Consider the following 57,671-nt stretch of genomic DNA (forward strand, 5'->3'; position numbering starts at 1 on the left):
TTTCTTCCAGCTTCCAGCGGCGTTAGCCGCGCTCTTCCAGCTTATAGCTCCCGGCGAAGCCGAGACCGGGCGAAGCCTGGGTGGTTTTTCTTCCAGCTTCCAGCGGCGTTAGCCGCGCTCTTCCAGCTTATAGCTCCCGGCGAAGCCGAGACCGGGCGAAGCCCGGGTGGTTTTTCTTCCAGCTTCCAGCGGCGTTAGCCGCGCTCTTCCAGCTTCAAGCTCCAGGCGCGCAGCGCCTGGTCAGTGCTCCCTCGTATGATGGAACTGCACGTCCGGCCAGCGTTCCTGGGTCATCTGCAGGTTGACCCGGGTCGGGGCGATGTAGGTGAGGTGGCCGCCGCCGTCGATGGCCAGGTTGGCGCTGACCTTGCGCTTGAAGTCTTCCAGCATCTTGGGATCGTCGCACTGGATCCAGCGCGCGGTCTGCACGTTGACGCCCTCGTAGATGCAGTCGACCTTGTATTCCTGCTTGAGCCGGTGGGCGACCACGTCGAACTGCAGCGTACCCACTGCCCCGAGGATCAGGTCGTTATTGTCCAGCGGCATGAACACCTGGGTCGCACCTTCCTCGGAGAGCTGCTGAAGCCCCTTCTGCAGGGCCTTCATGCGTAGCGGGTCCGTCAGGCGTACGCGTTTGAACAGCTCCGGGGCGAAGTGAGGAATGCCGGTGAAGCGCATGTTCTCGCCCTGAGTGAAGGTATCGCCAATCTGGATGGTGCCGTGGTTGTGCAGGCCGATGATGTCGCCCGGCCAGGCCTCTTCCACATGGGCGCGATCCGAGGCCATGAAGGTCAGGGCGTCGGCGATCTTCACGTCCTTGCCGATGCGCACGTGCCGCATCCTCATGTTCCTGTCGTACTTCCCGGAACAGACCCGCAGGAAGGCCACACGGTCACGATGGTTGGGATCCATGTTGGCCTGGATCTTGAAGACGAAGCCGCTGAAACTGCCGTCCTCGGCCTCGACGGTCCGCAGGTCAGTCTCGCGGGGCTGCGGGGACGGCGCATACTCGACGAAGCCATCCATCATCTCGCGCACGCCGAAGTTGCCCATGGCGGTACCGAAATACACCGGCGTCAGCTCGCCGCGCAGGTAGGCATCGTGGTCGAAGGTATGGGAGGCACCGCGCACCAGCTCGACTTCCATGCGCAGTTCCTCGGCGGCATCCTCGCCGAGCACCTCGTCGACCTCGGGATTGTCGAGCCCCTCGATCCGCTTGTCCTCGGGAATGCGGTTGCCCTGTCCCTGGGTATAGAGGTGGATCACGTCATTGTAGAGGTGATAGACGCCCTTGAAGTGGCGCCCCATGCCGATCGGCCAGGTCATGGGCGCGCACTGGATCTTCAGCACCTCCTCGACCTCGTCCATCACCTCGATGGGATCGCGGATATCGCGGTCCATCTTGTTGATGAAGGTCAGGATCGGCGTGGTGCGCAGCCGACACACTTCCATCAGCTTGATGGTGCGGTCCTCGACGCCCTTGGCACCGTCGATCACCATCAGCGCCGAGTCCACTGCCGTCAGGGTACGATAGGTATCCTCGGAGAAATCCTCGTGCCCCGGCGTGTCGAGCAGGTTGACGATGCGCCCGCCATAGGGGAACTGCATCACCGAGGTGGTCACGGAAATACCGCGCTCCTGCTCCATCTTCATCCAGTCGGAGGTGGCGTGGCGATCATCCCGCTTGCTCTTCACCGAGCCCGCCATCTGGATGGCGTTGCCGAACAGCAGCATCTTCTCGGTGATGGTGGTCTTGCCCGCGTCGGGGTGCGAGATGATCGCAAAAGTGCGTCGAAGCCCGGTTTCATGGGCTTGCTTGGCGTCTGTCATTACAACGTGGCTCTACTTTGTACTAGCCCCTGTACTCCAATCCGAAAGCAGCCAGGCGAGTATGGATGAGGAATGCGCCAATTGTACCGGCAAGCCCGAAGCGGTGCTACGCTACGCCAGTGGAAATGGAATTCAGGTGGCGACACGCGGAGGTGTCCCATCCATTGAACGGAGACAAGACGATGGACCGACCAACCCGGAAGGGAATGATGCTCGCCGGCCTCCTGGCCCTGCTGTCAGGCTCGCTGGTCGCCTGCGCCCCCGGACCGACGACGGAAGAGCGACAAGCAAACGCCATCGGCGACAAGGCCGATGAAACGGCAAGTGACCCCGTGGCGATCAGCGAGCGTTACTTCCAGAACCTCGAGACGGGAGCGTTCGACCGGGCCTATGCCATGTGGGCATCGGACACCTCGACCCACGAAGGCGGAAGCGAACGCTTCGGGACGTCCATGCTCGTCTATCAGTCCTTCGACGGCGAGGCGACGGGAGCCGCCCGAATGGAAGGCGCGGCGGGCACCCGGTATGCCGAGGTGCCGATCCGGGTATCGGGCACCCGGCGCGGCGAGCCCTTCTCGCATGAAGGGACGATGACATTGAAGCGCTGCAATGATGTACCGGGCTGCAGCGCACAAGCCCTGCAGTGGCAAATAGAGTCGATCATTCTCGAACAACGGTGAGGACCCGTCGGCCTCGTCCGATGCGGGATCGAGGCCGGCAGTATCGAACCGCCAGCGAAGCGGCGACTCAACGTTTCTCTGTGGCCTTGACCGTTGCGTCGCCGTCCCGGTGCAGCACTCCGACGGCCTTCTGCTCTCGTGTCCACTTGCCCTCGGGCTTGTCGACGTACTGGAAGCGCTCGTTGGTGAAGCTGCCCTGCAGGCAGAGGAAACGATAGGACTCGCTCTCCACCATGGCGGCGTCAATCACTCGATTGAAGACTCCCGGCCCGGTCAGGTCGAAGACACCGCTCCCGCGGTTCTCGGCGATGTGGTCACCGATCGCCTCGGACACCGCCTGCAGCTCGGCCGTTCCCGGTCGACTGGCAATGAAGTAATTGCTCAACCCGCCCTTCCGGGAGCGCACGAACAACACCTCTCGCTCGGCCCCCAGAATGCGATGCAGCGGCCAGACCAGGTGCGCATCGATGTCCATGTAGACGCCCCCGCAAGCCTGCAGCACCAGCACCCGCCAGAAATCCGCCTGGGCGGCACCGATACGCAGTCGCGAATAGCGCCGATGGACCTCGGCCGGATAGTTCGCCGCGATGAAGTCGGAACGACCTCGGGTCGAGACGAAACGATATTCGAAGGTCGGCGCCATCAGGCGGTTGCAGAGGTAGTTCAGGTAGACGGGCAGCGTCACCCGGTCGGTAAAGTTGGTCTGCCACAGAGTTCTCGGTACGGCGCAGGGCCGGCGTGGCCGGATCAGCGGCGCGGCATGCGCCGGTAGCGTGAAACGCTTGTCGGGCAACAGCCAGTGGAAGGGATAGCTCATCAGCTTGAAGACATTGCCCATCAGCTTGAGCAGGCGGCCGACGATGAATCTCGAGAATGATGAGAGGGTCAAGGGTGAAGACGTCACATGCCTTGTCATGTCGTCGACTCCGTGGTGGTAACCGTCATCTCCGTTCTACCGGTATTTCGCGTCACTCGCATGACAGCGTGTTCCGGCGCTCACCCTCACAGCCCCGGAATGCCGATCGGCCCCGGCATATCCGGAATGGGCGAGCAGCCGCTCAACGCCTGGGCCATCATGATAAAGGCCAACAGATACCACCAGGTGCGCGGTCCGGACATGACGATGACCTCCCTTGAATGATCATGCGTGAAGATGTCGGCTCGTCGCCACGAGCCCGCCGATGGCCAGGCAGTATGCCAGTTTCAGCAAGCCGGCAACATGACCGCCCCGGCATGCGCGCTTCGAGCGCCGGCATGGGTGGGCGCGACGACGCTCATCGGCCCGATACCTGGACGACGCCTGCTCAGGGTTTCAGGGCCAGCCAGGGAGCCGCTCCGTCACGTTCTAGCGCCTGCAGCTCGGCACGGTAGGTCAACGCCAGACGTTCGGTCTCGAGCACCTGGCCCGGCGTGCCATGCGCCACCCGCTTGCCGGCTGCCATCAACCAGACCCGATCGGCATAGGTCGCCGCCAGGTTGAGGTCATGCAGCACGCCGACCACCGCCATGTGACGCTCCACAGCCAGCCGCCGCAACAGGCGCATCATGCGCTGCTGCTGGCCGATGTCCAGGGCACTGGTCGGTTCATCCAGCAACAGCAGGCCGCCATCTCGAGCCTTGTCGTCTCGAGGCGCCGCCGCCAGCTGGCACAGGGCCCGAGCCACCATGACCCGCTGGCGTTCGCCACCGGACAGGCTCAGGACACTCCGCTCGGCGAGATGGGTCAGCTCCAGTTGCCCCATGATATCGGCGACCGCCGGGTCGCCCGGGTCACCTCCCAGTACCACCAGGTCGCGTACTCGCCAATCGAACCCCGTCGGCTCGAACTGGGCGACCAGCGCTCGACGTCCCGCCAGCCCCGCCGGTGTCCAGGTATCCAGGGACCAGCCATCCAGGGTGACCGGTCCCAGTTGCGAGTGGCGAAAGCCCGACAGCATCGTCAGCAGCGTCGTCTTGCCGGCCCCATTGGGACCGACGATGGCCAGCACCTCGCCTGGCCTCACCTCATCGTGCAGCGGCGACAGGCTGGGCGTGTCGATCAGGCCGGCGTGATGCAGGCTCAGCATCCATGCCTCCCGCGCAGCAGCAGATAAAGGAAATAGGGACCGCCCAGCAGGCTCGTCAGCAGCCCCACCGGCATTTCCGCGGGCATCGCCAACACCCGGGCCAGGCCATCGGCCACCACCAGCAGCAAGGCACCGCCCAGCATGGAGGCCGGCAGCAGCAGGCGATGCCCCGGCCCCAGCCACAATCGCAGGCAGTGCGGCACCAGCAGGCCGAGAAACCCGATGATCCCGCTCACCGCCACGCAGACCCCGACGCCCAGGGAGGTGGCCGCCACCACGCGACGCGTCAGGCGCCGCCCATCCAGGCCCGCGGCATGGGCCGTCACCTCGCCGAGCTGCAACAGGTCGAGGTCGCGCGCCCGACGCAGCAGCACGACCAGCGCCGGCGGTACCAGCACCAGCGTCACCAGGGTCGCGCCCCATAGCGAATGGGCCAGGCTGCCCATGCCCCACAGGCTGAGCTGCCGAAGCTGTTCATCGCTGGCCAGGAAGGCCAGCAGGCCGCCCCCGGCACCGGCCAGGGTATTGATGGCCAGCCCCGCCAGCAGCAGGGTGAGCACGGCACCGCCACCCGCTCGCCGACGTGCCAGCCCGAAGACCAGCAGACACACCCCTAGCGCCCCCAGGAAACCGGCCACGAACTGACCATAGAGGCCGAAGGCGTCACTGCCGGGGAACAGCACCACCCAGACCGCCACGCACAGCCCGGCGCCACTGGCCAGGCCCAGCAGGGTCGGATCGGCCAGCGGGTTGCGGAACAGCCCCTGCATGGCCGCCCCACTGCCCGCCAGCATTGCTCCGACCAATACCCCCAGCAACAAGCGCGGCAGGCGGAGCTGCCACCAGACCCGGCCATCCATCGCCGTTACCTCGCCCGCCACGAGTTCGACCGGCGAGATCCCGAGGGAACCGGAAGACGCCGCCCAGCCAAGGGCCAGCAGCAAGGCCAGCGACAGGCCACCCAGTACACCGAGGCGCCGCGAGAGGCGCCGGCGCGGCAACTCACCTCGCCCGGCGTGCGACAGCGTCATGTCCATGGCGGCGTCTCCCGCTCGACCAGGGCGGTATCATCCCCCGCCAGCAAGGCGTCTAGGCGTTCGCGCAGTGCCAGCAACAGGGAGGGTGTGCGCGGCCCGAACCCGAGCAGCCCCTGGTCGTCGACCACCAGCAATCGCTTGTCGCGACCGGCCGGCGTCATGTCGAGCCCCGGCATCGCCCAGAGCGCCGCCTCACCGCCCAGGGCCGCCAACCCGCGACGCGATATCAGCACCAGCTCGGGGGACTGGCGCGCCAGCGCCTCGGCGCCCACCGGCTTGTAGCCCTCCATATCGGCGAAGGCGTTGTCGAGCCCCACCGTCTCCAGCATTTCCTGCGCCGCCGTGTCTCGGCCGGCCACCATGGGCGTCATGCCGCCATGACTGAGGATGAACATGGCCCGGGTCGTCGGCAGTTCGGGCAGCGCCGCCAGGGCCTCGAGCTCGTCGCGCAGTTCGTCGACCCGCTCGCGACCCCGCGCCTCGAGGCCCAGCGCCCCGGCAACGGCTTGGACCTTGTCGGGAATCGACGCCAGCCGGTCGGGGCTTATGATCACCTCGACCGCCACCCCGGCGGCCTCGAGCTGTTCGAGGGTCTCCGCCGGCCCGGCATCATCGCTGGCCAGGATTCGATCCGGATGCAGCGACAGCACGCTCTCCGCCGAGAGACGCCGTAGATAGCCCACCGAGGGCAAGGTCGCCACCGCATCGGGATAAAGGCTGGTGTCGTCCCGCCCGACCAGTCGATCGGCCGCCCCGAGCGCCGCCACGGTCTCGGCAATATCACCGCCCAGCACCACCCAGCGATCATCGTCGGCCAACACCGGCATCGCCGTGCACAGCAAGGTGCCGAACAGGCCGACGAGGCCGGCTCGCCATCCCTTCGCCATCATGCTACCGCCTCCCAGCGTGGAAAGGCCTCCAGCAGTTGTCGCCAGTCGGTGCGTTCCGCCTGCCCCTCGCGACGTTCGGCATACAGCTGCAGGATCAGCCGGCCCTGCTCGTCGAAGGCCTCGAGGCTGGTCACGCCTCCGTCGGCATTGGGCTTGTGCACCCGCCACACGCGCGAGATGGCCGCCTCGTCCAGGTGCAGCGCAAAGCCCGGGTCGGACAGCGTCAGTTGCCCATCACCCCCTTCGGGCCACGGCAGGGTACCGGTACGAATCTGCACGCAGCCCGGGCTCGAGACGAAGCACATCAGCGGCATATGCTGTTCGCTGGCCCGCTGCAACACGCTCTCCACCGCCCTCGGCGCCAGCGCCTCGGTGAAGCGCCCCTCCATCAGGGCATTGGCCTCGTGCCGCTCCAGGCCATGGCGGCGCAACAAGGCGAAGAACTGATGCACGTCGCGCATGGCTCGCCATTCCTCGGCCACCCCCTCGACATCGGACAGCCCCCTGGCCGGTCGCGGCATCTCCTGGGTGAAGGCCGGCTCATCCTCGGTGGCAACCTCGAACAGGCTCGTCCAGCCATCGCCCAGCGCCGTGTCCAGGGCTCGGCAACTGTGCAGCGCACGACCATGCTGGTCGAAGACCTGCACTCGCCAGTCGATCGAGCCGCAACGCGGGCGCTCCCGCACCAGGCAGGCCCAGTGCCAGTGGGAAAACAGCAGCCGTAGATCCAGCCCGCCCGGGGCCAGCAGCAAGCCGGCGGCATCGCCCCCGGCCAGGCGGGGATAACGCCCCCGCTGGAGCAGCGTCGCCGCCGACGACTGCGTCCTCGCCTCGACCTGGCCCAGCGCCTCGAAACGCCTCGCCAACTCGCGGGGCGCCAGTGACAGCGTCCAGGTATCACGACCGATGCGGGCCGCCTGCAATTCACCCTCACTGATATCGAGGCGCTGGGCGATGTGCTCGGCAGACTGGCTCGGCGACGTCTCGCGCATCGCATCGAAAGCATCGAGGATCGCGCGGCGGCGCGCCGTGCTGGAGATTCGAGAAATACTCATGATCGTCAATATCCCTTTCACCATTGCAGATTGAAGGACGCAAACAGACTACGTCCGTCACCGAGTGCGCCATTGGGCCGGTACCACACCTTGTCACCGAGGTTGCTCAGGCGCAGCGACGTGCTGAAGGCCGGGGTGACCCGCCAGGCCAGTTGCAGGTCGTGCAGGCCGTAACCGGGCAGGCTGCCCTCGCCATCCGGCTGGTCATAGGCCTTGGCGAAACGCCCCCGCCAGCCCAGCGTGAGGGCCCGGTCGAGCAGATCCAGGTCGGCCCCGAGCGTGGCTTCCAGGGGCGTTTCGCTGCCCAGCGCCTCGCCGCTGTCGCGATCCTTGCCCGAGACCTCCGACAGGCCGGCGAAGGCGCGAAATTCGGGCCAATCCTCGGGCTCCCAGGCCAGTCGTGCATCGAAGCCCCAGAGCCGGGCACGATTGACATTGACGGCCCGGGTCGTGCCGGCCGCGATATCCACTTCGCTGTCGATGAAGTCATCGGCACGGGTATCGAAATAGCTGGCACGCAGGGCCCAGTCCCCCCGTTCCCAGGCAACGCCGCTCTCCCAGGTACGGCTGGTTTCCGGCTGCAGATCGGGGTTGGGCACCCAGTAGTTGTCGGGGAAGCAGAAGCCCGGCGAGGGGCAGAAACCGGCGAAATGCCGCTGGTCGGCATAGAGTTCGGACAGGCTCGGGGCGCGGAAGGCCTCGGCATAGCCGCTGTAGACCATCAGCCCCCGTGTCGGGCGCCAGGACAGCCGTAGCCTCGGCGACAGCTGGGTCTCTTCGGTCTCGCGACCGGCGGCATCCTCGGCGTCATAACGGTCGTAACGCGCGCCCAGCCCCAGGTCGAAGACCCCGACGCCGCCCTCGGAGAGATGACGCCCCGCCGTCAGGGTGTCCTCGAGATACAGGGCCTGGGTATCGATATCGGCATGGGGAAAGCCCGAGGCTCCGCCACCCGGCCGCTGGCTGGCACGATCCGCTTCGGCGCCGAACACCAGGGTCTGGGTCAACCAGCCATGCTCGAGGCGATGGTAGCCATCGCTCTGCACTCCCCAGCGCTCCAGGGTGCGGTTGGCATCGTCCTCGTCGATCTCCTGGCGACTGAGGCTCAGGCGCGACGTCACTTCACTGGCACCACCGGGACGCCAGCGATGCCCCAGCTGCACATTGTCGCTGGTCACCTGGCGCCGGCGATAATCGTCCTCGGTCGTCAGCTGCTGCGGATTGGCGGGCTGGGTGGCCGTCTCGTCATAACGCTGCCACTGGGCGAAGAGACGGTTCTCGTCATCGGGCTGCCAGCCGCCCTTGAGCAGCAGGCTATCGAGCTCGGCATCCTCGGGGGCCTCCTGCCCGCCGGCACGTCGAATGTCGCCGGACTCGCGACGCCCCACGGAGACCAGGCCATCCACCGGCCCATTGGCCGTCTCCCGCTCGCCGAAGGCGGTGAAGGCACCACCCAGCTCGTCGCGCACCGTGGCGCCACCCAGCGACAATCGCATGCCGCCCCGCTCGCCCGACCGCAACAGATCCGACGCCTCCACCGTCTCGAAGCTCACCACCCCGCCCATGGCATTGCTGCCATAGAGGCTGGACAAGGCACCGCGAGCGATCTGGACCTCGCGTATCAGCCAGGGATCGATATAGAAGGCACCCAGATGGCCGGTGTTGATGTCCTGGCGGACCCCGTCGAGACGTACCTGTACCCCGTTGGAATCGAACCCGCGCAGGCTCAGGGTCTGGCCATTGCGGCGACCGCTCCCCGCCACATGCAGCCCTGGCTGTCGGGACAGCACGTCCTCGACGCTCGACGCCGTGGACAGTGCCGGATCGTCCCGGTCGATGACATCCAGGATCAAGGGCGCGCGGGACGGATCACCGGGCAGACGCGTGCCGGTGACGGTCATTTCGTCCAGCGTGGTCGCCGACGCGGCGCTATCGGACGAGGCATCTGCCACCGCCTGTGAGACGACGATGGGCAGGGTCCACGCCATGGCAGCGGCGATGGAGTGACAGGGTTTCATAAGCCAGGGCTCCCGGGCAGTTTCCTTGGTGATTCGGATGGCTGGCTGGGAACGGCGTCACCGCACCTGGCTGGCATTTTTGAGTCACGAGTTTTGAGTCACGAGCCGCGAGTCACGAGCTGCGAGCAACCCCAAAAACCTGAAATCTCGAGTCACGAGCTGCGAGTCACGAGTCACGAGCTTCGAGCAACCCCAAGAACCGGGAAGCTGGGTTTCGCATCTCGCATCTCGCATCTCGCATCTCGCAGCTCGTAGCTCGTAGCTCGTAGCTCGTAGCTCGTAGCTCGTAGCTCGTAGCTCATGCCGTCAGGATCAACTTCCCCAATCGCGTCCGCCGCAACACATAGCGCCGCCCCTCGTGATGGATGATCAGGCGCCCCTCGCGACCCAGCAGGGAATCGCTGTCGATGCTCCTGACTGCCTCCCGGCGCGTGTTCCGTTCCGTTGGCTCGTCCGGCGATGACGGTGGTCCTGAAACCGGCATGAGAGTCAATCCTTTTCGCTAATGATAACGATTATCATAATCAATTTATACCACTGCCCTCTTCCGGCTTCAAGTACCGGCAAAGGTCAGTGTTGTTCATCGGTGACACCGAGCCGAATCGCTATCACCCTGATACAATGGCCGTTTTGATCCGGCTCACGGCATGAGCCGACGCCTGCCGCGCGGCCATGGAGCGAGCGCGGCCCCTTTCCGACTGGCTTGAAGACTCGAAGGACTGCCTCTTGGCCACACCACGCCGAGCCCCCCATGAGGGCACCCTCGCCGTCGCGACCCGACGCATGCTGGCCCTGCCGATACTGAGCGCCTGCCTGCCCGAGTTCGATCGGTTCTGCCCTCTCGGTTCGCCGGACGGGCGTCGAGCAGCCAGCGTGGCCGGCTGGGGCCTCAAGCCCAGTTCCCGCAAGGCTCGCGCGCATGCCGACCGCCACCGGCTTCCCTACCTGGCCATCGAGGATGGTTTCCTGCGTTCGTGGGGGCTCGGCGTGGAGGGGCATCCTCCTCATAGTCTCATCGTCGACCCCCTGGGCATCTATTACGACGCCAGCCGGCCCTCGACGCTGGAAAACCTGATCCTCGACGCCGATGACGCCCCCGAGACGGAGCTCGTGCGGGCCAGGGACGGCATGGAGCGACTGCGCGAGCTGCGGCTCTCCAAGTACAACCAGGCGCCGGATCGCCGCCTGTTCGACGACGACCGACCGCGCGTGCTGGTCGTCGACCAGACCGCCGGCGACGCCTCGATCGCGGGCGGCCTGGCCGAGGCCGACGACTTCCGGCGAATGCTGGACGCCGCCCGAGCCGAGCACCCCGAGTCGGAAATCCTGGTCAAGGTCCACCCCGACGTCATCGCCGGCAAGAAGGCAGGGCACCTCCTCGAGGCTGGGCAACTGCCTGGCTGCCGGCTCATCGGCGAGAACCTGAACCCCTGGTCGCTGCTCGATGCGGTGCACAGCGTGCATGTGGTCAGCAGCCAGTTGGGCTTCGAAGCCCTGCTGGCCGGCAAGCGCGTCGTCTGCCACGGCGTGCCCTTCTATGCCGGCTGGGGCCTCACCGACGATCGCCGCCCCTGCCCGCGCCGTGGCGTCCAGCGCTCGCTCGCCCAGGTCTTCTCGGCGGCCTATCTGCGCTATGCCCGCTATGCCAACCCTTATACCGGCCAGGCCACCGACTTCGAGGAAGCCCTCGAGCTGATCGGCGATCAGACCCGCCAGCAGCGCCGCCTGGCGGGTCGCTGGGTGACCTGGGGGCTGTCGTCATGGAAACGCGGCTTCGTCGGCGACTTCCTCGGGCATGATGCCGAGGTCCGTCACCTGCGCCACGACCATCCCCCGAAAGGGGCCGAGCGCGACGAACGCCTGCTGTGCTGGGCCTCACGACTGGATGCCGAGGCCGAGGAGCGCTGTCGCGCCCGGGGACACGCTCTCTGGCGCATGGAAGATGGCTTCCTGCGCTCCATCGGCCTGGGCGTCGACCTGGCCCGCCCGCTTTCCCTGGTGGTGGATGCCCTCGGTATCCATTACGACGCCAGCCGCGAAAGCGAACTGGAACGCACCCTGAACGAGGCTCCCTTTTCTCCCGCCCTGCTGCGTCGGGCGGCCCGACTTCGAGAACGACTGGTCGCCCTGCGACTCTCCAAGTACAACGTCCCCGGCGCGCGGCGCCTCCAGCGCCCCGAGGGCGGCCGCCTGCTGCTGGTGCCCGGCCAGGTGGAGAGCGACGCCTCCATCGCCTACGGCACGCTCGACATCCGCACCAACGGTGCCCTGCTTGCTGCCGTGCGACAGGCCAATCCCGATGCCCGCATCCTCTACAAGCCACACCCCGACGTGGTGACCGGCGCGCGAGTCGGCGCCCTGAGCCAGGCCGACGAGCGCCTCTACGATCTCGAGGTCGGCGACGTCGATATCGTCGATTTGCTGGACATGGTCGATGAGGTCCATACCATGTGCTCCCTGGCGGGGTTCGAGGCGCTGCTTCGAGGGCGTCGCGTCGTCACCTACGGGATGCCATTCTATGCGGGCTGGGGACTGACCGAGGATCGTCATGCCTGCCCCAGGCGTCGCCGGTCTCTCGACCTGGACGCGCTGGTCGCGGCCACCCTGATCCTCTACCCGCTGTATGTCGATCCGGGCAGCCGCCGGCTGTGCAACGCCGAGACCGTCGTGGCCCTGCTGGAACAGCGCCGAGCCGAACACCCTCGCCCGGCGTGGCGAACGCATCTGTATCGCTGGTACCGCAATATCTTTATCGGAAAGCATTAACGTGAATTCGCCGAAACGCTCTTTCTTGTTCCTCCAGGGTGTCTGTTCGCCATTCTTCCCCCGCCTGGCGCAACGGCTGAGGGCCGATGGCCATCATGTCGCCAAGGTCCAGTTCGCCGGTGGCGACCTGGCGTACTGGTGCAAGGATGCCGGGCCCAGTCATGCCTTTCGCGGCAAGCTGGACGATCTGCCGGACTTCCTGGCCGATCTCTGGGAGCGCCACGGCACCACCGACCAGTTGCTGTTCGGCGACCAGCGCCCCATCCACCTGACGGCGATCGAGGCCGCCAGGCAGGTCGGCATTCGCAACCAGGTGCTCGAGGAGGGCTACTTCCGCCCCCACTGGATCACCCTGGAACGCGAAGGCGTCAACGGCTATTCGCTACTGCCCCAGGAGGCGGACTGGTATCGGGAAGTCGGCCGTCGCCTGCCCAAACCGCTGCCGGCCAAGCGCTTCCGCACATCGTTCAAGCGCCGTGCCACCCATGACGTGCTCTACCATCTGGCCGGTCTCGCCAACCCGTTGCTCTTCCCCCGCTATCGCAACCACGCGCCGGTCACCGCCCCGGTCGAATACGCCGGTTATCTCAAGCGCTTCACCCAACTGCGCTGGTGGAAGCCGCGCGATGCCGAGCGCATCCGCGACCTGGCCGGCGGCAAACGCCCCTATTACGTGCTGCCCCTGCAGCTCAATGGCGATGCCCAGATTCGCAACCACTCCGATTTCGCCGACATGGTCGAGGTGATCGAGCACACGATGGCGTCCTTCGCCCGCCATGCGCCATCGGACAGCCTGCTGTGCATCAAGAATCATCCGCTCGACATGGGCCTCATCGACTATGCCGGCCTCATCGTGCGGCTCGAGAAACGCCATGACATCGTCGGACGCGTCGTCTATCTCGAATCCGGCGATCTCAATGTCCTGCTCGACGACGCCGCCGGCACCGTGACGGTCAACAGCACCTCGGGTATCGTGGCACTGGAACATCGTTGTCCGACCATCGCTCTGAGCCAGCCGATCTACCGACTCGACGGCCTGACCTTCGAAGGCGGGCTGGACGACTTCTGGCGTCACGGGCAGGCACCGGACGAGGAACTGTTCCGCTGCTTTCATCGCACGGTCATGCACACGGTCCAGCTCAACGGAGGCTATTACTGCGACACCGGTATCGAGCTCGCCATCGACAACGTCGCGGCCCGGCTCGAGGCCACCACTTCTCCCCTCGAGGCCCTGCTATGACCGCACCCCGCAGCCTGTTGATCACCGGTGCCACCGGCGCCATCGGCGGCGCCCTGGCCCGGCACTATGCCGCGCCCGGCGTGCGCCTGATCCTGCACGGCCGCCGCCGGGAGACGCTCGAGGCCCTGGCCGAAACCTGCCGACAGGCGGGCGCCGACGTCGAGACGACGAACGTGGACCTGACCGATGACGCCAGCCTCACCGACTGGCTGGATCGGCTGGCACTGCCCGATGTGGTCATCGCCAATGCCGGCCAGAACACCCACGCCGAACCGGGGCAGGAAATGGAAGACTGGTCGGCCACCAGTCGCCTGCTGGCCATCAACCTGCGCACGCCGATGGCCATGGCCGAACGGCTGGCACCGCGCATGGTCGAGCGCGGTCACGGTCAGATCGTCTTCATCAGTTCCCTGGCCGCCTGGCACGGCCTGCCGCTGACCCCCAGCTACAGCGCCAGCAAGGCTGGCATCAAGGCCTACGGCGAAGCCCTTCGCGGCTGGCTGGCACCCCGCGGCGTGGGCGTGACCGTGGTCATGCCCGGCTATGTCAGCTCGCCGATGTGCGACGCCATGCCCGGTCCCAAGCCCTGGGAGATCGATGCCCCGCGCGCCGCCCGGCGTATCGCCGTGGGCATCGAGCGCAATCGGGCCCGCATCAGTTTCCCCTTCCCGCTCAACCTGGGCTGCTGGAGCCTGGCGGTCCTGCCGGCCGGCCTCTCCCAGCGCCTGCTCGGCCTGATGGGCTACGGGAGACCGTCATGACGCGGGCCCTGCTGCTGCCCTGGTGCCTCGGCCTGATCGGCAGCTTCCTCGCCGAAGCCGCCCTGCGACCGGCCACCGCACCGCCCTGGCGCCGGCCAGCGTCGACCCTGGCCGTGCACCTGGGCACCTGGAGCCTGGCCTTCGGCGCCTTCGTGCTGATATTGCAGCGCCCCTGGTTCGCGCTGGTGCTCTTCCTGGCCCTGCAGCTCGTGGTGGTCCAGTCCAGCAACGCCAAGTCGAAGACCCTGCGCGAACCTTTCCTGTGCCAGGATTTCGAGTACTTTCTCGATGCCATCCGCCACCCGCGTCTGTACATCCCTTTCTTCGGCATCGGCCTGGCCATCGGCGCCAGCCTGGCAGGCCTGGCGACCATCATCGGCTTTCTGGCATTCGAGCCGTCGCTGCCCTCCCGGCATGGCACGGGCGCCTTTCTCGCCGCAGCGCTGACAATCATTGCGCTTTCGGCCCTGCCATTGATCGCCGGGCTGCGCCGCCAGCCGGCCTGCAGCCTCGATCCCGTCGAGGATACCCATCAGCTCGGCCTGTTCGGCGCGCTCTGGGCCTACGGCCTGCTGGCACGACGGCCGCTCACGGTGCCCGAATCGCCCTATGCCCCCGCGCCTGCGCCGTCCGGCCGACACCTGCCGCACCTGGTGCTGGTGCAGAGCGAATCCTTCTTCGACCCGCGCCCCTGGCATGGCGGCCTGCGCGACGACCTGCTTTCCGACCTCGACGCCCTGGCCGATCAGGCCCTGGCCCGGGGGCGCCTGCACGTGCCGGCCTGGGGCGCCAACACGGTGCGCACCGAAACGGCGATACTGACCGGCCTCGACCAGCAGGCCCTCGGCATCCACCGCTTCAACCCCTATCACCAGCTGGCCCATCGCCCGGTACCGAGCCTGGTCGCCGAGCTGAAACGGCTCGGTTATCGCACCGTCTGCCTGCATCCTTATGCGGCCAGCTTCTATCAGCGCGACCGTGTCATGCCGCGCCTCGGCTTCGACGACTTCATCGACATCCGGGCCTTCGAGCGCGACGACTACTGCGGCCAGTACGTCGGCGACCTGGCACTCGCCGACAAGGTTGGCAGTCTGCTCGATGAACCGGATAATAAGCCGCTATTCGTGTTCGTGATCACCATGGAAAATCACGGCCCACTGCAACTTGACGACCGGGCGGAGGACGAGGCCCGCGACCTGCTGGCCGCGGATGCGCCGCCCCTGCCGGACGACTGCGGAGAGCTGGCCTGTTATCTGGTCCACCTGCGCAATGCCGATCGCATGGCCGCACGCCTGCGCCGGCAACTGGAGGCGACCCCCCGGGGCGGGCTACTGTGCTGGTATGGCGACCATGTGCCGATCATGCCCGAGGTCTATCGGCATTACGGCGAGCCAGACGGCGACACGCCCTATCTGTTGTGGTCGAGCCGCGGCCGGGGAGACCGGCCCCAGGCGTCCACGCCGCTTGAGGCAGTGCAATTGAGTCAACGGATATGGCAGGCCGTCATCGACGAGGCGCAGCGCGCCCATGACGGCTGGAACCAGGATCATCGGGAGCAAGCATGACAAGACGCGTGGCCATCATCGGTGTCGCCCACCGGATGCCGGGAACCACCCCGGAAGGATTCTGGCAGGACCTGCGAGCCGAAAAGGACCTGGTGACCCAGGTCGCGGCCGACCGCTGGAGCCATGAGGCCTTCCAGCACCCCGACAAGCGCAATCCCGGCACCAGCGTGACCTTCGCCGCCGGCAGCCTGGGCGACATCAGTGGCTTCGATGCCGACTTCTTCGGCATCTCGCCCCGCGAGGCGGCCAACATGGACCCCCAGCAGCGCATGCTCCTGGAGCTGACCTGGGAGAGCATGGAAAGCGCCGGCATGCCGCCCTCGCGGCTGCGCGGCAGCCAGTGCGGCGTCTTCCTGGGCGTCGCGGCACTGGACTACTCCTATCGATATACCGGCGACATGGGGGCCATCGACGCCTCCACCGCCACCGGCAACACCTCGAGCATCGCCTCGAACCGGCTCTCCTACCTGTTCGACCTGCACGGCCCCAGCATGTCGGTGGACACCGCCTGTTCTTCCTCGATGGTGGCCTTCCACCAGGCCTGCCAGGCGATCCGCGCCGGCGAGACGAGCCTGGCGCTGGCCGGCGGTATCAGCCTGCACCTGCACCCCTACGGCTTCATCATCTTCTCCAAGGCCAGCATGCTCTCGCCCACGGGCCGCTGCCGGGTGTTCGACGCCGACGGCGACGGCTATGTCCGCTCGGAAGGCGCCGGCATGTTCCTGCTCAAGGACTACGACCAGGCCGTGGCCGACGGTGACACCATCCTCGCCGTGGTGGCCGGCTCGACCGTCAATACCGACGGCCACAAGCAGGGACTCACCGTGCCCAACCCCGAGGCCCAGATCGCCCTGATGCGTCAGGTCTACGAGCGGGCCGGTATCGAACCGAACGAGATCGACTACCTCGAGGCTCATGGCACCGGCACCGCCGTCGGCGACCCCATCGAGACCCGCGCCATCGGCGAGGCGCTGGGCAAGCGCCGGCAGTCGCCGTTGCCCATCGGCTCGGTGAAGAGCAACCTCGGCCACCTGGAAACCGCTTCCGGTGTCGCCGGCCTGGCCAAGGCGCTCTACAGCCTGCGTCATCGCGAGGTACCGGCCACCATCGGCATCCGTCGTCCCAATCCCAGGATCCAGTTCGACGACTGGAACCTGGACGTCGTCACCCAGGCTCGCCCCTTGAAGGCGGAAGGACGCCTGGTCATCGGCGTCAACTCCTTCGGCTTCGGCGGCGCCAACGCCCACGTCATCCTCGAGAGCCCGCCCGAGACACCGGCACCGACACCGCCCCCCGTCTCCGACGAACCGCTGCCGCTGCGGCTCTCCGCCCGGGGCGAGCCGGCCCTGCGCGCCATGGCCGGCCAGCTCGCCGACTGGCTGCGCGACACCGACAGCGCGCTCTACGACATCGCCGACACCCTCTACCGGCGCCGCGAGCACCACACCGATGGTGCCCTGCTGTTCGCCGCCGACAAGCAGGATGCCGCCGAGCGCCTGGCCGCCTTCGCCGATCCCGAGCGTGCCCCCGGCAAACGCCCGGTGATCCAGGGCCAGCGTCTCGACGCCGCCCAGGGCCCCGCCTTCGTCTACGACGGCAACGGTTGCCAATGGGAAACCATGGGCCGCGACCTGCTCGCCGACTCCAAGGTCTTCGCCGCCGCCATCGATGAGGTCGACGCCCTCTTCCAGCGCCATGCCGACTTCTCGCTGCGCGCCGAGCTCGAAGGCGACAACGGCAGCGACCGCTTCGTGCGCACCGAAATCGCCCAGCCGGCCCTGTTCGCCGTGCAGGTCGGCATCACCCGAGTGCTCGCCGCCCAGGGCATCGAGCCCGTTGCCGTCACCGGCCACAGCGTCGGCGAAGTCGCCGCCGCCTGGGCCTGCGGCGCCCTGTCGCTGGAAGACGCCGTGCGCGTGATCCACCTGCGCAGCCACTTCCAGGGCCTGACCCGGGGCCAGGGCGAGATGACCGCCGTGGGCCTGGGGGCCGAGGCCATCGCCGCCTACCTGGAGCGTCCCGAGTATCGCGACATCCACCTGGCCGGCACCAACAGCGCCCAGGGCGTGACCCTCGCCGGCCCCGCCGAAGCACTGAGCCGCCTGGAAGCCGAACTCGACGCCCAGCGCCATTTCGCCAAGCGCCTGCCGCTGGACTACGCCTTCCACAGTCCGGCCATGGATCCCATCCGCGACGACCTGATCGCCGCACTGGAGGGACTGCATCCCCGGCAGGCCCGCATTCCCTACATCTCGACGGTGACCGGCGAGGAACTCGACGGCGAACGCCTCGACGCCGACTACTGGTGGCACAACATCCGCCAGCCCGTGCGTTTCGACGCTGCCGCCCGAGCAGTCATCGCCGACGGCACCAATGTACTGGTCGAGATCGGCGCCCACCCGATCCTCAAGCGCTACCTGAGCGAAGCCCTGCGCGACGCGGCGCTCGATGGCCTGATCATCGGCACCCTGGAACGCGACCTGCCGGGGCCCGTCTGCCTCGACCGCGCCATCGGCCAGACACTGCTCTCGGGCCTCGAGACCGACACCGACCACTGGTTCCCGGTAACCGGACGCCTCGCCGAGCTGCCGCGCTATCCCTGGCAACGCCAGTCCTACCGGATGCCGAGCACCTCGGACGCTCTGGGGCTGCTGGCACGCCACTACGAACACCCCCTGCTCGGTTACCGCCTGGCCCAGCACACCCTGACCTGGGAAAGCCAGCTCGACACTGGTCGACAGCCCTGGCTGGCGGATCACGTGGTCGGCGATGCCGCCATCTTCCCCGGCGCCGGCTTCGTCGAGCTGACCCTGGCCGCCGCCGCGCACTGGCGCGAAGCGGCGCCGCTCGACGTCGAGGAACTCGAGATCCAGGCGCCCCTGATGCTCGATGGCCAGCACGGCCGTCTCACCCGGCTGGCCATCGCCCCCGACGACGGCCGCGTCACCATCCACTCGCGGGAGCCGGCCGTCGGCGAGGAATGGCAGCTCCACGCCACCGCCCGCATCATGACCCAGAGCCGAGGCCTGCTGCTGGAGCGTACCGCCCCGGCCCTGCCCGACCGGGCGCCGGACCTGGAGCTGGACGAACATCTGGCGATGGCCAGTCGCCTGGGCCTGGACTATGGTCCGGCCTTCCAGGCCATCGACCGCGCCTGGATCGAGGACGACGGCGTCATCGGTCGCGTCCGCCCCACCCCGGCGATCGAGGAACAACTGGCACTGCAGCACCTGCACCCCGGTATTCTCGACAGCGCCTTCCAGCTGTTCCTGCCGCTGCTGGCCCGCGAGGGTCACGATATGCGAGGCATGGCCTTCGTCCCGGTCCGCGTGGGCCGCATCCAGTGGGCGCCGGAGGCCGGCCGCCCGGTCCTGGCCCGAGCCCGGCTGCTCAAGCGCGCGCCCTACTCCTTCACCGCCGACTTCGAGCTCTTCGACGACCGGGGCCGCGCCGTGGCGGTCGTCAGCGAGACCCGCTTCAAGGCGGTCCGCCTGACCCAATCCGCCGAGCAGGCGCTGAGCCATCTCGACGTTCGCCTGACGCCGGCACCACGCCCACAGCGTCGCCAGCCGGCCGACTTGACCGCGCTGGAAGCCGCCATGCCGGGGCTGATCGACGGCTATGCCGAGGCCACCGGACAACGCTACGCCAATGAGGTCGCCCCGCTTCTCGACCGGCTGGCCGAAGCCTTCGCCGCCGAGGCGCTGGACGGCGAGCTGCATGACGGCGTCCTCGGTCGCTCCCGCTATCAGGCGCTGGCCAGTGCGCATCCGCAGGCCCGCCCCCTGCTCGACCAGTTGCTACGCCTGCTTCAGGACGCCGGCCGCCTCGAGCCCGGCGACGAGGGCTGGACGCGCATCGAAGACGACGACGAGGTCGACGCCACCACCATCTGGCGCCTGCTGGCCCAGGACTACCCGGGCTATATCGGCCCCATCCATCGGCTCGGCCGTTTCGGGCTCAACCTGCGGGACCTGCTGGCCGGCCATCGCGATGCCGCCGACATCGGCCTCGACCGCGACCGCCTGACGCGCCTTAACCGCCAGTTGATCGGCCATGATGGCTGGCGGGCCATCGCCACGCCCCTCGGCGAGGCATTGGCCGATACCCTGGCGCAGTTGCCCGACGGGCAGCGCCTCACCTTGCTCGAGGCCGGCGTCAGTGCCCCGGCACTGGGCGAGCGACTCGCCGACCTGGTCGATCCCGATCGCTGTGACTACCGGATCCTCACCGCCGGTGAACTCGCCTGGCAGCACGCCGAGCAGTTGCGCGAGCGCCAGCCGCTGATCGAGGTCGAGTCGCTGGAAGCCCCGCATGAGCGGTCGTCGCAGGAGGCCTCGCGGCATGCCCAACTGGCTCTGGTCTCGCTGGATGTCACCAATCGCGACCTCAGCCGCCGCCTGATCGAGGCCCTTCCGGAGCGGCTCGCGCCCGGAGCCCGCATTCTGCTGCTCGGGGTCGCCCCCTCCGCCTGGCTCGATACCCTGCTGGCTGCCCCCGGCCTGGACGCCGAAGGCAATGCGCCCGCCGCCTGCGAGCTCGACGACGTCACCGACCTGCTCGCCCGTCTCGGCGCCGAACAGGTCCAGCCGCTGCCCCTGGAAGACGAGGCCGGCGCCTATCTCGTGCACGCTCGTCTGCCCGACCAGGCCAGCCAGGTCGACGACCTCGATACCTCGCCGGCCGACTACCTGCTGGTCATCGACGACACGGATCGCGCCCTCGCCGAGCGCCTCGCCGCCGACCTGGAACGCCGGGGGCATCGGGTGGCGATCGGCGACGAACACCAGGCCGCCCAGGCCGGGCATATCGTCGACCTGCGCAGCACGGGCCTCGAGCGCTGCCAGCAGGCGGCACGCTGGGCGACCGCCTTCGAAGCGCGTGACGACATGCCGACGCTGTGGCTGATCACCCGGGACGTGGCCGCCATCTGGCGCGATAGCTCCGCCCCGGACACGCACGTCAGTGACGATGCCGCCCTCTGGGGCTTCGGTCGCTCCCTGGCCAACGAGGCCCAGGACGTTCAGGTCCGCCTGCTCGACCTGCCCGGCGGCGATCTCGAGAGAGAGGCCCTCGAGGCCCTGGGCGACGAACTCGTCGACCCCGACGACGAAACCGAAGTGGCGCTCGACGCCAAGGGCACCCGCTTCGCTACCCGGCTGCGCATCCTGCCTGCACCGGGCACGGCGACGCATGAAACTCAGGCCCCGGAGGCGCCACGAGGCGCCATGACGCTCGGCTTCCCGCTGCCCGGCCAACTGCGCCATCTGGCCTGGCAGCCGACCGACCTGCCGGCACCCAGCGAGGGCGAAGTGGGCATCCGCGTCGAGGCCACCGGCCTCAACTTCCGCGATGTCATGTACACCCTGGGCCTGCTCTCCGACGAGGCCATCGAGAACGGCTTCGCCGGCCCGACGCTGGGCCTGGAATTCGCCGGCGTCGTCGAGCAGCTCGGGCCGGGCGTCGAAGGATTCGCGCCGGGCGACGCCGTGGTCGGCTTCGGTCCGGCCAGCTTCAGCGACCGGCTGGTCGCCAGCCAGTACGCCATCGCGCCCCTGCCCCGCGACATCGACTTCGCCGCGGCGGCGACGATCCCGACGACCTTCTTCACCGTCTACTACGCGCTGAAGCATCTCGCCCGCCTGTCGCCCGGCGAACACGTGCTGATCCACGGTGCCGCCGGCGGCGTCGGGCTGGCCGCCATCCAGGTGGCCCGCTGGCTGGGCGCCGAGATCCACGCCACCGTAGGGGCCGAGGAAAAACGCGACTTCCTGCGCCTGAGCGGTATCGATCGCCTCTACGATTCGCGTTCGCTGACCTTCGCCGAGGAGATCCTCGCCGACACCGACGGACGCGGCGTCGACGTGGTCCTCAACTCCCTGGCCGGCGAGGCGATCAACCAGAACCTGCGCGTGCTGCGCCCCTTCGGTCGCTTCCTGGAGCTCGGCAAGCGCGATTTCTACGAGAACACCCACATCGGCCTGCGGCCCTTCCGCAACAACCTCAGCTACTTCGGCATCGATTCCGACCAGTTGATGAAGGTCTGCCCGGACCTCACCCAGACACTGTTCAGCGAGATGATGGCGCTGTTCGAGGACGGCACTTTCACGCCGCTGCCCTATACCGCCTTCGGCAATCGCCAGGTGGTCGAGGCCTTCCGCTACATGCAGCAGGCGCGCCAGATCGGCAAGGTGGTCGTCACCCAGGACCAGCCCCTGCGCCCCGACACCGACGACACGGCGCCCCCGGCGGCACCCGACCTGCCGGCCGACGCCACCTACCTGGTCACCGGTGGCCTCGGCGGTTTCGGCCTGCGCAGCGCCCAGTGGCTGGCCGAACGCGGCGCTCGCCACCTGGTGCTGGTCGGCCGTCGTGGCGCCGCCTCACCCGAGGCCGCCGAGGGCATCGCCGCCCTCGAGGCGCAAGGCGTGTCCGTGGAAGCCGCGGCCTGCGATGTCGCCGATCACGACGCCCTGGCCGCGCTGCTCGAGCGTTGCCGTGCCGAGCACCCGCCGCTGAAGGGCATCATCCATGCCGCGGCGGTGATCGAAGACGGCCTGATCCGCAACCTCGACGAGGCGCGCATCGCCCGGGTACTGACACCGAAGATCGAGGGCGCCCGTCACCTGGACGCCCTGACCCGGGACGACGACCTGGATATCTTCGTGCTCTATTCCTCGGCGACCACCTTGTTCGGCAACCCCGGCCAGGCCAGCTACGTCGCCGCCAACCACTGGCTGGAGGCCCTGGCCGCCAGTCGTCGCGCCCAGGGCCTGCCGGCCACCTGCGTGCGCTGGGGCGCCATCGAGGACGCCGGCTTCCTGGCCCGCAACACCCGGACCCGCGACGCCCTGCAGGAGCGTCTCGGCGGTTCGGCGCTGCGCGCCGACGATGCTCTCGAGGTGCTGGGTCGCATGCTCGCCGCCCCCGGACCGAGCCTCGGCGTGCTGGAGCTCGACTGGTCGGCCCTGGCCCGCTCGCTGCCCACCGCCGATGCCCCGCGCTTTGCCGAGATCGCGCGTGCCGCCGGTGACGAAGGCCAGCAGGACGATGGCGACCAGGACCTGGCACGCCTGCTTGCCGAACTGTCTCCCGAGGAGCTCCACACCACCGTGACCGATCTGCTCAAGGCGGAACTCGCCAGCATCCTGCTGGTGGAAGAAAGCAGGATCGACGTGCACCGCTCGGTCTATGACATGGGCTTCGACTCGCTGATGGGCGTGGAACTGATGACCGCCATCGAGTCTCGCCTCGGCGTGCGCGTGCCGGTCATGGTACTCAGCGAAGCTTCGACCCTCGACAAGCTCAGCGGCGTGCTGATCGACCGCCTGACACGCGACGATATCGAAGACGACGACGGCGACGCCGAACTGGCCTCGCTGGCCGCACGCCACGGCGCCGATGCCATTGCCGACGCGCCCTCGGAGGAGGTCACTGCCCGATGAGCCAGGATGCGTCACGCAACGACCTCAAGCGTCAGCTCCTCGACGGAGCGCGCAAGCGCAAGCGTTCACGCCCCGCGCCGGATCGCCCCGACAAGTCCGAGACATCCGGCGGCGCGGTGTCGGATCGACTGACGCGTTTCGACACCCACCCGGGTTACCAGCAGCTGACCATGATGCGCGAGGCGGCACGCCGCCTCGGCCTGACGGACCCCTTCTTCCGTTGCCACCAGGGCAATGCCGGGGCCACCAGCCGCATCGACGACCGAGAGGTCATCAACTTCGCCAGCTACAACTACCTGGGCTTCTCCGGCGACCCCCGGGTCAACCAGGCCGCCATCGACGCCGTTCAACACTATGGCAGCTCGGTGTCGGCCAGCCGCATCGTCTCCGGCGAGCGGCCCATTCACGGTGAACTCGAACGCGCCATGGCCGACGCCTACCAGGTCGACGACGCCGTGGTGTTCGTCAGCGGCCACGCCACCAACGTCTCCACCCTGGGCTATCTGCTGGGGCCGGGAGACCTGATCCTCCACGACGAGTACATTCACAACAGCGCGCTGGTCGGCGCCCAGCTCTCCGGCGCTCGGCGAATGGGCTTCGCGCACAACGACGCCGACGCCCTGGAAGACCTGCTGCGCCGCCATCGTCCACAGTTCGAGCGTGTCGTGATCGTCATCGAGGGGCTCTACAGCATGGACGGCGACCTGCCCGACCTGCCGCGCTTCGTCGAGATCAAGCGTCGTCACCAGGCCTGGCTGATGGTCGACGAGGCGCACTCCTTCGGCGTGCTCGGCGAGAATGGCCTCGGCCTGCGCGAGCACTTCGACGTGCCGTCCGACGCGGTGGACATCTGGATGGGCACCATGAGCAAGACACTGGCCGGCTGTGGCGGCTACATCGCCGGTTGCCAGGCCCTGGTGGACACCCTGCGCCACCTGGCGCCGGGCTTCCTCTACAGCGTCGGCATGCCTACCCAGGTGGCAGCCCCCTCGCTCAAGGTGCTGGAGCTGATGCGCGAAGAACCGCAGCGTGCCCGGCGCCTGCGCGACATCTCGCGCTACTTCCTGGAGCACGCCCGCGCCCTGGGGCTGGATACCGGCGAAAGCATCGGCGCCGCCGTGGTCCCGGTGATCATCGGCAGCTCGGCACGCGCCGCCGGCCTCTCCCACGCCCTGTTCGAGCGAGGCATCAACGTCCAGCCGATCCTGCACCCCGCCGTGCCCGAGCAGAGCGCGCGATTGCGCTTCTTCCTCTCCTGCGAGCATACCGAACAGCAGGTCGACCAGACCCTCGACGCCCTGAACGAGGAACTCGCCCGGCTGCGGTGATTCGTCATCACCCGTTCATGCTAGCCCCACCAGGAGAGCGGATGGTGGCGGACGGCCGTGCCCACGACATAGACAAACACCAGCACGGCCAGTCCGGCTGCGCTCGCGCGCTGCCATGGGGTGCGGCCACGCTTGAGGGCAACGGTCCCCAGCCCGATGTAGACCAGCAGACCGATGAGCTTGGCGGCCAACCAGGGATGCTGGTGTGGCCAGAAGCGCAGCAGCAGCATCAGCCACACCCCGAAGGCCAACAGAGCGGTATCGATCAGGTGAGGAAGGACACGCACCCACCTTTTCTGCAATTGCGATGATGCCGATACCGACCACCAGGCTCTCAATACGAACAAGGCCAGACTCAAGACGGCCATCGTCATGTGCAGATGCTTGATCAGCCAATAGAGCGACATGCTTCCTCCGTCATCCCGGCTTGCCATCGACTCGCGGCCTTGCCAGCAGCATGGTGTAATGCCACACGAAGAGCGCGAACGCCAGCACCCAGCACAGCGCGCTCAGGCTCAAAGTCCACTGCATCACCTGTGGCCACAGCACCGGGGCCAGGGCACGCAGCATGGCTGCCAGCCCCAGAGCCCCCAGCGCCACATCCATTCCCGGCAGAGTCTCGATCGGCCGACCGGTATGCCCCAGGGAGACACGCGCCATCATGGCCATCATCATGGTCCCCATGCCGCCCACCGTGATGGTATGCAGCGCCAGCGACGGTGCAAGCAATTTCAGTGCCGCCAATCCCCACATCGCCAGCCCCACGCACATCAGGGCATAACTGAGGTGAAGCCCCCACAGCAGGGGTTCATGCAGGCAGTACCGCCCTTCCCAACGGCTCAGTCGCCACGCATTGAGTCCTGCCGCCAACAGCGATACGCCGGCCCATGCCCCGCCGGGCAGAGCGACGCCGAAGCTTGCCAGTTGCAGGCATACCAGCAGCACGACCATGCCTATGGCGGAAACCTCCAGCCACTTCAGCCGCGCTACCTGTGTTCGCCCCAGTCGCCGAGCCGTGAAGAACGGAATGACTCGGCCGCCCAGCACCACCATCAGCAGCACGATCAACAGGACCGTCAGGTGAGCGGCACTCCGGATCATCGAGGCATCGCCTCGCAGAATTCCCAGATGCATCAAGGCGTTGGCCAGAAACAGCACACCGAGTACCGGCACAAAGATCAGGTTGCGCCATTGCCGTGCACCAATCACCGCATGCGCCATTACCAGCATCACCGCCGGCAGCAGGGCCAGGTCCACCAGCGCCGGTATGAGGGCAGCCCCTTCGGGCGGAAACGCCAGGATGAACCGGCCGGCAAGCCACAATGCCACCAGCCCCGCCAGCGGCCATCCATGCACACCTCGTCGACCGGTCCATGTCTGCACGGCGGTGAGCAGAAAACCGATCACGATGGCCATGCCGAAACCGAACAGCATCTCATGCTGGTGCCACCACAGCAGGCCTCCATACGGCCCGATCAGGATCTCCCCCTGCAAGAAGGCCCCCCAGATCACCATCGCCATCAGACTGAAGACCGCCCCCAGAAGGAAGAAGGGCCGGAAGGCCAACTGCAAAAGAGGCATGTCGCTGACCCGGGCGAGCGAAATCGACCGGGTGGAGTTCTTGGCCATAACCGTTTTCCCCTGCGTCGCGCCGCCTTATATCGTTTTTGATTCCGAGCCGGCAGTACTCGAACTTCCCGTCGGCCAGATGGTGCGCTAGAACCTCTGCTGCCCGCCCTCCAGACGGCGATCGAACTGTAAATCGTGCGGCATGACAGACAACGCCTTGTGAGTGGGAGTGATGGACAACCAGGCACCCTATGACACGCCCTTCGGTCGCGCCTAGCCCCTACTGCATCAATACACGATCGACATCCTCATCGAGCTCGACGCCCTCCACGCCGATCTCGGCCGCCAGCGCCAGCAGGTAGTGGCGCAGGGCACGACGCGAGGCCTGTTCACGCAGGCAGTGACGCACCCGATCGACGATCCGTTCGAAGGCCGGCTCGCGGCCCTCGACGCGCCGGTCGATGACCACCACGTGCCAACCATAGCGCGAGGCCAGCGGCCGGTCGTGGAGCCCCTCGGGCAAGTGCTGCAGAGCGCGGTCGAGCTCGGGCACCGTCTGACCGGGTTGCAGCCAGCCCAGCTCACCGCCCTGATCCTTCGAGGGGCAGGCGGAATGGCGCTGGGCAAGTTCGGTAAAGCGCTCGGGATGTTCGGCCAACTGCTCGATGAGACGCCTTCCCAGCCGATAGCCGGCGTCACGCCCTTCGGCATCGTCCGGTGCCGCCGCCAACAGCACATGGCGCACCTCGCGGCGAGTCGGCTCACGGAATCGTTCGGGATGGGCCGCGTGAAAGCGTCGGCAGTCCGCCTCGGTGGGCTCGGGTACCTCGAGTTCGCGCTCCAGCAAGGCGGCGATAGCCGCTTCGATGTCGTCTTGCGAGTTCACCGCCAGCCCCAGATGACCGGCCCGCTGGCACAGCAGCTCGCGCACCACCAGCGCCCGGGTGGCCTTGAAGTGGGCGTCGCCGGCGCTGTCGGCCGGGTGGTATTGCATCTCGCGGGCGATCTCGTCCTCCTCGATCGGCGTCTCGCCGACCCAAATGGAGGACGCCGTCGCGCCTCCGGGAAGCTGCTCGATAGCGATCTCTTGCATGGTCGTGTCTCCCGGGAATATCGGTCAGGCCCGGCGGCGAACGATCTGGTAGCGCCGGGCGATGTAGCCCAGCGGTGCGCTCCAGACGTGCACCAGGCGGGTGAAGGGGAAAACCAGGACGATGGTCAGGCCAACGAAGATATGCAGCTTGTAGATCCAGCCGATACCGACCAGATAGTCCGCGGCACCGCCCTGGAAGAAGACGATGGCCTGAGCCCAGTGGGCAAGCCGGAGCATCGCACCGCCATCCAGGTGGCCCAGCGCCGGAATGATGGTGAGCAGTCCCAGTGTCACCTGCACCACCAGCAGCAGGATGATGACGGTGTCCATGAAGCTCGACGAGGCCTTGACCCGTGCATTGGTCAAGCGTCGCCAGGCCAGCATGGCACCACCGGCCAGGCACATTACCCCGGCGATGCCGCCCACCAGGATGGCGACCACCTGCTTGGTACCGGCACTCATGAAGGGCGCATAGACCCAGTGCGGGGTCAGCAGACCGACCAGGTGGCCGAAGAAGATCACCAGGATGCCGATATGAAAGAGATTGCTGGCCAGACGCATACGGCTCGACGACAGCATCTGGCTGGAGCCGGTCTTCCAGGTGTACTGGCCATGATCGAAACGCAGCAGGCTGCCGATGAGGAAGACGCTGCCGGCGAGATAGGGGTAGAGCCCGAACAGCAGGGTGTTGAAATAACTCATGACGGATCTCCTTGTGGCCGCACGGACGGGTCGAGAACCCGTACCGCCTCACTGTGCGTCGCCCGCTTGCGCTCGGCGAGCCGCCGCCCCTCGGCGGACTGCAGGGCGCAGTCCTGGTCGGATTCGGCGGAGAAACGCACTGCCTCCTCTTCCCAGACCGCATCCAGCGCCTCAGGAGTAGTGTCGGGTGCCTCCTGCTTCACCGTCTCACGATGCGCATCGACATCGCCCTCGGCGCCGATCAGCCCCAGCAAAGCCAGGGGCACCAGGGCGTGGTCGGCCTCGCGCTCCTCCAGACGAGCGGTGAGCCGCGCCAGAATATGGCGGATCTCGCCTAGCCAGCGGCCGATCTCGGCCTCCGAGCGGGTGGAAAGATACTCCAGGAACAACGGCAGGTAGTCCGGCAGCTCGCGGGCATCGAGCTCGAAGCCCGCGGCGCGATACTCGCCGAGCAGGTCGACCATGGCCTGGCCTCGGTCACGGGATTCGCCGTGGACATGCTCGAACAACAACAGCGAGGTGTTGCGACCGCGATCGAACAGCGCCACGTACTCGGCCTGCAGGTCCAGGAGATCGGCGTCCAGCAACCGCCGGCACCAGTCCGTCAGGGAAGTACGCAGCGCCGGTCGCCAGCGCCGTTCGGCATCGAGGATCACGATCATCTCCGGCGCGGCGGCCTGGAGTTCTCCGGTGGGGTAATCGAGCAGCCTGGCCAGCACGCGCAGGCTGCGCATGCCGCCTGCCGGATCGGGGTATGACATCGCTGCTTCAGCCATGACGACTCTCCTCGGTCTGCGCTTGGGGATCAAAGACCTCCACCGGCTGGACCAGGGTGGTCGTCTGCCGCCGGCCGCCGAACAGGCCGGCATCACTGTCGCCACCCTGGCAGCCATCGCCGAAGCTGAAGCCACAGCCACCACGTTCGCCGAAAGCCTCGGTAGCCAGCTCGCGGTGGCTGGTGGGAATCACGAAGCGATCCTCGTAGTTGGCAATGGCCAGGTAGCGGTACATCTCCTCCACCTGAGCCTCGGTCAACCCGACCTCGTCGAGCACCTCGTCTCTCGACTCGCCTTCCACATGCTTGCCACGCATGTAGACGCGCATCGCCATCAGCCGCTTGAGGGCCAGCACCACAGGCTCCTCCTCGCCGGCGGAAAGCATGTTGGCCAGGTACTGCACCGGGATGCGCAACGACTCGATCTTCGGCAGCACCCCGTCGTACTCGACCTGGCCTGCCTCGGCGGCGGACTGGATCGGCGACAGCGGCGGCACGTACCAGACCATCGGCAAAGTGCGATACTCGGGGTGCAACGGCAGTGCCAGGCCCCAGTCCATGGCCAGTTTGTAGACCGGCGAGGCCTGGGCGGCGGCGATGACGTTGTCGGCAATGCCATCCTGCTTCGCCTGGGCGATCACCTCCGGGTCGTGGGGATCGAGGAATATCTGGCGCTGGCGATGGTAGAGATCGCGCTCGTCGACGGCACTGGCCACTTCCTCGATGCAGTCGGCATCGTAGAGCAGCACACCCAGATAGCGGATGCGCCCCACGCAGGTTTCGGAACAGACCGTAGGCTGGCCGGCCTCGATGCGTGGATAGCAGAAGATGCACTTCTCGGACTTGCCGCTCTTCCAGTTGTAATAGATCTTCTTGTAGGGGCAGCCGGAGATGCACATCCGCCAGCCACGGCACTTGTCCTGATCAATCAGCACGATGCCGTCCTCCTCGCGCTTGTAGATCGCCCCGCTCGGGCAACTCGCCACGCAAGTGGGGTTCAGGCAGTGCTCGCACAGCCGCGGCAGATACATCATGAAGGTGTTTTCGAACTGGCCGTAGATATCGGCCTGCACCTGTTCGAAGTTGGCGTCGCGGCGACGCTTGGCGAATTCGGTGCCGAGAATCTCCTCCCAGTTGGGCCCCCACTCGATCTTGTTCATGCGCTGGCCCGAGATCAGCGAGCGCGGCCGCGCGGTGGGCTGGTGCTCGCCCTGCTTAGCGTTGTGCAGGCGCTCATAGTCGAAGGTGAACGGCTCGTAGTAGTCATCGATCTCCGGCAGGTCGGGGTTGGCGAAGATGTTCGCCAGCACCCGCCACTTGCCGCCGATACGCGGTTCGATGCGGCCATCCTGGCGACGCAACCAGCCGCCCTTCCACTTGTTCTGGTTCTCCCATTCCTTGGGATAACCGATGCCGGGCTTGGTCTCGACGTTGTTGAACCAGGCGTACTCCATGCCCTCGCGGCTGGTCCAGACGTTCTTGCAGGTCACCGAACAGGTGTGACACCCGATGCACTTGTCGAGGTTGAGCACCATGCCGACTTGCGAGCGAATCTTCATTTCACGGCCTCCTGCTGGTAGTCGTTGCCTTCACCGTCCAGCCAGTCGATGTGCTTCATCTTGCGCACCAGCACGAACTCGTCGCGGTTGGAACCGACGGTGCCGTAGTAGTTGAAGCCGTAGGCAAGCTGCGCATAGCCGCCGATCATGTGGGTCGGCTTGGGACACACCCGGGTGACCGAGTTATGGATGCCGCCACGGGTGCCGGAGACTTCAGAGCCCGGCACGTTCACGTTGCGTTCCTGGGCGTGGTACATCATCACCATGCCGTTCTTGACCCGCTGGCTGACCACCGCCCGGGCGGCGATGGAACCGTTGACGTTGTACAGCTCGATCCAGTCGTTGTCCTCGATGCCTACCTCGGCGGCGTCGTCCTCGGAGAGCCAGACCACCGGCCCGCCACGATTCAGCGTCAGCATCAGCAGGTTGTCGGAGTAGGTGGAGTGGATTCCCCACTTCTGGTGAGGCGTGATGAAGTTCAACGCCTTGCTCGGGAAGCCGTTGTCGGCCGGCGGCTCGACGTACTTCGCCGCCTTGGTATTGATCGGCGGGCGATAGACCAGCAGGCTCTCGCCGAAGGCACGCATCCAGGCGTGATCCTGGTAGAACTGCTGGCGACCGCTGATGGTGCGCCACGGAATCAGTTCATGGACATTGGTGTAGCCGGCATTGTAGGAAACGTGCTCGTCCTCGAGCCCCGACCAGGTGGGGCTGGAGATGATCTTGCGCGGCTGGGCGACGATGTCCCGGAAGCGGATCTTCTCCTCTTCCTTGTTGACGGCCAGATGGCTGTGGTCGCGTCCGGTGATCTTCGACAGCGCACCCCAGGCCTTCACCGCCACCTGACCGTTGGTCTCCGGAGCGAGCGTCAGCACGGTCTCGGCGGCATCGATGGCGCTCTCGATGCAGGGACGCCCTTTGGCCGGACCCTCGAGCTTGCGCCGGTTCAATTTTCCGAGCAGTTCGACTTCCTTGTCGGTGTTCCAGCTGATGCCCTTGCCGCCGTTGCCGAGCGCTTCAAGCGCCGGACCGAGCGAGGTGAAGCGCTCATAGGTGGCCGGGTAGTCGCGCTTGACCTCGATCAACGTCGGCAGGGTCTTGCCGGGTACCGGCTCGCACTCGCCGCGCTTCCAGTCACGCACCTCGACCTGGCCAAGCTCCCCGGGAGAATCGTGCTGCAACGGCAGGGTGACCAGATCGGTCTCCTTGCCCAGATGGCCCACGCAGACCCGGGAAAAAGCCTTGGCGATCCCCTTGTAGATCTCCCAATCGCTGCGCGACTCCCAGGCCGGGTCGGTGGCCGCGGTCAACGGGTGGATGAAGGGATGCATGTCGGAGGTGTTGAGATCATCCTTCTCGTACCAGGTCGCCGTGGGCAGCACGATGTCCGAATAGAGGCAGGTGGTCGACATCCGGAAATCCAGGGTCACCAGCAGGTCGAGCTTGCCCTCGGGTGCCGCGTCGTGCCACTTCACCTCCTCGGGCTTGGCGCCGCCCTCCTCGCCCAGGTCCTTGCCCTGGAGACCGTTGCGGGTGCCCAGCAGATACTTGAGCATGTACTCGTGACCCTTGCCCGAACTGCCCAGCAGATTGGAGCGCCAGATGAACATGTTGCGCGGGAAGTTCCGGGGATCGTCGGGATCCTCGGCGGCGAATGCCAGCTCGCCGCTCTTCAAGCACTCGACGACATAGTCGGCGGTAGACTGCCCCGCTTCGGCGGCGGATTTGGCCAGGTGCAGCGGGTTGGTCGCGAGCTGCGGCGCGGATGGCAGCCAGCCCATGCGCTCGGCGCGCACATTGAAGTCGATCAAGCTGCCCTGGTAATCAGCCGGATTGGCCAGCGGCGAGAGGATCTCCTTGATCTCGAGCTTCTCGTAGCGCCACTGCGAGGAATGGTTGTAGAAGAAGGAAGTAGAGTTCATGTGCCGCGGCGGGCGAGTCCAGTCCAGGCCGAAGGCCAGCGGCAGCCAGCCGGTCTGCGGGCGCAGCTTCTCCTGACCCACATAGTGGGCCCAGCCGCCGCCGCTCTGACCGATGCAGCCACACATCACCAGCATGTTGATCAGGCCACGGTAGTTCATGTCCATGTGGTACCAGTGGTTCATGCCGGCACCGACGATGATCATCGAACGCCCACGGGTCTTGTCGGCGTTGTCGGCGAACTCGCGGGCGATACGCGCGGCCTGCTCGGCGGGCACGCCGGTGATCTTCTCCTGCCAGGCCGGCGTGTAGGGGCGAATCTGATCGTAGGCGGTGGCGCCATCGTCGTCGCCCTCCTGACCGAAACCACGATCGATACCATAGTTGGCGCACATCAGGTCGAACACGGTGACCGCCAGCACCTCGCCACCGTCGGCCTTCTTGAGGCGCTTGGCGGGCAAGCAATGGAACAGCAGCTCGTCGCTGCCCCCTTCATTGGCGACGTGCGTGAAGTGCTCATGGGCGATGCCGCCGAAGTAGGGAAAGGCCACCCGGGCCACCTCGTCATGGTGCTCGGCCAGCGTCAACAGCGGCTTGATCTCCGCGCCGTCGGCATCGCGCGACTCGAGGTTCCACTTGTTCTTTGCGTGTGCATCGTCGCCGTTCTTTTCGCCCCAGCGGAAGCCGATGGAACCGTGCGGCACCACCAGCTGATCGCGGGTCTCGTCCCAAGCCAGGGTCTTCCACTCGGGATTGTTGGCCTGCCCAAGGCTGGCCTCGAAGTCGCTGGCGCGCATCTGGCGCCCCGGCGCATAGCTGCCGTCCTCGCGAGGCTCGAGCTCGACCAGCAAGGGCATGTCGGTGTAGCGCCGCACATAGTCGGTGAAGTAGTCGCTGGGCTTGTCGAGGTGGAATTCCTTGAGGATGACATGGCCCATGGCCATGGCCAGGGCGGCATCGGTGCCCTGTTTGGCAGAGAGCCACTCGTCGGTGAGCTTGGACACCTCGGCATAGTCCGGCGTGATGGAAACGGTCTTGGTGCCCTTGTAGCGCACCTCGGTGAAGAAGTGCGCATCCGGGGTACGCGTCTGGGGCACATTGGAGCCCCAGGCGATGATATAGCCCGAGTTGTACCAGTCGGCGGACTCCGGCACATCGGTCTGCTCGCCCCAGGTCTGGGGACTGGCCGGCGGAAGGTCGCAGTACCAGTCGTAGAAGCTCATGCACACACCACCGATCAGCGACAGATAGCGGCTGCCGGCGGCATAGCTGACCATCGACATGGCAGGAATCGGCGAAAAACCGATGATGCGATCCGGGCCGTACTGCTTGGCGGTGTAGACGTTGGAGGCAGCGATCAGCTCATTGAGCTCGTCCCAGTCGGCCCGCACGAAGCCACCCATGCCGCGGGCCTGCTTGTAGCGCCGAGCACGCTCCGGATCCTCGACGATCGACGCCCAGGCCTCGACCGGGTCACGCTGTTCGGTCAACGCCTCGCGCCACAGCTCGAGAAGCGGCTTGCGGATCAACGGGTGCTTCAGGCGATTGGCGCTGTACAGGTACCAGGAGTAGCTGGCCCCACGCGGGCAGCCACGTGGCTCATGATTGGGCAGGTCGGGCCGGGTGCGCGGATAATCGGTCTGCTGGGTCTCCCAGGTGACCAGGCCGTTCTTGACATAGATTTTCCAACTGCATGAGCCGGTGCAGTTCACCCCGTGGGTCGATCGCACGATCTTGTCGTGCTGCCAGCGCTGACGATAGCCGTTCTCCCAGCCTCGAGTTTCCTCGCGAAGCTCTCCATGACCCTGGGAGAAGGGAACTCGGGCCTTGCGAAAGAAGTTCAGCCGATCAATGAAATGGCTCATGGTGGCTCTCCAGGCTCCTCGAAATCTGCATGACCGCCGGGATCCGCCCGTTCATGGGTTGGCCGGCCATCCCAGCGTGGTCATCGTGGGTAAGGATTCTGGGCGATCAAAACGCCGATTACTGCCTGGTTACCCCTATATCGTCCGCTTCTACCTCCAAGGTGATACACGTCGCCTCCTCCATTGGCAGATGAATGAAGGACGTCCGCGTCAGCATCGAAAAGAGCCCCACCCAGGGGCATGCCTGATGGGGGAACCGCCAATCAACTAAGGTATAGTGGCGCCCATCGCTCAAGTATTCTCTGGAACCCCGATGAAACTGTTACAGCGCTCTCTGTCGGCCCGCATCACGGCTTCATTGCTGACGATCAGCGCCATCGCGTTGATCAGCATCGCCGTGACCACCTGGATCGCCAGCGGCAATCGAGGGGATGCCGCCACTATCAACTGGGCCGGGTCGTTGCGCATGAACACCTACCAGGTGGTCACCGCTCTGCAGCGCTACCAGCATCAGCCCGATGCCGCACAGCGCCAGCATGTCGCGGAGATGACGGAGCGTTTCACTGAGCGACTGGGCAATCCGCAACCGATCGATTCCCTGCGGATATCCGATAAGCATCCAATACGCACTCACTACCAGCAACTCGAACGTCACTGGCAGAACCGGCTGGCTCCACGGATCGCCGCCACCATCGACGGCGATACCGAGATTGACCCGCTACTCTCCGAGCTGGAACGCCAGGTGGACGGCATCGACCAGATGGTTTCGCTGCTCGAGCAGCATAGTGACACCAAACTCCAGCGCCTCACGATGCTACAGCTATTCTTCCTGGCGCTGACGGCCATGGTCGTCGCCATCGCCCTCTACGACATCCGCCACAACCTGGTGCGCCCGCTGCGCCAACTGGTGGTACTGGCGCGCGAAACCAGCCGGCAAAATTTCAACCATCGCAGTCACTTGCAGGGCGATGACGAGCTGGCCATGCTCGGCCGAGCCCTGGACAGCATGGCTGAGGAACTTGGCACCAGTTATGCCGAGCTTCAGGACCGGGTATCACGCAAGAAGCAGGAGCTGGCCCGCAGCAACGCTGCCATGCAGATACTGCATGACGGCAGCCGGGCCCTCTACGGTGGCGGCAACGACCTGTGCACCAGTGCCGCTCCCATGTTGCGCCGTCTGGAGGAACTGCTCGAGATCGGCCCGATCGGGCTATCGCTGCATGATCCCTTCGATCATCGCGAAGTCCCCATTCTCGTCACCCAATCACCATCCCGGCCGGCCTACTGCCGCGATCACGACTGCAATGCCTGTCTGCTCGATCCCAGTCCCGAGGTATTCACCGAAACGGGCAGCGAAGGACTCGAGCGTCTACTACTGCCCGTGAGTGTCGGCACCACGCTGCTCGGGACCCTCGAAGTTTACTATCCCGCCGACCTCGGGCTCACCGACAGCACTCGACGCCTGCTCAATGCCCTCACCGATCAACTGGCCACGGCAGTCTATCTGCAGCGACGCATCGAGCAGCAACAGCAGGTGACGCTGATGAACGAGCGGACCATCATCGCCCGTGAACTGCACGACTCCCTCGCCCAGTCGCTGTCCTACCTGAAGATCCAGGTCGCCCGCCTGGAACGCATGCAGTCCAAGGGCCTGTCTCGAGAGGATCAGGCGCCGGTGTTCGACGAGCTGCGCACCGGGCTTGACAGCGCCTACCGCCAGTTGCGCGAGCTGCTCACGACCTTCCGACTACGCTTCGACAGCCCGGGCCTGCAGAGCAGTCTGAGCCAGACCGTCGCAGAGTTCAGCGAACGCCTGGGCTTTGCCGTGGAATTCGATTTCGACGTACCGCCGCAACTGCTCAACCCCAACGAAGAAATCCACGTGCTGCAGATCGTCCGCGAGGCCCTAGCCAACATCCTCAAGCATGCCCGTGCCCACTGGGCCCGCATCAGTGTTCGTTTCGTCGAGGCTCACCTGAGAGTCATCGTCGAGGACGATGGCGTCGGCCTGGAAAGCGATGCTTCTCCGCCCATGCACCATGGCCTGGTGATCATGCGCGATCGTGCCGATACCCTGGGAGGCAATCTCCAGGTGCGCAGGCGCGATGTCGGCGGTACCCTCGTAGCCCTCGATTTCACCCCGCAGACGGCTCGGCTGATTGCCCAGCAGACAGCCTGAGCGTCGCCGGCCAGCCAGAGATTCGCCAGATGACTCAGTCTCACGACACCGCCAGCATCCTGATCATCGACGACCACCCGTTGCTTCGACGCGGCGTGCTCCAGTTACTCGAGCTCGAGGACGACCTGGTCCTCGTCGGCGAGGCGGGTACGCCCGCAGAAGGCCTGCGACTGGCCGACGAATGCGACCCCGACCTGATTCTGCTCGACCTCAACATGCCCGACATGGACGGCATCGAGACCCTCAAGCGACTGCGCGCCAACGAGTTCGCCGGACGCATCGTGATCTTCACCGTTTCCGATCACGAGGAAGACGTGGTCGCCGCCCTGCACGCCGGCGCCGACGGCTATTTGCTCAAGGACATGGACCCGGACGACATGGTCCACCAGCTACGCCAGGCGGCGCTGGGCCGCATGGTGATCAGCGACAGCCTGGCCTCGCTGCTCGCCGAAGCATTGCGCAATCAGAAAGGCCAGCCTGCCGCTCCGGACATTCATAGCCTGACCCAGCGCGAGCGGGAGATCCTGCGCGAACTGGCCGCGGGCCTGTCCAACAAGCTGATCGCCCGCCGACTCGATATCACCGAAGGCACGGTCAAGGTGCACGTCAAACATCTGCTCAAGAAGCTCAACCTGCGCTCTCGGGTCGAAGCGGCCGTATGGGCCGTACAGGAAGGCATTGGTAGATAAGGGGAAATACCTCCGATGATCCGACCCGCGCTCCTGGCCTGTCCCGTAACGCCGACATGTCTTCCAACTCCTTGATCCAGCGGAAAAACGACGCCTCCCACCTCTACCTCCAAGGAGGTATTTAGCTGATTTCACGGCGTTTTTGACGCATTTCTCCGTCGCCATCTCCGGCGTATCTTTCCCGACAAAGCCCCTCACGGGGCCCATCGTGAATATCAGGGGGAAATACGTCATGGACCGAGAGCGTGTCGACGCTGCCCGCCGTTCAGACGAGCACGGTCTTCCAGGCAGACCCAACGCCGATATCGAGCACTGGGATGTCGAGGATACGGCGTTCTGGGAGACCCACGGGAGCCGGGTCGCCAATCGCAATCTGTGGCTTTCCATACCCAGCCTGGCGATGGGGTTCGCCATCTGGATGATGTGGGGCATGATCACCACGCAAATGCAGAACCTGGGCTTCCCCTTCACGGTGGACCAGCTCTTCACCTTGACCGCCATCAGCGGCCTCTCCGGCGCTACCCTGCGGATCCCCGCTTCCTTCATGATCCGTATCGCCGGCGGCCGCAACACCATCTTTCTGACCACCGCCCTGCTGATGATTCCGGCCCTGGGCACCGGTCTCGCCCTGATGAACCCGCAAACGCCCTTCTGGGTCTTTCAAGCCTTGGCCCTGCTCTCGGGCATCGGTGGTGGCAACTTCGCCTGCTCCATGAGCAACATCTCGACCTTCTTCCCGAAAGCGCAGCAAGGCTATGCATTGGGCATGAACGCCGGACTGGGCAACTTCGGCGTCACCACCATGCAGATCCTGATCCCCCTGGTGATGACTGTCGGCCTGTTCGGTATTCTCGCCGGCGCCCCCATGCCGCTGCAAAGCGCCAGCGGAACGCTGATCGGGCGCATCGAGGCCGGCACCGATGCCTGGATACAGAACGCCGCCCTGATCTGGCTAGTGTTTCTGATTCCTCTGGCCCTCGCCTGCTGGTTCGGCATGAACAACCTGCGCACCATCACTCCCCAACCAGGGAGTCCCGCATCGGCCTTCGGCAAGATACTCGGCTTCTATGGCGTGGGCATCGTCACCTCGGTGGTGGGCGTACTGACCCTGGGCTGGGTCAGCATGTGGATCGCCTTGCCGCTCACCATCCTGCTGACGCTCGCCGCACTGCGTTCGTTGCCCGGCAACATCAAGCCGGCCATCCAGCAGCAATTCGCCATCTTCTCGAACAAGCACACCTGGTCGATGACGGTGCTCTATATTCTCACCTTCGGCTCTTTCATCGGCTTTTCCGCTGCCTTGCCACTTTCCATCAACGTCATCTTCGGCAACATGATGGACGTGGCCGCCGATGGCAGCCTGGCCCGGGTCCCCAACCCGGATGCCCCCAGCGCCCTGACCTGGTCCTGGATGGGTGCCTTCGTGGGCGCCCTGATTCGCCCGGTGGGCGGCTGGATCTCCGACAAGGTCGGCGGCTCCATCGTCACCCAGATCATCTCGGCCATCATGGTGGTGGCCTCCGTCGCGACCGGCTATGTGATGATGCTGGCCTACAACGCCACCGATCCGAACCAGTATTTCTGGATATTCCTGGCACTGTTCATCGTGATGTTCGCGGCCAGCGGCATCGGCAACGGCTCCACCTTCCGCAGCATCGGCGTGATCTTCGATACCCAGCAGAAGGGGCCGGTGCTGGGCTGGAGTTCGGCGATTGCCGCCTATGGGGCCTTCATCGCCCCACAAGTGATTGGCGGGCAGATCAAGGCCGGTACTCCAGAGCTCGCCATGTACGGTTTCGCCGTTTTCTATGCGCTTTGTCTGGTAGTGAACTGGTGGTTCTATCTGCGCAGCAACGCCTACGTGAAGAACCCCTGATATCGATGTCGTGACGACAACTGCAACGATTGCAGCACCTAACCCCAAGGCAGGAGACTCAGGAAATGGCCTCCCATCGCTTCAAGCAGAATTCGATTCTGGTGGCCAATACGTTCGCCTTCACCATGTGCTTCATGGTGTGGACGATGTTCGGCGAAATCGGCGTACCCATCGCCGAGCAGCTCGACCTCAACGGCACCCAGTTCGGCATTCTGACCGCGGTTCCCATCCTGACGGGGTCGCTGAGCCGTCTTCCCCTCGGTGCCATGACCGACCGCTATGGTGGCCGACCGGTGTTTCTTTCCGTGCTGATCGCCGTGATGCCCGCCATCTGGTTGACCCAGTTCGCTACGCAATACTGGCAACTGCTGGCCTTGGGCGCCTGCATCGGCCTGGTCGGCGGCAACTTCTCGGTAGGCATCACCTATACCGCCAAGTGGTTCGAGAAAGACCGTCAGGGCCTGGCCATGGGCATCTTCGGTGCCGGCAACGCCGGTGCCGCCATCACCAAGTACATCGCGCCCACGGTGATCATCATGCTGGGCTGGCAATCGGTACCCAATCTCTATGCGGCGATCATGCTGGTCACCATCCTGCTGTTCTGGTTCTTCACCTATAGCGACCCGGCTCATCGACGTTCCCAGGGAACATCGCTACGCGAACAGGTAAAGGTGCTCAACGATCCCAGGGTATGGAAATACTGCCAGTATTACTCGGTCGTGTTCGGTGGCTACGTGGGGGTCTCGCTGTGGCTGACTCGTTACTACATGAACGAGTACGGCCTGGGCATCCAGTTGGCGGCGCTGATCGCCACCGTCTTCGTACTGCCCTCCGGCGTGATTCGCGCCTTCGGCGGCTGGCTTTCCGACCGTTTCGGTGCCCATACCGTCACCTGGACCTGCATGTGGGCCAGCCTGATCGCCCTTTTCATCATGTCCTACCCGACAACCCATTACAGCGTGCAGGCCGCCGGCGGCCAGGGTACCGTGGAATTCGGCTTCGGCATTCCGGCATGGCTGTTCACGGCGGCACTGTTCGTGGTGGGTATCGCCTGGGGCATCGGCAAGGCCTCGGTGTTCAAGTACCTATCCAACGAGTACGACGAAAACCTGGGCCTCGTCTCCGGCATCGTCGGGTTGGCCGGCGGACTGGGCGGCTTCCTCCTGCCGATCATGTTCGGGGCCCTGGTCGATCTCACCGGCGTGGCCACCACGGTGTGGATGCTCTGCTTCGGCGTGACCCTGGTCTCCATCATCTGGATGTGGTGGACCGAACGCCGGGTTCCCATCCTGACGCGCGAAGAAGCCCTCACCCCCTCAGCCACTCGCTAACGGGAGCCCGAACATGAAGATAACCTCAATCATCCTCCTGCCCATCACGCGCACCGCTGGCTGGAAGGAACTGCAGCGACGCAGGCCTTCCATCCCCACGCTGGCTTGGTGTCTGGTACTCCCCATGTCGTTGCTGCCGCCGATACTCCTCTACTACGCCGGCACCCATTATGGCGATGATTTCATGGCCGGCTTCGGCGATCGCCAGTGGCGCTTCATCACCACCATCCTGTTTCTGGCCGAACTGCTGACCTTCTTCGTTATGGGCTGGCTGATCCACGCCGTGGTCAATGCGACACGCGAGCTATCGATCGACTACCAGAATGCCTACTTGCTGGCCGCCCTGGCGCCGCTGCCGATGTGGTCCGCCTCGATACTGCTGCTGATCCCCAGCCTCCTGCTCAATGTCTTCGCGGAGCTAGTGGCCCTGGCCCTTTCCTGCAGCCTGATCTACCACGGTCTGCAGGCACTCTGCGAACGTCGCACCAACGATGTGATCACCATGTCGGCCACCTACACGATCATGGCCGCGGGCGTGCTCGCCTGGGGATTATTGCTGGGCATCATCCTGGCCTTTTAAATGACAGAACGACACTGGCCAGACATTCATGCCTGGCCAGTGTCTTGAGACGCATGCCCTTCAGCCCACCCGGGCGACTCTGCAAGCGGAAGGTTCGTGGATCACGAGCGCTGGAAAGAGCCCCTCGGCGACATGCCGTTGCAGGTCGAAATCTGGATGAGCCACCCGACCCTCGACGCCCTGAACGAGGAACTCGCCCGGCTGCGGTGATTCGTCAACGATGGTCCATCCGTCCATGCAAGGCCCGGCTCATCATGCCGGGCCTTGTTCGTTCAGGCGGGATGGGGTCCGGGAAATCGATGTGCCGCTTGAGCGGGGCATGCGTCTACGTCATACCCCCATGCAGACCGATCGCTGTCACCCCCATGGCACGGGCGGTTAAGGTAGCGAGCCATGCGCCGGGGACATCCCGGAGACGACATAAAAAGTGGAGAGATGCCCATGATCCATCACATGCGGCCCCTGGTTTTCTGGCCGACCTTTCTCATCCTGCTCACCGCCGTGATCGGTAGCCTGGTCGATCTGGAGGCCTTTCTCGGCTTCACCAGCCAGCTCAACGACGCCATCCTGGCACGCTTCTCCTGGCTGTTCAGCCTGGGCAGCCTCTATCTGCTGGTGCTCGCCGTGGTGGTGTATGTCTCGCCGCTCGGACGCATCCGCATCGGTGGTGAGGATGCCGAGCCGCTGCTGTCGAGAACCCGTTGGTTCTCCATCACGCTGTGCACCACCCTGGCGGTCGGCGTGCTGTTCTGGACCACCGCCGAACCGCTCTATCACCTGATGGGGCCACCCGAATCGCTGGGCATGGAGGCCGGTTCCTCCGAGGCGGCGCTGTTCGCCATGTCGACCATGTTCCTGCACTGGACCTTCACGCCCTATGCCATCTACGCGGTCCCGGCACTGATCTTCGCCCTGGCGTTCTACAACCGCCGCCAGAAGTTCTCGATCAGCAGCATGCTCGAGCCGGTCTTCGGCCCGCGCATCACACGCTTCTCGGGGCTGATCGACGCCCTGGCGCTGTATTCCCTGGTGGCCGGCATGGCCGCGACCCTCGGCACCGGCGCCATCACCCTGGCCGGCGGCATCGGCCAGTACATCGAGGGCGACACCAGCCCGCTGCGCCTGGGCCTGATCATCTCGGTGATCGTGGTCACCTTCGTGCTCTCGGCCGCCAGCGGCCTGAAGAAGGGCATCGCCCGGCTCTCGGCGCTCAATGCCTGGCTGCTGCTGGTGCTCGGCCTGTTCGTCTTCGTGTTCGGCCCCACGGCCTTTATGCTGAAGATCGGCGTGGAGTCGTTCGGTGTCTATCTCGACGACTTCTTCACCCGCAGCCTGTTCACCGGCGCCGCCGGCGACGACCAGTGGCCGCACTGGTGGTCGATCTTCTACTGGGCCATCTGGTTCGCCTGGGCCCCCGTGGCCTCGCTCTTCCTCGGGCGCATCTCGCGGGGCTACCGGGTACGCGACTTCCTGCGCATCAACCTGCTCTATCCGTCGCTGTTCGCCGCCGTATGGATCGTCATATTCTCCGGAGGCACCCTCTACTTCCAGATGCGCACCGGCATCGACCTCCACAGCGTGCTCGATAACCAGGGCGTGGAGCACGTGCTCTACCGGCTCTTCGGCGAACTGCCGCTGTCCGGCATCTGGGTGCCGCTGCTGCTGTTCATCGCCTTCATCTCCTACGTCACCGCGGCGGACTCCAACACCGATGCCATCGGCAACCTCTGTACCCGTGGCCTGACCGCCGACTCCGACTTCAGCGCCGGCATCCCCATGAAGATCATCTGGGGCGTGGTGGTCGGCATCATCGCCTGGGTGATGACCAGCTTCGTCGGCATCGATGGCGTCAAGATGCTCTCCAATCTCGGTGGCCTGCCCGCGCTGGTGATCATCCTGCTCGCCAGCGGCGCCCTCTGGCACTGGCTGCGCGACCCCAGCGCCCTCGAGCGCCCCGATACGTCCACCCATCACGCCCAGCACGACGTACAAGGCCAGACGCAATGAACGTGAAGACCGACTTCCCGCATCGCATCCGTGAGATCGAGCACCTGGAGATTCCGCTCGCCGACGGTACCCGGCTCGCCGCCCGCATCTGGCTGCCGGAGGATGCCGAAAGCCACCCGGTGCCCGCCATCCTCGAGTACCTGCCCTACCGCAAGCGTGACGGCACGGCGGTGCGCGACGAGCTGACGCATCCCTACTTCGCCGGCCACGGCTACGCCGCGGTGCGGGTCGACATGCGGGGCAACGGCGAATCCGAAGGCTTGATGGCCGACGAGTACCTGCCGCAGGAACAGGCCGATGGCCTGGAGGTGATCGACTGGCTGACCCGCCAGCCCTGGTGCAACGGCAAGCTCGGCATGATGGGCATCTCCTGGGGCGGCTTCAATTCGCTGCAGCTGGCCGCGCTCAAGCCCGAGCCGCTCAAGGCCATCATCACCCTGTGCTCCACCGACGACCGCTACACCGACGACATCCACTACAAGGGCGGCAACCTGCTGCACGAGAACCTGGGCTGGTCGGCCACCATGCTCAGCTTCTCGGCGGCACCGCCCGACCCGGCCCTGGTCGGCGATGTCTGGCGCGAACGCTGGAAAGAGCGACTCGACAACATGCCGTTGCTGGCCGAAACCTGGATGAGCCACCAGACCCGCGACGCCTACTGGAAGCACGGCTCGGTCAACCAGAACTACGCCGACATCGAGGCCGCCGTCTACGCCGTCGGTGGCTGGGGAGACGGCTACAAGAACAGCGTGCCGCGCCTGCTGGAACATCTTCCGGGGCCGAAGAAGGGCCTGATCGGCCCCTGGATCCACAAGTATCCGCACTTCGCCGTGCCCGACCCCGCCATCGGCTTCCTCCAGGAAGCGCTGCGCTGGTGGGACCACTGGCTGAAGGACATCGACACCGGCATCATGGACGAGCCGAGTGGTACCTTCTACCTGCAGGACGCCCTGCCGCCGAAGCCCATGTACGCCGAGCGCCCGGGGGCCTGGGTGCGCACCGAGGGCTGGCCCGCATCGAGCGTCGAGCATCACCCCTTCGCCCTGACCGATACCGGCCTGGTGCCCGGCGACGCATCACTGGCCCAGCCGAAGACAGTCGACTCACCGCTCACCGCCGGCAGCCACCAGGGTGAATACTGCGCCATCTGGTTCGGCCCCGACCTGCCGGGCGACCAGCGCCAGGACGACGCCCTGGCACTGTGCTTCGACAGCGAACCGCTGGAGGCGCCACTCGACATCCTCGGCAAGCCGCGCCTGCGCCTGCGACTGGCCAGCGATCAGCCCTGTGGGCAGCTCACCGTGCGCCTGAGCGACGTACGCCCCGACGGCCAGGTAGCCCGTATCACCTACGGCGTGCTCAACCTGTCGCTGCGCGATCACGACCACCTGGAACCACCGGTGCCCGGCGAGCCCATGGACGTGGATCTCGAGCTCGACATGATCGGCTATCGCCTGCCCGCCGGGCACCGGCTGCGCGTGGCCGTCGCCTCGGCCAACTTCCCGCTGCTGTGGCCCACGGCCCGACGTGCCGCGCTCACCCTGGAGCCCGGCCTGCAGCGCCTGGAACTGCCTGTCTTCCAGGGCGAGACCGTGGAGAACCCCTTCGAAGCGCCGGAAAGCGCCCGCCCCGCCAACGTCGACACCCAGCGCCGTCCTGCGCCGCGCCGCACTATCCAGGAAGACGTGGCCAACGGCGAAGTCACGGTGATCGTCGAGGACGACCTGGGCGCCATGACGCTCGCCGACCATGGCTACCGGGTGGCGCAATCCTGCGAGGAGCGCTACACCGCCCACCCGGAGGACCCGACCCGAGCCCGCGCGGAGATCGCCTGGCATTACCGGGCCGGCCGCGACGAAGGCCCCGGCCGCTTCGATGTCAGCGTAGAAAGTCGCTACCGGCTGACCTGCGACGAGACGACCTTCTTCATCGAGGCCGAGCAGATCGCCCACGATGACGGCGAGGAAGTGCATCGTCGCGACTGGCGGACCACGGTTCCCCGGCGGGCGATCTGACGATGCCTGCCATCGGGCATGATATCCTCGGCGACAGCACGAGCCTGCCATCGCCGAGGATTTCCATGAGCGGACGCGACGCCCTGCCCCCGTTGCAGTGCCTGAGGGCCTTCGAGGCCACCGCCAGGCATTGCAGCTTCACCCAGGCCGGCCGCGAGCTCAACCTGACCCAGAGTGCCGTCAGCCGCCAGATCAAGCGGCTGGAGGAAGACCTGGGACGCCCGCTGTTCGAACGCGTCCCCGATGGCCTGCGACCGACCCCGGCCGCGGAACACTACTACCGGGTCGTGCGCCGCCTGCTGCGCGACCTGGCCGACGAGACGGCCCGCCTGCGACGCCACGGCGACGACCACCAGTTGACCCTGGCCACCAGCCCCACCATCGCCTCCATCTGGCTGTCCCGGCATCTGCCCGACTTCCAGCGCCAGCACCCGCACATCGAGATTCGGCTGCTGACCATGGAGGATCCCTACCGGCTCGATCTCACCGAGTTCGACCTGGGGCTCTACTACCATCTCGAAGGCCAGGTGGATCCCCCCGGCCTGATGGCCGAGCCAGTCTTTGCCGATGAAAACGTCATCGCGGTGTGCAGTCCTCACTACACGCGGCATCACGGCGAGGTCGGCACCCCCGAGGAGTTGCTGCGCGACCACACCCTGCTGGTGCTCGAGGACCACTTCAACGACTGGCTGACCTGGCAGGACTGGTTCAACGCCCTGGGCCTGGCCTGGCACGAACCGACCCACTGCCTGCGCGCGAACAGCTATCAGGTCTTGATGAATGCCACCCTGGCCGGCCAGGGCATCACCCTCGGCTGGGAACAACTGCTCGCCGACGAACTGCGCCAGGGTCATCTACTGCCAGCCCTGCCCCAGGCCCTGCCCAGTCGCGGCAAACTCTCGCTGCTCATCCCCCAGCACCGCCACCTCACCCCCGCCAGCCGCACCTTCCAGCACTGGCTATCCGGGCGGTGACGGAGACACCTGCCTCCTGCGCTTATGGCTTGCGTTCAGGGTCAAACAGCCAAGCCTGTCATCACGGCAACGAGAAGAATGCGGCATTGCATAACAGTAACCTATAAGTTACCTTGAATACCCATGGATATCGAGCTTCGAGAATTTCTCCGATTAGACGGAAGCAGCCCTTATCGAGAGTGGTTCGATAGGCTCGACAGCCAATCAGCGGCAAAAGTTGCCACCGCTGAGTACCGCATGGCAATGGGCAACACCTCGAATATCAAGTGGTTCGATGGTATCGGCGAGTACCGCATCGACTGGGGGCCAGGCTACCGAATTTACCTGCTTCGTGACGGAGAACGATTGGTCATCCTCCTCGGCGGAGGAACCAAGAAGCGCCAGCGTGCTGATATCGACAATGCCAAATCACTGCGAAACGAATACAAGCGTCGCAAACGTCGACGTAAAGCAGCCAAGGGAGCCAATCATGGCAATGACTCGTGACTTCAAAGCAACGATTGCCGCACGTACCGAGCGAGACCCGGAGTTTGCAAAGGCCATGCTGGATGAAGCCATGACACTATTCCTGAATGGTGAGGCTGACACCACACGGGTGATGTTGCGTGATCTAGTCAATGCCACCATCGGCTTCGAAGCGCTCGCCCGGGAAACGGGTCGACCGAGCAAGAGTTTGCATCGTATGCTATCGGCTTCCGGTAACCCCGGCATGGATAACCTTTCCGCCATCCTTGGCGCCCTCCGCAAGGTATTGAACGTCGAGCTGAAGGTACACGCCGTCAATGTTGCTTGAAGCGTTCGCACTGCGGCCATGACGCATGACATTCCCCATCCGCTCATGTAAGCTCATGCTCGTTCTTGGGGAGTAGCCTGCTTCCGGCGCTGGCAGCGCAGGGAGTCCTCGTGTCAACACACTCGGCAGTCATGCCGTGGCACGGGTGGCCGAAAGGTTGGCGAGACCAATGATGAAACCGCGCTGCAACGACAGCGTGCCTCGTCATGGCCTTTCAACCTCGGGAGCCGCCTGCATGTCCTTCGCCTCGACGTTCTTCCTCGCCTTCTCCATGTCCAGCGATGCATTCGTGGCGTCGTTGAGCAAGGGCGCGGCCCTGTCCGAGCGTCCCAGCCTGCGCGACGCCCTGCGCACCGGCCTCGTCTTCGGCATCATCGAGACCCTGACCCCGATCCTCGGCTGGACCCTGGGGCTGTCGATGGCGCAATACGTCACCGCCTGGGATCACTGGATCGCCTTCGCGCTCCTCAGCCTGCTGGGCGCCCACATGATCCATGAGGGCCTCCAGAACGAAAACGCCGAGGACAAGCCCCGGCGTTCTCCTTCCTCGTTTCTCCGCCTGATAGTGACGGCCCTGGCAACCAGCATCGATGCCCTGATCATCGGCATCACCCTGGCCTTCATGGACGCCAACATCCTCTGGACATCCCTCGCCATCGGCGCCGCCACGCTGCTGATGACCACCCTCGGCGTCATGCTGGGACGCGTGATCAACACCATGATCGGCAAGCGCGCGGAAATCCTCGGTGGCCTCGTCCTGTGCGGCATCGGCACCACCATCCTCGTCGACCACCTGGGCTTGGTGGCCTAGCAGCGCCCCTTCTTCGCCTGCCCCGGCGGACAAAACCGCCCTCTGTCGCGGTCATGATCGTGGTGCCGGTAATCCCGATCCCGCTTCCAGCGGTCGTGATCGCGATGGCGGTGGTCTCGATCCCAGTCCCGGTCCCAATCGCGGTCACGATCGTGATAGCGCCCGTCATCATCGATGACGATGGCGGGTTCCGGGCTGATACGGGCAGGGTGGTAGCTGCAGCCCGCCAGACCGGCGATCAGCAGGCTACCGAGCAGCAGGGAAAGCATGCGCATGGGGGAATCTCCTCCTGGATGGGATACCCCCATGCTAGCAAGCCAGATGCCGCGTGCCCTGTGGCAGGACGGCGACACCCCATGGCAATGCGGTGTAAATCGACGCTCCGAGCCGTAGCGGGTCAGCAGCGCCCCTTCTTGGCTTGTCCCGGCGGACAGAAATCACCACCGCCTCGATGACCATGCTCTCCATCATCGATGATGACCGCCGGCTCCGTGGAAATACGGGCAGGCTGATAGCTGCAACCCGCCAGGCCCGCAATGAGCAGGGTACCAAGCAGCAGGGAAAATATACGCATAAGGGCTCTCCTCCATGATGACGCCCCCATGGTAGCAAGCCATACGCCGCATGCCCTGTGGCAGAACGGCGACACCCGCCATTCTCGACACCTTGAAGCGGCCTGGCGTCTTGCAGCCTCGGCTGCGTCCCTGGCGTTCTTGCGACCCTTCCTTGCTTTTCCTGCCTTCGTGCTCCCCCGCCCCGCCTCAGGCCTCACCGCTTGTCTTCGCCGCACAAGAACTAGCACTAGGCCATTAATAAGCATGACATAGTAGGCAACGAGAATTAGACGAACTCATACTTAAGGACTACATTAAATTCGCAAAATCTTATAAAGAAACGCTTCCGTCATCGTTGCCAGATATAGAGGGAGTCGGCAAGACATGGACCATGACACCAGAACGGGTTACGAGATCATCGTGGAAACGCTCCGGCATTGGGGCGTTCAGTATATTTCAGGGGTCACGGGGGGTGGCATCATACACTTCTTGAGCCACATCGATGACCTGTCAAGCGAGCTTCCCGAGACAATGGAAACGACGGGGTTCTTCAATATCGGGGAATACGCCGCCGGCTTCATGCCACTCGGCAGCTTTCTGGCCAATGGAAGCATCAATGCCTGCATAGCGACCACGGGCGCAGCCACCAAGATACTGAGCTGCGGCATCAGCGATGCAAAACTGCATGATATTCCTGCCCTTTACATCATTCCGGTCTCAGCCAGGAGCAGCCAGGGCCTGTGCCCTCTGCAGGATACATCGGCCTCGGGGAGTAATGCCGTCGAAGCGATACGGGCCGAAATCCCCAACAATGTCTTCGTATTCGACGACAGCCGTCGCATGGACGCCAACCTGCATGCAGCGGCCGAATCGCTGGCCCACAACAAGCCGACGGTGCTCGTCCTCGAGCATGAAGCCCTTTCCCGACCCACCGATATCCAGGAAATTCCGGACATTCCGGCGCTGCAGTACGATGAAACCGAGGCATCGCGGTTCTGCCAGGATCTTGCCAGGGAGAGCCGGGACCGAAAGATCGTCATCCTCGCCGGCGAGGAACTCAGCCGATACCCGGAAGCGCCCTCCCTCCTCGAACGACTCTCCAGTCTCCTGAGTGCCCCGGTGGTATGGAGCATCAATGGTGCCAATGCCGTCGACCATGCCAGCCCCTGGGGATTCGGGTATATCTCCTTCGGCGGCAACGATATTGCCATGGACACCTGGAACGGCATCGATGACCAGACGCTCCTCCTCTCCCTGGGAGCAGCGCCGGACGAATACACGATCAACCTGGGAGACTTCAAGGCCGGCGCAACGTTTTGCGCGACGGCCTTGCCATTCGGCTATGGGCAACACGGTGCAACACTCAAACGCCGCTCGCGAGGCGCCTTCTACCAGACACTGGTCCCCCTGGACACCTTGCTGAACGCCTTGATCATCCAGTTCACACATCAAGAACACCGCCATCTCCCATCGCCGGCAGCACCTCAACAGCTCAATACGCGACGCATCGCGCCACCCCGGCCCGGCCATGCCGATGCGGTACAATTCTTCTCCATGCTGCATGACAGCTGGCCCGAAAATACGATCGGCTTCGATGACGTCTGCCTGGCCTACAAGGACAGGCCCTATATCACGCAGCGCCCCAGCCCCAACGCACGCTTCTTCTCGCTATACCGAGGTTCCGCGATGGGCAATACCCTGGGCCTGGCTTGTGGCGCCAAGCTGGCGTGCCCGGCGCATCATGTCGTCGCCTTCACCGGCGACGGATGCTTTCGACTGTTTTCCGGCTACATGCCCGAAGCCAGGAACCTCGGTATCGTCATCTTCTTGCTGGACAATTCGGGTTACGGCATCGTCGAGCAAGGCGTACCCGTCATTCTTCCCGGCGTGAAGGCATCACGGCAGCATACTCGGCTGGAGGGCATGGATTATCTAGGCGTCGCCAGGAGCGCCGGCTGGAAGACCCACGATCTCCCTCCCGACCTAGACGGACTGCAGGACATCCTCCAGCAGCATTGGGCATCGGAGGACACCTCCCTATTGATTCGGGTACCGATAGACGCCGAGCAAATCGCCGGCATCAACCCCCGGGCCCAAAACCTGTAAGGAAGGGAGTGAAAGCATGCAGACGACACCGACGCAACAGCACCGCGACCTGCTGGCCCTGATATGCGACGCCTACGAAGCCTTCCTTGGTCATCTCCCGGGAGAGGCCCTTCTTCCCCCCGAGTTCGCCTCGGCAACACGGGCAAGAAAACGCCAGTGGATAGATCAAGACGCCCCTTTCGGACTGCTGGCGCATGACCGCAGCGACGATCCTCGGTTTGTCTATGCGAACAGGAAAGCCTTGTCGATCTTCGCCGGCTCCTCCGACGAGCTTATCGGACTGCCCTCGCGATTCAGTGCCCCCGCCGAGAAGCAGGCGGCAAGGCAGGTATTTATCGACAGAGTACGGCGAGACGGCATCGCCTTCGATTACAGCGATACGAGACGTGATCTCGAGGGTCGACTGTTCGAGATCGTATCGGGGACATTATGGAAGTGGCGGGACGAGATGGGAGAGCACGCCGGCGAAGCGGCCCTGATCTGGAAGGAAGCGGATAAGCCCGAGACACCCTCGAGTACGATATGACTCGAGCCTACCCATGCATGAGAAAGAAAAACAGGGGCCGAGTACAGGCATTCGGCCCCGGCGCAACGCCTCAATCGACCTGAGGCGTTTGAAGCCCGCATGATCTCCTGGATCGCTGCCCACCCATTGCAGCCCAGGATCGCCTTGCCACACAAGAGAAAGCCCCGTAGACCAGCCAGCGGCTGTAATCCTGCCCTTTAGATGTCCATGATCACGGCGGCTTGGCACTTGGTGGTCCATCGCCTGATCAGGTTATCGTCGTTCATCCTTTCCTCATGATGGCGGCAGATAGCCTGTGCAGCTCAGAAAAAGTTCACTTCAGATGACGACAGATCCCTCCTAACTCTTCCTCTCTCCATACCCATTCAAGTATCTCAACCTAGTTTTCAAGCTTTCTTTCTTAATACTTAAAGTAAGGGTTTTTTACTGAATGCAAGCAAACGTTTTTATCAACTTATAGAATAGCAGAACAGCTCTCAAAAGATAACAATAAAGTTAATCATAATTAGAGATACATCCCTTGCGCTCTGAAAAAAATAAACATTAATATTATATATTACTGATTTTAAAAAGAAACTTTCGGTAACATGGCCTGAATCCTTTTCCTTTGACGGATTGTGAAAATTAGCTCAATTTACTCTCGTAAAAGAAAAATCTAATTGGAAAAGGACTTGGATAGAAAACCCCAAAGCACCGAAAGACCAAATCAAACACCCGTATGGAAAGTAAGCTTTTCACCTTTCCCTTTTGTCATCCGCATCAAGGCCAATGCTTGATCATGACAAAAGCGTGACTGAGTGCTCACAACAGCCAAGGGAGAATTGAAGGATGGCGATTCTTGATCTGGATCTTGCAAATTCCGGGACGCAAACAATATCAAGCGATAATGCTGACGCAGAAAACACCCTTAATATCACAGCCTTGGGCAGCGAGGAGCTGATCGTCGATGGTGTTTCCGCCACAGTCGGTAGCATCGCGGGTGTTGAAGCCGGAGCCTCTCCGACCTTCACCGCCACCAATGGAGGCAGCCTGACGGTCGACCAGGGGCTTCTCAATGTCAGCGCTCTCAATGACTTGACCTTCGGCATCGAAGGCAATAGTGATGCGACACTCGATGCCTCTGATGTCAGCGCACTAAGTGGTCTGGATGGCTATAATGTCAATTTCTCAGGTTCGGAGGAAGGCTCATTCACGTTCAACAAACCTTCCTTGAGCCTCGCAGACACCGTCAACTTCAATGTTACAGGGATGCAGGCAGGTGATGACCTCAACCTCGGGGGCGGAGACTGGAGCCTGGACGGCAGCTCCGCTCAGGACGCCTACCAGGATGGATCCCTGAACATCACTCAAGGCAATGCGCTTATTGGCACCCAGGTGAATGCCAGCATTGAGATGACTCAGGAAGAGTTCGAGGAATTCGAGGCCAACCAGGACACCTACCTATCCGGGAACACCTACACTCAGGTCTGCTTCGCGGCAGGTACGATGATTGCCACACCCGACGGCGAGGTCGCCGTGGAGACGCTGTCAATCGGTGACCTGGTGATGACCGACAGTGGCGAGCAGGTGCCGGTGAAATGGATCGGTCGTCAGACCACCCACCGTCTCTTCTCATCCGGCCAGGCCCCGGTGCGGATCAAGAAAGGCGCCCTGGCGCCCGGACAGCCCAATCAGGACCTCATTCTCACCAGTAGCCACGGCGTTATCCTGGATGGCCTGGTGATCAACGCCGGGGCCCTGGTCAACCACCACTCGATCACGCATGTGCCCTGGGATGAGATGCCCACTTCGATGACCTATTACCACATCGAGACGGACGCTCATCAGGTGATTCTCGCCAATGGCACGGAAGCCGAAACCTACATCGACTATGTCGATCGTCAGTCTTTCGACAACTATGCCGAGTATGTCGCTCTCTACGGCATCGAGACGCGTGTCACCGAGATGCCTCGCCACCGTATCTCATCGCGCCGTTTGCTTCCCCAGGCCTTGCGGGAGCGTCTCGGCATCCAGGACATCACCCAGACGTTTCGTACTGCCTGAAGACTTGACGTGACCGACCAGGTACCGGCCGGGCAAGCAACGCCAAAAGCCCGGCTGGTACTTCCCTCCCCTCGTCAGACTCCAGCCGGAGCCTGACCGTCCTGAGCAAGATCCATTCATGGCTGATCACATCGTGCAAGACCGACCCGAGAACAGTGTGGCCGAGGTCGATGAATCAGTGTGCCTCGTACAACAGGCCCGGCGTGCCATGGAAGAAGGCGACGTGGAACGTGCGGATACACTGGCCAGGCGTGCCGTTCGGTCAGAAACCCCGCATCCGGGTGCATGGCGCCTCTGGGTGCGTTCCGCCTTTCGCCAGGGACATATCGATATCGCCCTGAAGCGTTCGCGAAAGGCCTTGAAGGCGCAGCCCGATGACCCTCAACTGCATACGATCCACGTACGTGTAATGGCCGCTTCCGGCAAACCACACCACCGAACTCTGAAGCACGTCAACCAGGCCATCCGCCGCTGGCCAAGACATGCGCACTTGAAACTGGTGAAACTGCAGGTGCTTCAGGAAGCGGGGCGTACCAACCAGGCACTGAAGCTACTTCGTAACCTGCGGCGTCGCTGGCCAAACAACGCAGCGGTCTTGATAGCCGTCGCTCAATTCTATCGTGCTCATGGTCGCTTTCGAGCCGCCAGAACCGTGCTGGATCACATGCTGGAACGCCATCCGCAGCATCGTCAGGCACGCATGATGCGACAGAACTTGAACATTGCCAGCAGCGATGGCATGCAAGGGCCATCTTCGCTGCCTGGCCTGCTGGCCCAGGCCCAGCAAAATCCCGAGCTATCACCCACCGATGCCGCAGAGATCCTGCAGACGATCAAGCTGACCACAGCCCCGGAGCTCACTGGCACCTGCCAGGAGGCCATCGACTTCGTGAGCGGCATGGTCGATCAATTGATCGAAGGAGACAAGTTCGCGCTTTTCACCCAGGCGGAAAGGTTCGGTCAGGCCGAGGCTGCCCACCGTGCGCTCACCGCCATCTTCAACCACGGGCCACGCGCGCCCAATGTTGCCAAGAGGCTCTTTCAAAAGGCCTTGGCCTCGATCGAGCCCGACCAGGTCGATACGGTCATCGCATACTTACTGCGCCATATTCCGAAGGCTAAAAAGAATGCCCTGCTGGCGGAATTTGCGTTGCTGACCGATGGGCCACAAGGTGCCCTTGACCAGATACGCCAGGAACGACGGCGGTCTCGTTCCTTGCCCGAAGCACGCGAACTGGCACGCTTCCTGCGAATCAGCAATGCGTACACCCTGGGACTACGTTATCTGCGCTTTTGTCGACGCCGCTGGCCGGACGACACAGGTCTTCGACTACTACATGCCAGACTGTTGATGGATGCGGGCCATCCGGAAGCGGCTCTCACGGCGCTGGATGGACCTGTTCCCGTCGCCAAGCGCGTGACAAGAGCCCATATTCGTGCCCACAGCCTGCTGGAAATGGGCGAGATCAATGCCGCCATGTCCGAACTGGACAACGTCAGTACCAGGACAACTGCCGCTGGCAACCTCAACATGCGCTTGCGGATCCTGATCCTGCAGGGGCGTGAGGACGAAGTGATGGAACTCATCAAGGACGCACAACGTCGAGGCGTGAACAACCAACTGACATCGGGCCACTTATCAACGTCGGTCTTCGGTAACCTGATAAGCGATCTCGCACTTTATCGACGGGACCAGTCCAGCCTGCCCCCAGGACGTCATGACGGCTACCTGAGCGCCCATTATCTCCATCCTGCCAGTGCCGTGATCCACCGCCATGTCGAGCCGTCTTCACCAGACCCGTCGAGAGGCGAGCGATATATCCCGCTTCGGGTAGTGCAATACTGGAACGAACGAAAGCCACCGAAAAGCGTGATGGACATCATGCACTCCTGGTCAAGCTTGCCGGGAATCGAGTACCACCGCTTTCATACCCAATCGGCACGTTTCTTCCTGCGACATACCTTCGGGGCCGACTATGAACGTGCCTTCAAGCAGGCGAGCAACGTTGCAGAGGGCGCCGACTTTCTCCGCCTCTGCTGTCTCCGCCATTATGGCGGCCTCTATGCCGATGCCGATGACCGCTTGTATGGCCAATTGAGCGCCCTCCTTCCCGCCGAGGTGGGAATGGTATGCTTCCGGGAGCCTTTTGATATTCTGGCCAACAATGTCATTGCCGCGGCACCGGAACATCCGGCCATCGTGCTCGCCTCCGAGATGGCCGCCGAAGCCCTGCTGTCGCACGATAACGATAATACCTGGAGCAAGACGGGCCCCGGCCTGCTTACCCGGGCAGTCGCCAGATACCTTGTCGAAACGGAACCCCGGACACCCAGGGAGCGCGTTGCCATCCTGCCTGACTATATCCTCCGCAGACAGGTGCAGGTCCACATGCCGCTACCGCACAAGAAAACCCAGCGACACTGGAATTCGACCAATACCACCGGCGTCAACATGAAGCCATTCTTCCCGACAACGACAGCCGCCCCCCGCGCATAGCCATCAATCAGGCACGAGAAACGCAAACGGCCACCAGCTCCAGGAGCCAGTGGCCGTTTTCATGGGGGTGGAGTCGCTTATCCCCGGAAGGCTATCAGTCTCACTGACCGAAGTGGTACCGCACCCCGAGAGAGGGAATGTTGCTGCCGCCCCCATCGTCGCCGAAGGTGCCGAAGGCGGTCGAACGGTGGTGGATGCGGCCGTAGATCGACCACGGCCCCCAGCCGGCGGGCTGGGCTTCCAGCTCGAAGATCATCGAGGCCATCCAGTTCTCGCCGGAATGGTCCAGCCGCGATGTTTCCGTGGTGTAAGAAATCCCGACGCCCAGATAGGCCGTGGTATCGACCACGTCGTCCCAGGGGAAGGGCTCCCAGCTGATCGACGGCGTCAGGAAGACCTCGAAATAATGCTCCTCGCCGAAGATGTAGGACACATTGGCCTCGGTGTAGAGCTTGGAGTAGCCCCAGAAGTCCACCAGTTCCTTCTGCAGGCCGGTGCTGGCGATATAGTAGTCCTGGAAATCCCAGACGAAGGGATTGAACGCCTCACCGCTCTTGACCGTCTCGTGCACCGCCTGACCGGCGTGACCGCCCAGGGCCCAGCCCTGGCCCCAGGGCGTGACGCTGACGCCGCTCCCCTCTTCTTGCGCCAACGCTGCGTTGGGGACAACGACCCCCAGCGCCAGGATCAGGCCCGAACCGAAACCGGAAACTTGTTCGATCTTGCGCATAACCACGAGTCCCTGTCGGATAATGAAAAAGTCGGATAATGAAGGAGTCATCTGCGATGAGGGTGTCGATCACCAGGCATCCTTGCCCTCGACACAATGCCAGGACGCCTTCACGCCCCGGGCGGCGGCCCGCTCATCGTCACGGCGGCGCATCCGCTGCAGCACCCGGTACTGCAATCGATTCAAACGCTCGAAGCCCAGGCCCGGCAAGGGAACGAACGGATTGGTTCGACTCATCCCCCACAGCGCCAGGCGCGAGGTGCCGGGCTCGGCATGCCCACGGGCGTGCACCCCGAATGTATTGGCGATCAACAGGGTATTGCCCGGCACCTTGAAGCTGCGCGGCGGCTCACTGCCCATGGCCGCCGCCTGCTCCGGCTCGACACGGAACGAGCCCCGCGCCGTATAGCGATCGGCATGCTCCCTGGCCTGCTGGCTCATGCGGTACTCCCAGGAAAGCCGCTCACGACTCAGCCGCGTCGACCCCGGCACGAAGATGAAGGGACCATTCAGCTCCGACACGTCCTCCAGATACAACCAGAACTTCATGGTCGGCTGGAAGGTATCGACATGCAGGTGAGTCTGCGGATCCGGGGGCGCCTCGGTCACGCCATTCATCACCCGCTCCGCATGGCAGATCGGCATGCGCAGGTGGCCGGCGCAGAAACGCATCAAACGGCGGAACGCCGGGTCCCGCATCAGCGCCCGCGTCCGCGGCATATCCTCGAGGACCTCCGGGGCGAGCAGCATGCGACGGGTCCGGGCATCGCCCTGGATGCACTGACGGACCTCACCCCGCGCCTCACGCACCTCCTCGACCAGCGCGCGGTATTCCGCTTCCGGCAGGTAATTCTCCTTGAGCACGAAGCCTTGCTCGATGAACTGCCGGCGATCCTCGGGCGGCACCCGCCAACGCAACATCGCCATGCGCAGCCGCATCACGCCATGAGCCAGCGCCACGCGCCCCACATGCAGCCCCCAGCGATTCAAACGCCGGCTGCCGATCAGCGGGTTGGCCACGAACGACTTGGCCCCGGTGAACAACTCGGCCAGCCATACAGGCATCCGAGTGATCCGCTTGAACATAGGTCTAATTCCTTAACCTGCTTCGAGACGTCGCCAGAAGGAACAAGCCTTCGCAATATCGCCTCGCTCCCGGGCCACCCCGGCCGCGTTGTCGGCCATGCGACGCGCCACATCGGGGTGCTCTACCAGATATCTTAACGCGTCATACCACGCTTGTGGCGTGTCATCGACCAACAGGCCGGTGACACCATGCTCGACGATCTCCGTATAGGGCGGCCGTCGACTATAGACACCGACGCCCCCCATGGCACTGATATCCAGGAACTTGATGAACGACTTGCCCCGATTGAAGGTGGAGTCGAGCAGCGGCGCCAGGCCGATATGCATGCGCCGCCGCTGCCGATAGCCCCGAAACGCCTTCCACGACATGGCATCGGGCGTCTCGAGCCGTTCGAGCCCCTGCAGCGATACCGGTGTATAACGCCCCAGCATGACCTCCAGCGACACCTGGGGCGACGCCTCATGGAAACGCCGCAACGCCGGCGCAATATGCCTCACGTCCTCGAGATGAGCGCGCGTGCCATGAAAGCCCACCCACCAATGGGGTGCATCGAAGTGCGAAAGATCCGGCAAGGGCGCAATCAACGGCGGCGTCAGCACCCGGACATCGCCATGTCGGCCCTCGAGTCGCGAAGCCAGCCCCTCGCTCGAGGCCACCACCACATCCGCCAGGGCCAGCAAGCGCGGCTGCATGGCGGCGATGCGTGCCA

At 64.6% G+C, this 57,671-nt stretch carries 42 protein-coding genes (1 of these 42 running past the window's edge); 22 read left to right on the plus strand and 20 right to left on the minus strand.

Annotation, left to right across the window (positions count from 1 at the left end):
• Positions 1-240 precede the first annotated feature (240 nt).
• Positions 241-1,830 carry a peptide chain release factor 3 gene (locus tag LU493_RS07740; RefSeq protein WP_275287210.1) on the minus strand — a complete coding sequence of 530 codons (1,590 nt, stop codon included), beginning with the start codon at positions 1,828-1,830 and terminating at the stop codon, positions 241-243.
• A gap of 182 nt (positions 1,831-2,012) precedes the next feature.
• Between LU493_RS07740 and LU493_RS07745 the strand changes: the two genes are divergently transcribed.
• On the plus strand, positions 2,013-2,510 hold the full coding sequence (locus tag LU493_RS07745) for a hypothetical protein (RefSeq protein ID WP_275287211.1): 498 nt from the start codon (positions 2,013-2,015) through the stop codon (positions 2,508-2,510).
• 67 nt (positions 2,511-2,577) lie between these two features.
• Here LU493_RS07745 and LU493_RS07750 read toward each other — a convergent pair whose 3' ends face one another.
• The 7 genes from LU493_RS07750 to hemP form a co-directional block, all read right to left on the minus strand.
• Positions 2,578-3,426, minus strand: a complete 849-nt coding sequence (locus tag LU493_RS07750) for a glycosyltransferase family 32 protein (RefSeq protein ID WP_275287212.1) — start codon at positions 3,424-3,426, stop codon at positions 2,578-2,580.
• 388 nt (positions 3,427-3,814) lie between these two features.
• Positions 3,815-4,576, minus strand: coding sequence for an ATP-binding cassette domain-containing protein (locus LU493_RS07755; protein WP_275287213.1), 762 nt, complete (start codon positions 4,574-4,576; stop codon positions 3,815-3,817).
• Positions 4,570-5,613 carry a FecCD family ABC transporter permease gene (locus tag LU493_RS07760; RefSeq protein ID WP_275287214.1) on the minus strand — a complete coding sequence of 348 codons (1,044 nt, stop codon included), beginning with the start codon at positions 5,611-5,613 and terminating at the stop codon, positions 4,570-4,572. The genes LU493_RS07755 and LU493_RS07760 overlap by 7 nt, the downstream gene beginning before the upstream one ends.
• Positions 5,604-6,503 (minus strand): heme/hemin ABC transporter substrate-binding protein, encoded by a 900-nt coding sequence (locus LU493_RS07765; protein WP_275287215.1) that lies wholly within the window; start codon positions 6,501-6,503, stop codon positions 5,604-5,606. The genes LU493_RS07760 and LU493_RS07765 overlap by 10 nt, the downstream gene beginning before the upstream one ends.
• Positions 6,500-7,558, minus strand: a complete 1,059-nt coding sequence (locus LU493_RS07770) for a ChuX/HutX family heme-like substrate-binding protein (RefSeq protein ID WP_275287216.1) — start codon at positions 7,556-7,558, stop codon at positions 6,500-6,502. Before LU493_RS07770 ends, LU493_RS07765 begins: the two co-directional genes overlap by 4 nt.
• Before the next feature lie 17 nt (positions 7,559-7,575).
• Entirely contained in the window at positions 7,576-9,576 is a 2,001-nt protein-coding gene (locus tag LU493_RS07775) for a TonB-dependent receptor domain-containing protein (protein WP_275287217.1), read from the minus strand.
• 298 nt (positions 9,577-9,874) lie between these two features.
• Positions 9,875-10,060, minus strand: a complete 186-nt coding sequence (gene hemP, locus LU493_RS07780) for a hemin uptake protein HemP (protein WP_275287218.1) — start codon at positions 10,058-10,060, stop codon at positions 9,875-9,877.
• Between the two features lie 299 nt (positions 10,061-10,359).
• Between hemP and LU493_RS07785 the strand changes: the two genes are divergently transcribed.
• Genes LU493_RS07785 through LU493_RS07810 form a run of 6 tightly spaced genes read left to right on the plus strand, consistent with a single transcriptional unit; the run spans position 10,360 to position 24,681 of the window.
• Positions 10,360-12,342 (plus strand): capsular polysaccharide biosynthesis protein, encoded by a 1,983-nt coding sequence (locus LU493_RS07785; protein ID WP_275287337.1) that lies wholly within the window; start codon positions 10,360-10,362, stop codon positions 12,340-12,342.
• A gap of 1 nt (position 12,343) precedes the next feature.
• A complete protein-coding gene (locus LU493_RS07790; protein ID WP_275287219.1) occupies positions 12,344-13,582 on the plus strand; it encodes a capsule biosynthesis protein in 1,239 nt (412 codons plus the stop codon).
• Complete coding sequence (locus LU493_RS07795) at positions 13,579-14,343, plus strand: SDR family NAD(P)-dependent oxidoreductase (RefSeq protein ID WP_275287220.1); 765 nt, start codon at positions 13,579-13,581, stop codon at positions 14,341-14,343. Before LU493_RS07790 ends, LU493_RS07795 begins: the two co-directional genes overlap by 4 nt.
• The gene (locus LU493_RS07800; protein ID WP_275287221.1) at positions 14,340-15,908 is read left to right on the plus strand and encodes an LTA synthase family protein; all 1,569 of its coding nucleotides are present in this window, start codon (positions 14,340-14,342) and stop codon (positions 15,906-15,908) included. The genes LU493_RS07795 and LU493_RS07800 overlap by 4 nt, the downstream gene beginning before the upstream one ends.
• Positions 15,905-23,353: a type I polyketide synthase gene (locus LU493_RS07805; protein ID WP_275287222.1), complete on the plus strand. Its 7,449-nt coding sequence runs from the start codon at positions 15,905-15,907 to the stop codon at positions 23,351-23,353. The genes LU493_RS07800 and LU493_RS07805 overlap by 4 nt, the downstream gene beginning before the upstream one ends.
• A complete protein-coding gene (locus tag LU493_RS07810; RefSeq protein WP_275287223.1) occupies positions 23,350-24,681 on the plus strand; it encodes an aminotransferase class I/II-fold pyridoxal phosphate-dependent enzyme in 1,332 nt (443 codons plus the stop codon). The genes LU493_RS07805 and LU493_RS07810 overlap by 4 nt, the downstream gene beginning before the upstream one ends.
• Before the next feature lie 20 nt (positions 24,682-24,701).
• Here LU493_RS07810 and LU493_RS07815 read toward each other — a convergent pair whose 3' ends face one another.
• The 7 genes from LU493_RS07815 to LU493_RS07845 all read right to left on the minus strand — a co-directional run bounded on the left by LU493_RS07815 (position 24,702) and on the right by LU493_RS07845 (position 34,164).
• Positions 24,702-25,088 carry a SirB2 family protein gene (locus LU493_RS07815; RefSeq protein WP_275287224.1) on the minus strand — a complete coding sequence of 129 codons (387 nt, stop codon included), beginning with the start codon at positions 25,086-25,088 and terminating at the stop codon, positions 24,702-24,704.
• Between the two features lie 10 nt (positions 25,089-25,098).
• Complete coding sequence (locus LU493_RS07820) at positions 25,099-26,310, minus strand: NnrS family protein (protein WP_275287225.1); 1,212 nt, start codon at positions 26,308-26,310, stop codon at positions 25,099-25,101.
• A 220-nt stretch (positions 26,311-26,530) separates the two neighbouring features.
• On the minus strand, positions 26,531-27,343 hold the full coding sequence (locus LU493_RS07825; RefSeq protein WP_275287226.1) for a peptidylprolyl isomerase: 813 nt from the start codon (positions 27,341-27,343) through the stop codon (positions 26,531-26,533).
• Between the two features lie 24 nt (positions 27,344-27,367).
• Positions 27,368-28,045, minus strand: coding sequence for a respiratory nitrate reductase subunit gamma (gene narI / locus LU493_RS07830; RefSeq protein ID WP_275287227.1), 678 nt, complete (start codon positions 28,043-28,045; stop codon positions 27,368-27,370).
• On the minus strand, positions 28,042-28,821 hold the full coding sequence (narJ, locus tag LU493_RS07835; protein WP_275287228.1) for a nitrate reductase molybdenum cofactor assembly chaperone: 780 nt from the start codon (positions 28,819-28,821) through the stop codon (positions 28,042-28,044). Before narJ ends, narI begins: the two co-directional genes overlap by 4 nt.
• Complete coding sequence (narH, locus tag LU493_RS07840; protein WP_275287229.1) at positions 28,814-30,379, minus strand: nitrate reductase subunit beta; 1,566 nt, start codon at positions 30,377-30,379, stop codon at positions 28,814-28,816. The genes narJ and narH overlap by 8 nt, the downstream gene beginning before the upstream one ends.
• Positions 30,376-34,164: a nitrate reductase subunit alpha gene (locus LU493_RS07845; protein ID WP_275287230.1), complete on the minus strand. Its 3,789-nt coding sequence runs from the start codon at positions 34,162-34,164 to the stop codon at positions 30,376-30,378. The genes narH and LU493_RS07845 overlap by 4 nt, the downstream gene beginning before the upstream one ends.
• Before the next feature lie 313 nt (positions 34,165-34,477).
• Between LU493_RS07845 and LU493_RS07850 the strand changes: the two genes are divergently transcribed.
• From LU493_RS07850 to mntP, 11 genes are all read left to right on the plus strand, one after another.
• A complete protein-coding gene (locus tag LU493_RS07850) occupies positions 34,478-36,343 on the plus strand; it encodes a type IV pili methyl-accepting chemotaxis transducer N-terminal domain-containing protein (protein ID WP_275287231.1) in 1,866 nt (621 codons plus the stop codon).
• A 29-nt stretch (positions 36,344-36,372) separates the two neighbouring features.
• Positions 36,373-37,032 (plus strand): two-component system response regulator NarL, encoded by a 660-nt coding sequence (narL, locus tag LU493_RS07855; protein ID WP_275287232.1) that lies wholly within the window; start codon positions 36,373-36,375, stop codon positions 37,030-37,032.
• Between the two features lie 232 nt (positions 37,033-37,264).
• Complete coding sequence (locus tag LU493_RS07860) at positions 37,265-38,908, plus strand: antiporter (RefSeq protein ID WP_275287233.1); 1,644 nt, start codon at positions 37,265-37,267, stop codon at positions 38,906-38,908.
• A gap of 65 nt (positions 38,909-38,973) precedes the next feature.
• Positions 38,974-40,239, plus strand: coding sequence for an MFS transporter (locus tag LU493_RS07865; protein ID WP_275287234.1), 1,266 nt, complete (start codon positions 38,974-38,976; stop codon positions 40,237-40,239).
• Positions 40,240-40,252: 13 nt separating this feature from the next.
• Positions 40,253-40,819: a YIP1 family protein gene (locus LU493_RS07870; RefSeq protein WP_275287235.1), complete on the plus strand. Its 567-nt coding sequence runs from the start codon at positions 40,253-40,255 to the stop codon at positions 40,817-40,819.
• 441 nt (positions 40,820-41,260) lie between these two features.
• Complete coding sequence (locus LU493_RS07875) at positions 41,261-42,826, plus strand: BCCT family transporter (RefSeq protein ID WP_275287236.1); 1,566 nt, start codon at positions 41,261-41,263, stop codon at positions 42,824-42,826.
• The gene (locus LU493_RS07880) at positions 42,823-44,841 is read left to right on the plus strand and encodes a CocE/NonD family hydrolase (protein ID WP_275287237.1); all 2,019 of its coding nucleotides are present in this window, start codon (positions 42,823-42,825) and stop codon (positions 44,839-44,841) included. The genes LU493_RS07875 and LU493_RS07880 overlap by 4 nt, the downstream gene beginning before the upstream one ends.
• Before the next feature lie 65 nt (positions 44,842-44,906).
• A complete protein-coding gene (locus LU493_RS07885) occupies positions 44,907-45,815 on the plus strand; it encodes a LysR substrate-binding domain-containing protein (RefSeq protein ID WP_275287238.1) in 909 nt (302 codons plus the stop codon).
• Positions 45,816-45,938: 123 nt separating this feature from the next.
• Complete coding sequence (locus LU493_RS07890) at positions 45,939-46,301, plus strand: type II toxin-antitoxin system RelE/ParE family toxin (RefSeq protein WP_275287239.1); 363 nt, start codon at positions 45,939-45,941, stop codon at positions 46,299-46,301.
• Entirely contained in the window at positions 46,285-46,608 is a 324-nt protein-coding gene (locus LU493_RS07895; RefSeq protein WP_275287240.1) for a DNA-binding protein, read from the plus strand. The genes LU493_RS07890 and LU493_RS07895 overlap by 17 nt, the downstream gene beginning before the upstream one ends.
• A 235-nt stretch (positions 46,609-46,843) precedes the next feature.
• Positions 46,844-47,419 (plus strand): manganese efflux pump MntP, encoded by a 576-nt coding sequence (gene mntP / locus LU493_RS07900; RefSeq protein ID WP_275287241.1) that lies wholly within the window; start codon positions 46,844-46,846, stop codon positions 47,417-47,419.
• On the opposite strand, the gene LU493_RS07905 is transcribed toward mntP, so the two are convergent.
• Positions 47,416-47,694, minus strand: coding sequence for a hypothetical protein (locus LU493_RS07905; RefSeq protein WP_275287242.1), 279 nt, complete (start codon positions 47,692-47,694; stop codon positions 47,416-47,418). The genes mntP and LU493_RS07905 overlap by 4 nt on opposite strands.
• Before the next feature lie 122 nt (positions 47,695-47,816).
• Positions 47,817-47,993 carry a hypothetical protein gene (locus tag LU493_RS07910; protein WP_275287243.1) on the minus strand — a complete coding sequence of 59 codons (177 nt, stop codon included), beginning with the start codon at positions 47,991-47,993 and terminating at the stop codon, positions 47,817-47,819.
• Positions 47,994-48,357: 364 nt separating this feature from the next.
• Between LU493_RS07910 and LU493_RS07915 the strand changes: the two genes are divergently transcribed.
• The 4 genes from LU493_RS07915 (at position 48,358) to LU493_RS07930 (ending at position 55,145) form a co-directional block, all read left to right on the plus strand.
• Positions 48,358-50,079: a thiamine pyrophosphate-dependent enzyme gene (locus LU493_RS07915; RefSeq protein WP_275287244.1), complete on the plus strand. Its 1,722-nt coding sequence runs from the start codon at positions 48,358-48,360 to the stop codon at positions 50,077-50,079.
• A gap of 16 nt (positions 50,080-50,095) precedes the next feature.
• On the plus strand, positions 50,096-50,605 hold the full coding sequence (locus LU493_RS07920; RefSeq protein WP_275287245.1) for an MEKHLA domain-containing protein: 510 nt from the start codon (positions 50,096-50,098) through the stop codon (positions 50,603-50,605).
• 828 nt (positions 50,606-51,433) lie between these two features.
• Positions 51,434-52,648 carry a Hint domain-containing protein gene (locus tag LU493_RS07925; protein WP_275287246.1) on the plus strand — a complete coding sequence of 405 codons (1,215 nt, stop codon included), beginning with the start codon at positions 51,434-51,436 and terminating at the stop codon, positions 52,646-52,648.
• Between the two features lie 118 nt (positions 52,649-52,766).
• Positions 52,767-55,145 carry a tetratricopeptide repeat protein gene (locus LU493_RS07930; RefSeq protein WP_275287247.1) on the plus strand — a complete coding sequence of 793 codons (2,379 nt, stop codon included), beginning with the start codon at positions 52,767-52,769 and terminating at the stop codon, positions 55,143-55,145.
• A gap of 100 nt (positions 55,146-55,245) precedes the next feature.
• On the opposite strand, the gene LU493_RS07935 is transcribed toward LU493_RS07930, so the two are convergent.
• From LU493_RS07935 to LU493_RS07945, 3 genes are all read right to left on the minus strand, one after another.
• Positions 55,246-55,875: a hypothetical protein gene (locus tag LU493_RS07935; RefSeq protein WP_275287248.1), complete on the minus strand. Its 630-nt coding sequence runs from the start codon at positions 55,873-55,875 to the stop codon at positions 55,246-55,248.
• Between the two features lie 69 nt (positions 55,876-55,944).
• Positions 55,945-56,940 (minus strand): phytanoyl-CoA dioxygenase family protein, encoded by a 996-nt coding sequence (locus LU493_RS07940; RefSeq protein WP_275287249.1) that lies wholly within the window; start codon positions 56,938-56,940, stop codon positions 55,945-55,947.
• Positions 56,941-56,973: 33 nt separating this feature from the next.
• Positions 56,974-57,671, minus strand: the 3' portion of a protein-coding gene (locus tag LU493_RS07945) for a glycosyltransferase family protein (protein WP_275287250.1). 328 nt of this gene lie beyond the right edge of the window; 698 of the gene's 1,026 nt are visible here — the last part of the coding sequence; its start codon lies off the right edge, out of view; the stop codon is at positions 56,974-56,976.

It is taken from the genome of Halomonas elongata (assembly GCF_029081005.1).
Classification (GTDB): Bacteria; Pseudomonadota; Gammaproteobacteria; order Pseudomonadales; family Halomonadaceae; genus Halomonas; species Halomonas elongata_B.

Bases quoted from the DNA above. Each gene is read 5' to 3' on its own strand.
- LU493_RS07740 (WP_275287210.1), bottom strand. From the start codon at position 1,830: ATGACAGACGCCAAGCAAGCCCATGAAACCGGGCTTCGACGCACTTTT.
- LU493_RS07745 (WP_275287211.1), top strand. From the start codon at position 2,013: ATGGACCGACCAACCCGGAAGGGAATGATGCTCGCCGGCCTCCTGGCC.
- LU493_RS07750 (WP_275287212.1), bottom strand. From the start codon at position 3,426: ATGACAAGGCATGTGACGTCTTCACCCTTGACCCTCTCATCATTCTCG.
- LU493_RS07755 (WP_275287213.1), bottom strand. From the start codon at position 4,576: ATGCTGAGCCTGCATCACGCCGGCCTGATCGACACGCCCAGCCTGTCG.
- LU493_RS07760 (WP_275287214.1), bottom strand. From the start codon at position 5,613: ATGGACATGACGCTGTCGCACGCCGGGCGAGGTGAGTTGCCGCGCCGG.
- LU493_RS07765 (WP_275287215.1), bottom strand. From the start codon at position 6,503: ATGATGGCGAAGGGATGGCGAGCCGGCCTCGTCGGCCTGTTCGGCACC.
- LU493_RS07770 (WP_275287216.1), bottom strand. From the start codon at position 7,558: ATGAGTATTTCTCGAATCTCCAGCACGGCGCGCCGCCGCGCGATCCTC.
- LU493_RS07775 (WP_275287217.1), bottom strand. From the start codon at position 9,576: ATGAAACCCTGTCACTCCATCGCCGCTGCCATGGCGTGGACCCTGCCC.
- hemP (WP_275287218.1), bottom strand. From the start codon at position 10,060: ATGCCGGTTTCAGGACCACCGTCATCGCCGGACGAGCCAACGGAACGG.
- LU493_RS07785 (WP_275287337.1), top strand. From the start codon at position 10,360: ATGCTGGCCCTGCCGATACTGAGCGCCTGCCTGCCCGAGTTCGATCGG.
- LU493_RS07795 (WP_275287220.1), top strand. From the start codon at position 13,579: ATGACCGCACCCCGCAGCCTGTTGATCACCGGTGCCACCGGCGCCATC.
- LU493_RS07800 (WP_275287221.1), top strand. From the start codon at position 14,340: ATGACGCGGGCCCTGCTGCTGCCCTGGTGCCTCGGCCTGATCGGCAGC.
- LU493_RS07805 (WP_275287222.1), top strand. From the start codon at position 15,905: ATGACAAGACGCGTGGCCATCATCGGTGTCGCCCACCGGATGCCGGGA.
- LU493_RS07810 (WP_275287223.1), top strand. From the start codon at position 23,350: ATGAGCCAGGATGCGTCACGCAACGACCTCAAGCGTCAGCTCCTCGAC.
- LU493_RS07815 (WP_275287224.1), bottom strand. From the start codon at position 25,088: ATGTCGCTCTATTGGCTGATCAAGCATCTGCACATGACGATGGCCGTC.
- LU493_RS07820 (WP_275287225.1), bottom strand. From the start codon at position 26,310: ATGGCCAAGAACTCCACCCGGTCGATTTCGCTCGCCCGGGTCAGCGAC.
- LU493_RS07825 (WP_275287226.1), bottom strand. From the start codon at position 27,343: ATGCAAGAGATCGCTATCGAGCAGCTTCCCGGAGGCGCGACGGCGTCC.
- narI (WP_275287227.1), bottom strand. From the start codon at position 28,045: ATGAGTTATTTCAACACCCTGCTGTTCGGGCTCTACCCCTATCTCGCC.
- narJ (WP_275287228.1), bottom strand. From the start codon at position 28,821: ATGGCTGAAGCAGCGATGTCATACCCCGATCCGGCAGGCGGCATGCGC.
- narH (WP_275287229.1), bottom strand. From the start codon at position 30,379: ATGAAGATTCGCTCGCAAGTCGGCATGGTGCTCAACCTCGACAAGTGC.
- LU493_RS07845 (WP_275287230.1), bottom strand. From the start codon at position 34,164: ATGAGCCATTTCATTGATCGGCTGAACTTCTTTCGCAAGGCCCGAGTT.
- LU493_RS07850 (WP_275287231.1), top strand. From the start codon at position 34,478: ATGAAACTGTTACAGCGCTCTCTGTCGGCCCGCATCACGGCTTCATTG.
- narL (WP_275287232.1), top strand. From the start codon at position 36,373: ATGACTCAGTCTCACGACACCGCCAGCATCCTGATCATCGACGACCAC.
- LU493_RS07860 (WP_275287233.1), top strand. From the start codon at position 37,265: ATGGACCGAGAGCGTGTCGACGCTGCCCGCCGTTCAGACGAGCACGGT.
- LU493_RS07865 (WP_275287234.1), top strand. From the start codon at position 38,974: ATGGCCTCCCATCGCTTCAAGCAGAATTCGATTCTGGTGGCCAATACG.
- LU493_RS07870 (WP_275287235.1), top strand. From the start codon at position 40,253: ATGAAGATAACCTCAATCATCCTCCTGCCCATCACGCGCACCGCTGGC.
- LU493_RS07875 (WP_275287236.1), top strand. From the start codon at position 41,261: ATGATCCATCACATGCGGCCCCTGGTTTTCTGGCCGACCTTTCTCATC.
- LU493_RS07880 (WP_275287237.1), top strand. From the start codon at position 42,823: ATGAACGTGAAGACCGACTTCCCGCATCGCATCCGTGAGATCGAGCAC.
- LU493_RS07885 (WP_275287238.1), top strand. From the start codon at position 44,907: ATGAGCGGACGCGACGCCCTGCCCCCGTTGCAGTGCCTGAGGGCCTTC.
- LU493_RS07890 (WP_275287239.1), top strand. From the start codon at position 45,939: ATGGATATCGAGCTTCGAGAATTTCTCCGATTAGACGGAAGCAGCCCT.
- LU493_RS07895 (WP_275287240.1), top strand. From the start codon at position 46,285: ATGGCAATGACTCGTGACTTCAAAGCAACGATTGCCGCACGTACCGAG.
- mntP (WP_275287241.1), top strand. From the start codon at position 46,844: ATGTCCTTCGCCTCGACGTTCTTCCTCGCCTTCTCCATGTCCAGCGAT.
- LU493_RS07905 (WP_275287242.1), bottom strand. From the start codon at position 47,694: ATGCGCATGCTTTCCCTGCTGCTCGGTAGCCTGCTGATCGCCGGTCTG.
- LU493_RS07910 (WP_275287243.1), bottom strand. From the start codon at position 47,993: ATGCGTATATTTTCCCTGCTGCTTGGTACCCTGCTCATTGCGGGCCTG.
- LU493_RS07915 (WP_275287244.1), top strand. From the start codon at position 48,358: ATGGACCATGACACCAGAACGGGTTACGAGATCATCGTGGAAACGCTC.
- LU493_RS07920 (WP_275287245.1), top strand. From the start codon at position 50,096: ATGCAGACGACACCGACGCAACAGCACCGCGACCTGCTGGCCCTGATA.
- LU493_RS07925 (WP_275287246.1), top strand. From the start codon at position 51,434: ATGGCGATTCTTGATCTGGATCTTGCAAATTCCGGGACGCAAACAATA.
- LU493_RS07930 (WP_275287247.1), top strand. From the start codon at position 52,767: ATGGCTGATCACATCGTGCAAGACCGACCCGAGAACAGTGTGGCCGAG.
- LU493_RS07935 (WP_275287248.1), bottom strand. From the start codon at position 55,875: ATGCGCAAGATCGAACAAGTTTCCGGTTTCGGTTCGGGCCTGATCCTG.
- LU493_RS07940 (WP_275287249.1), bottom strand. From the start codon at position 56,940: ATGCCTGTATGGCTGGCCGAGTTGTTCACCGGGGCCAAGTCGTTCGTG.